This window comes from Acinetobacter endophylla, from assembly GCF_053543775.1.
On record NZ_JBLVOM010000236.1, the window covers coordinates 1 to 57,671 of the forward strand.

Sequence of the window (57,671 nt, forward strand, 5' to 3'; positions counted from 1 at the left end):
AAACGGGCAGATGATTTAGTGAAACGTAATTTTAATGCTGATCATCCAAACCAACTATGGGTGGGTGACTTTACGTATATTCAAACAAATTCAGGCTGGGTATATACCGCATTTGTTATTGACGTGTTCTCACGAGCAATTGTTGGATGGAAAGTATCTACACGGATGAATACAGATATGGTGCTCGATGCATTGGAGCAAGCATTGCACGATCGAGGTATGCCTAAGAATGTGATTCATCATTCAGATAGAGGTGTTCAATATCTTTCTATTCGCTATACCAATCGTTTAGAAGCAGCAAATTTACGAGCATCAGTCGGTACGACAGGTGATTCATACGATAATGCTTTGGCTGAAACGGTGAATGGCTTATACAAAACAGAAGTGATTGAATATCTAAAAGCAGATTGGCAAGGTTTAGCGGATGTACAACTTGCGACATTAAATTGGGTAGATTGGTTCAACAAAAAGCGTGTACACAGTGCACTGGGTTATGTATCGCCTTTTGAGTTTGAAGCAATGTACTATGATAAGATTAATCCGTTAGGTCAGGTGGCCTAACTTAAATAAAAAAGTCTCCGACAAACCCGGTACGGTTCATTGTTTTAAAGCTTTAATCGCATCAGACAATTGAGTATCAAGCTGTTTTGCTGGCTTAATATATTTTATGTAAAATCTATAGCTAATCACAGCAACAAATATTCCCATAAGTATTGGGATAATAAAATAACTTTGCAAAAATGCTGCAATAGCTAAAAAACTCACAACTACACCCCTTCAACTATTTTAAAGTTGATTTTTATTAAATAATTATGTGCAATATATCACAAATTATAAATCTATCTAAAATCAACCAACGACTGACTTGTTTTTCAAATTCTTAAAAAAGTAGTTGAAATTTTCCTAGAAAATTACCGGCTATTTTCATCACACTTTAAAATAAATTTTCAATCATTACCCATTAAGTAATTAAAATCTTATTTAATGGGTATCTATGTTGAGTTTGGCACAAAACATTGCCCCTACCCCCAGTCAAAATAGCTAAAAACTTCAAAATTTTCTGGCTCATCAAGATTAAATGGCACTACGCGTAACTTTGCACCCACTGTCTTAATAAACTGGAAATCGTCTAAAGGCTGGTTAAATTTTACTGCTCGATATGGGTAGACCAATATCACTTCACTTTCATGCTTGAGATAATAATGGCTATAAGCAAACATCTGCTGAATATCACTATCTTTTAGGCCATAACGCCCACCACGATCATTTTGATCCAGTAGCTTCCATTTGGTATCCATCACAATATTTTTATCATCAGATCGCTCAATAAAGATATCTGGCTTGAGTTTGAAAATATTGCTATTTTGATGTGTACAAATATGCTCTGTTGCATGCTGTGTACTGATTTTATAGTCTGGGAAATTACGGCGCAGGTGATATGCCACATAATGCTCAAAGAGTTTTTCCATCGGAAACAGTAAGCTCATACCCTTCCATTTACCAGAGGTTGAGACAGGCATATATTCACCCAAAATCAACTCAGTCCATGGCTTAATCTCATCGTAAAGTACCAGTAAACGCCCTGATTGCCATTGTCTCGAATCCTGCTTAATATTCTGACTCCGTGGAATCTCATTCGTCATCAGGCGTAATTCCTGAGCGAGTTTCCAATTAGCAGCATATTTAGTTTTCTTACAAACAACTTCTAATGCTGTACGGATGAGTCTATTCTCAGGACGATTGACTTCATATACATCATGTTCAATTGGAAAAATATGCTTCTTCTCTGGTGGCTGGCGCATGTATTTCACATGCTGCAACTGCCCACGCAAAAACCTCTGATCTTCTTGAATACGATTATAGTCAAAGCGTAATCCACGCTGAACCAAACGCTCAAATGATGCTAAAAATTGAGAAATTATCCACTCATGCAAAGGCTGTTTAAAATGATTTAAATTTGCTGCACCGGCTTCACGGTATGGCAAATGCAAAGACACACTCAGCATTTTATGAAGCAGTTTACGTTCTTGCTGAATAATATCTTGATCATCAGCACCATTAAGCTCCACATGTTTAGGGAGGATTTCAATCCTTGTACCACATGGGGTTTCTATCACTCCCACATATTGATCAAGCTTAAGCTTTCTACGCCCTGCCAACTCAAATACTTTCGCGCCGTGCTTTGAAAATGATGCTGAGAGCTCACATAGATGCTCAAATGCTTTCTCAGATATATATGCATGGTCTAAAGTTGGATCAGGACAACCTCCATAAGCAACGCTGATGAAGGCATATTCTCGAACGGTATAATCAGGCATCACGATCCCCGATTAGTGCTTAATAATCTTAATAAAGCTCTCTATTGAACTAAATGCATCATCGATGACTTTCCATGTTTTCTGCTCTTCAAAATAGCCATCCGATTCATGCGCCACATTTGGGAATAATGCTGATTTATCTATACCATTAGATCGCAGCATGCCATTTGCATTTAACACCATATTGATCTTCGACCAATCATCAAAGAAATACTCTTGAAGTTGTGGAATGATCTTTTGCTTAAATATTTGCGCTAAGTTAGTAAGTGATGGATCTTTCTTCAAAGTCATAAAGTTGGCATGCCCCATACAGTGATCACGGTCTAAAAGCACCTCAATTCGTTGATTGATCACCTCTAATAACTTCCCGATATTTAGACCTTCAACAGATACATCGTTTAAAAGCTCAGCTTTTGGTGGCATTTCTACAAAAGTAAAACGACGGCGCAAAGCAATATCTAAGCCTGTTAATGAACGGTCAGATGAGTTCATTGTTCCAATTAGATAAACATTTTGTGGAACAGTGAATTCCTCTTTCGAGTAGGGTAATGTAACGGAAAGTGCTTCTTCTGCACCGGCTCGTTTGGAATCTTCAATTAAAGTAATCAACTCACCAAAAATACGGGAAATATTGCCACGGTTGATTTCATCAATGATAAGTACATATGGGTTTTTTTTAGACTTCTCTTCTGTCTTATATGGCTCATACTGATCTAAAACCGGTAGAAGATTAGCCCACACTGTATTATATCCGTTCACTAAGTAGGGTTCTAAAATCGTTTGCTCACCTAAAATATTAATAACTTCTTTATCATTGATATTCTTCAGCGAGATTTGATTATTCTTATATGCTTGAAGCAAATAATCAGCTAGTTTCTTAGAAAGATGGAAAATATTACCATTCGGCTTTTGAATTTCTAACATTTCAGAGTTTATCTGTAAAAGTTTATATCCTCTTCCAAACTCAATCGGAGATGACAGAGTTTCTCTAATCTGCAGAACATGGCTCTTAGCTAGTTCACAAATCTCCTTAAATACACCAGCTCTTACGTCATAACTCAAATTTCCTTGATCATCCGTTTCAGCACGAATACCTTCTACAAAGTCTTCGTAACTAAAACTTTGATGGAAAGTCACAAACTTAATCTGTCCTTGATTTTTATATTCATCAAAACGTTTTTTTAGCGCCGTACGATCTTCTCTTTCCAATATTTCTAGAGGTTTATTTTCAATAATGGACAAAGCATGGTTAATCGTATGATAGGTTTTACCTGTACCTGCAGCACCAAATAAAATACGGTTTAAAGGTTGTTGATTCATGACTTCATCCATTAATTCTTCAGTTTGCTGTTTCTTTTGTTTGTTATCCAAATAGCCTTTTCTGACCATCGCAAAAAGTTTTTCCACATATGGGAAGAATGCTTGTTCACCACGATCTTCCAATAAAATTGGTAAAAATTCAGGAAGTGGTAATTTTGGATATAAGTGTCCATAACCAATTCGTTTGGTATTTACCTTAGTCACGATAGGAATAATCAAAGGATCATTAAAATCTTGATATAAGAATGCAATCATCCATTTCTGTCGTTGAGGAAACTGAATTTGATCAATTGCATTTAAATCACGGCGCTGAACAGCATCTACAATATTGAGTATTTCTTGTTTGAGCGTTTGAAATGCTAACTCTGCATTATCACCTAGTCGTTTATGCCATGAATACGGCTTCTCATTATGGTATTTATCATCCTTACCTAAACTAATAGGCTCCCAAATATCAAAATAGTTGGCAAATGTAGGATCACCTTGGGTTGGATCAAAACTGTCAATCTGAGCAATAAAGCAATTTGTGTTTTTTGCTTGATGATAATCTTGTATAGATAAGTTCTTTAAACTTTCAATTGGCCAAAGTTTTAAAAATTGTTGTACCCTTTTTTCAAGCGCCGTGGTCTGATCACCACTTTGTTCATACCAATCACAAAAACTTTCTAATTCATTTAAATTACTGATAATCACAGAGAATGCTTTATTTCCGACCTGTAATGTTTTTGCATGGCTGGAGAGATGATGGTGTCGTGTATCAGTTTCTAAATATTCTTTCTTGATTGCTAATTTTATTTCTTCTGGAGGTTGAGCATCACAAGTTATTACTGGTATTTTTGATTTTGGATCTAAAGCTAATTCTCTTCCTAGATGTGTTTTAAATGCCGCTATATGGATTGTTCCTGAATAGGTATTAGGATACCTTTCTTTTAGATACTCTACAGCTTGAGCTGCAGTCAAACTCTGATTTTTATAATCAGCAGGCAACAAACCTTGTCCTTTCAAACTCATGCCAAATTCAAATGCGTATTTCTGCAACTCATATAACCAATCCGTGAATTTATAATCAGCAGAATTCTTAGAAGAAAATACAATAGAGAAATTTGGATCATTTTCATAAATAAAATCTGCTAGAGCTTGAATGACTTCTAATTTGAAAAAGAATTCACCATTCTCATTATTTCCTAAATGGCTCACTAATAGAAAGTCTTTTACCCTACCTGTTAAAATAGGCTTAATACCGAATCCAAGATAGCCATATTTACCACTTCCTGCATGATAAATGTCTATATTAGAAAATACAGTCCGTATATCGTTGAGTGCTTGCCAGAACCATTCTATTTCAGCATCTTCTAATTTTTCTAAAAAAAGTTGAATACGATCGACTTCAAATTTAACCTTCAGCTCTTGCAATTCCACTATTAATTACCCGTTTTATTTTATAAAAACTTAATTTACTAAATCACTTTCACATCAATGAGAATATTAAACTTTCATTAATATTCTTCACTGTAACTCTTTCAACTAATTCAATTAATCTTTCTTTTAAACTTTTTTCCAAGCCTTAGCCAATGCTACCCAAGCTTTACTTTCTTTTAACCATATACGTCTACAAAACTCTGTCAGGTCATAAAATTCCTGGTCTGTTTCTTTTGACACCCCATGAGCCCAATGCCCTTCGTATATACGACTAGCTAGATCTAAAATTCTAATTACTAAATCTTGATGCACTTGGATAAATTGCTGTTCCGCTATGTCTTGATATGCAAAATCACGTATATATCGTTCAGACTGTTCTAACACTTCCTCTGTTTCCCATATTCACCTGCTATTTGAGTGAATTGCCGAGTGGTGTGGTGAAGAGTTTGGGAGAAGTGTCTTGATGGGAGCATTAAAATATACAATCACAGTTGAATCAGATGCACCTCCACAGCTTTTTTTAGGTGCAATCATTGGTGGTGCAACGGTAGTGGGAATGCAGCAAGAGAAAGTCGAGTTGATTTCTGCTGCTGAGATAGCACAGAGGCATGGCATTTCAACCGCTACAGTTCGCAGGAAACTGGCAGCCATCAACCAAGGTACGGAAGGGAAGTTTTTATATGATCCGATAGCAGCCTTACAGCTGCTTAAGGATTCAAAAGCCAAACGTGGAAGAAAGAGAGCTAACTAGGCTCTCTTTTTTTATGAGTTAAACATTTCAACCAGTTCGTCAGCGTCAGGATTGTAATAGACGTTCACCAATACTTCGATTTTCTTATGGCCAGTGATTTTAGCTAATACCTCAACTGGTAATTTCCGCACCTTCACCATTCTTGAAATGGCTTCATGCCGTGTATCATGGAAGTGTAAATCTTCAATGCCTGATTCCAGTTTTCTTCTTTCCCATAATTTACGAAACGCATCCGCTGACTGAGGAATGATTTTCTCATCTTCATGTGGGATCAGAGCAAGTAACTCTTTTGCGAATTTAGACAGGGGTACGTTGCGCTTGGATCCATTCTTTGTCCTAGGTAGGTGGACATAACCATCATAAATTTCAGAGCGCTTCATGCTAAGGATTTCACCTTTACGCATGGCGGTCTCAATAGCGAATAAGAATCCCCATGCAACATAGTGCTGCGGTAATGTCGGCACCTGCCCTATTTCATACTCCAGCAACTCAAGCATTTTTTCTATTTCATGCTGAGCAATCCGTCGATATCGGGATTCAGGCTTAATTGGCTTAGTGATCTGCATCCACGTATTTGCATCCAGTAGAAACATTTCCTTTTGCGCATAAGTAAACATGGCAGAAAACAGAGATATTTCCTTGAGCACGGTATTTTCTTTCACTTGGGTGCTACGCCTGTTACGCCAAGCGGTTAAATCTTGGGGTGTGATGTCGTAAATATTCTTATAAGCCAGTTCACCAAACTTATTTTCAAAAGTTTTGTATTGAACAAGGATCCAGTCTTTAGACTTTGAATGCCTGCCGACCTTTTCAAAATACTCATCAAATAATTGCTTAAAGGTGAAGATAGGCTTGGTTTCTTCTGCTACTGATTCGCCAGCATTGGCCTTGAGTTCCAGTATCTTTAAGGCAGCCCATTGCTCGCATTCTTTTGGAGTATCTCGGGTAGCTGAATAGCGTCTACCATCAAACATAAGTTCGATTCGGTAAGCATCACCTCTTTTTCTGGGTTTGGGTAATTTCATCGTATGGGTCTTGGCGTAATCTTGGCGTAAATTATGGCGTATTTTCACCAAAAAGCACAACATTTGCGCCAATTGCGACAAATAGCAGATATTAAAAAAGGCCTACAAGTCATTGAATTGCTTGTAAGCCTTTGTTTTATCTTGGTAGGTATAAGCAGACTCGAACTGCTGACCTCTACGATGTCAACGTAGCGCTCTAACCAACTGAGCTATACACCTAGAATGCTTGGCATATTATAAATTTTTCCGACCGAAAACAAGCCTTTTCATTTAGTTTTTAAAACGTTCGCGCAAGTTTTAAGCAAATCCTTGAATTTTTTCACTTCTTGCTCAGTTATTGAGGTTCCCGAATAAAGATTTTTTTCAAAGATCTGGATGGCTTGAATAAATGCTGTCTGGTTTTCAACCTGAACCTGTTGGGATAAACGCTGCATCCAGTGATGAAAAGTTTCAGCAGGCAGCTTTTTGAGATCGTCAGCTAAAGATTGATTCAGCTGTTGAATCGCACGATCAAATGGAGGTTGCGCCTGTCGGGCTTTTAGATAAATTCTGAAGATATAGGCCAAAATCAATAGCGCAATACTGCCCAGTAAAATTATGACACTCGAATAAACTGAACCGAGGCCTAATTTTGATAACCAGTTTTGTTGTGATTCTGCATTATAACCCACCACCTTACTTTGCCATTGGTAGCTGGCATAATCACTCCAAACGCGTAGTTTGGTGATCCATAGATTATGCTGCGAGTTCCAGGTTGACTGATTTGCCGATACCCATGCATCCTGAGAAAGCAGGTTTTGCATGCCATCATCTATACGCTGTGGAGCGATCATCGCGGTTGGATCAAAGCGTTGCCATTTCTGATCAATCCAGACTTCTGTCCAGGCATGCGCATCAAGCTGCCGGACTTCCCAGGTCATGCGATCTGGTGCCAACTCCCCCCCCTGATAGCCGGTGACGACCCGTGCAGGAATCCCGACATAACGCATCAGCATCACAAAACTCGAGGCATAGTGTTCACAAAATCCCTGACGGGAATTAAACAGGAATTCATCAATCCGGTTTTGCCCCAATTGGCCCGGCTTCAGGGTATAAACAAAGTTATTCTGTCGATACCAATTCAAGACTTTCTGTACATAACTCCGAGGATCTTCCGCACTTTGCGCATATAGACGTTGTGCTAATTGTTGCGCTCGCGGGTCAAGCCGGCGCTGCACTTGGGTATTCGTTCGCTCGATATATTGCGTTGGCAAAGTCTGAGGGTCATATTCTGTCCCGATCCATTGTAACGAAATCGGTTCAACACGTTGCGTGAGCCGTCTCGGCACAATGCTCCAATCCTGACGGTTATAATAACGGCGTTCCACAGGTATCGATTTTTCCAACCCCATGATCCAGAACACCGAAGGATCCGCAGCCAAATATTGGTAGTTCCAGCCTGTAGGTACGGGTGAAGTATCCATCGGTTGTCGCATTAAAGGCTGCTGATTGACGAAACTGCTGGTCCAGCGTTGCCCATCATATTCATCTAGCACTAAAGCTCGCCAATAGAGTTCTGAGCGCGGCGGAAGCTTGCTGACATCACCAATAATCCGGAAAGCCAGTGAACTAGATTGGGATAATTCGGCAATATCCCCAGGTGACATACTGTCACTCATGCCGGTCATACCCTTATTTTCAGGAATGGGAATATGCCAAAGTGGCGGCAAGCGCGGAAAGAAAATAAATAGCAAAATGAAAAATGGAACGGCGTACAAGATAAACTTGCCCACATGCTTGGCATCCTGTTGCAATGCTGCGCGCTGAGTGATCTGCTCCTGTTCAAACTCACTGGTCTGAATCCGGTACAGGCCAATCAGACAGCTGATTAAACACAGCACAATCACGATCGCCATCCCAAAAGATTGGCTATATAGGAATGAGCTGGCAGCAACAAACAGGGCAAAATTAAACAGAATAATCAGGTCACGTTTATTTTTACTTTCCAGTGATTTAGCAAATAAAAAAGTAGATAAAACTGCTACCCCAGCCTCAACACCGATAAAACTATGATGGCTCAAATAAATACTGCCGAGTGCCAAAGCCGTCAGCAGGAAAGTACCCATTTTAGGAAATGGCTGCTGACGTTTCAGGAAAATCCAGATACACACAATACTAATCGCGAAAATAATACTGAGTAGAACCGAAATAAATGCCATCTGGGCGATGAGAATCAGGCCCAAAGTCAGCACAATTGAGGTCCGGATTTTTGCATTGATCATGAATTTACCCGCCTTAGGCCTGCGCCAACAATTGTTTGGCTTTCCGCAGTTGTTCTTCACCTGCGCCCTGAGGCAATTCGGCCTGTGGCAAATGCAGACTATACGCACATTGCTGCTGCTCGCATTGCTCGACCAGACCCATCACAAATTCAAGTTTTTCTTCATGTGACTGACTCGGCATATGTGCATAATGAATCTCGATACTGTGTTCATCCTGATATTGCTCAAAGACTTTGACATACAAGCCTTGCCCACGCGCAAACTGCTTCCAGGACACCGCCTGCAAGGAATCGCCTGACTGGTAATTGCGCAATTCACGAAACTCATCCATATCTGGTTCAAATCGGTTGAGATGATATTTATTTTCTGCAGTAAAAACTTCAGCTTTAGGCGCGATCCAAGCCGAATGCTGATGATAAAGATAGGTCCAGGCCCGAACCAGACCAAAGGGATAAACCGAATAAATCTGAATCACCGGATAATCAAACTTGCCACGTTGCTCTGCATAAAATGGTAAGATAAATTGCTGTTTTACTGCATTTAGATAAACTTTCGCTAGCTGATTCCCTGCTTTGATATACAAATAACGCGGGCGAAGTTGCTGTTGTTGAAAATAAAGATGTAGATTCACGCTATGACCGACCTGCCCCACATCATCCGCGATCAACTCGATTCTCAGGTCATGCAATTGCTTAAAAGTCAGGTAAAAACTGATACACAGCACAGCACTGATTAAAAAGCAGAAACCTAAAATCAGGTTATTGGCATAGTTCACCCCCGCCACAAAGGTGATGAAGATCAAAACCAGATACAGATAGCCCTGCTGATAAATAAATACCAGCACATCTTTCTGCGAGAGCTGTTTCTGCTGAGAAAATTGAAAGCGTTTGGCCAGCCATTTTTGCCAGGTTTTATCCAAGAGAGGACTCCTTTAGCTGACCGCAACCTGTTGCATCACATTAAACGTTTCAGCTTCACTCAAACCCAGACGATGCGAAGTCACCGCGACAAATACCGCCTGCACATCATCCGGTGTGACAAAAGCGCGTTGTTGAATCAGGGCATGCGCTTGTGCTGCACGCTTTAAGGCCAGAAGGCCACGCGTAGAAAGTCCATGACGGCTTTTACGAGTTTTTTCTGCGAGATCGAGCAAATATTCCTGAATAGCTTCACTGATAAATATCTGATGAGTCAGATTTTGCAGATCCAGAATTTCATCTTCAGTAAAAATATGTGCCAGACTGGCAATCAGGGCAAAACGAGATTCCTGCTGTAATAACAGTTTTTCTGCATGGCGCGATGGATAACCTAAAGACAAACGCATCAGGAAACGGTCCAGTTGGGATTCCGGCAAAGCATAGGTTCCACTTTGAAACAGCGGGTTTTGTGTGGCAATCACCCAGAAAGGTTTCGGTAAGGCATAACGCACCCCATCAATGGTGGCATAGCCCTCTTCCATGGCCTCGAGTAAGGCGCTCTGGGTTTTGGGACTACAACGGTTGATTTCATCTGCCAGTAAAATCTGGGTAAAAATTGGGCCTTGTTTAAACTCGAACTGATGTTCTTTCTGGTTAAACATATTAATGCCGATAACATCACTGGCCAGCATGTCATTGGTAAATTGAATCCGCTGGAACTTCAACCCTGCTAGATGTGCCAGACTGCTGGCTAATGTGGTTTTACCCAACCCGGGTAAATCCTCAAATAAGACATGCCCACCTGCAATCAGACAGCAAAGTGCCAGTTTGGTCTGAGCCTGCTTATCCAACACAATGGCATTAACTTCTTCAAAAAAACGCTGGATCTTGGGTGCACAACTTGCAATCTTTTGTTCAAGCCCTGTATTGATGTGTGCAATGTCGTTATTTTCCTTTTGTTTCATGCCCCAGATCACAATAAATTCCTTAATAAAACATGGCCTAAGATTAACATACACTGAAATTTAAATTTTCCCAAAAGATCAATCATCTGTCTGTGTAACAGGATAAAAATATTCGCTAGAAAATGACGAGGGTTCAAATACTAGAAGAGTCAAAATGATCAGGTGGAAAACATAGGGGGATACAGAAAAATAAACAAAATAGCCGACACCTGTAGAGATCATTTTTCTTTTCGCTCCAATGTCAAAATATCGACATATGCTCATTTATCTATTTGAAAAAAATCATACTTAAAAGGTATAGAGACTTAAGCGATTTCCTGGATTTTTATAAAAATTTTCTCAGCTAGCTCAGTCAATGACATCAGATTTAACCGAATCGTCTATTTCTCATATTAATTTTGCATGATAAAAAAAGCGCCCCGAAAGGCGCTTGCTATGAATTAATGATTAACACGGACACTTCTTCATATCACCACCCGCAGATGGATAACGGGAATCCACACAATGGCGATAAAATGTTTTCGGGTCCATAGCTTCCAGATCCGGATGATGCTTGCGCATATGCTCCACATAGGTCTGATAATCAGGGACACCAACCATCAGGCGGAAACTTTGCTGCAAACGTTGCCACAAGGTCGCAATCCGTGACCAGTTTTTCGGATTCAGGATTAAATCCTTTTGTGACATCACGGTCATTTTGATGATTTTATAAATCATCGTTTTCCCGCTTTTGGCAAACTTCAGATTCATAATATTCCCCTTAATGACCTTTCGCTGGCTGAATCTCTTCAGGATCGCGATAAATCGCTTCTGCTTCATGCACAGATGGCTCAGGATTGGCCAAGGCACGACGGATCACCCGAATCGCGGCAAACAACATCACAAAGGCCACAATCATAAAGAAAGCACAGAGTGCAGCATTGATCTGGTTTGACATCGCCACCGTCTGCATTTCTGCCACAGTTTTCGCTGGCGCCAGGATTTCATTATTGGCAATCGCCGTGTTGAAACGGTCAGCTTGCGCAAGGAAACCAATCTTTGGATTTTCGTGGAAAATCTTTTGCCAGCCTGCTGTCATGGAAGTGATGAACAGGAACACTGTCGGGATAATTGTCACCCAGACATATTTCTGTTTTTTCATCTTGAACAGAATGACGGTACCGAGAATGAGCGCCATCGCAGCCAGAATCTGGTTACCAATACCGAAGAGTGGCCATAAACTGTTAATCCCGCCTAATGGATCGACGACGCCCTGATAGACGAAGAAGCCCCAGCCTGCCACTGCAACCGCAGTACCCAACAGGTTTCCGAAGAAGTTATGAGATTGTTTTACCGCAGGAATCACGATACCGACGGTATCCTGAACCATGAAACGACAGGCACGAGTACCGGCATCAACAGCAGTCAGGATGAATAATGCTTCAAATAGAATCGCAAAGTGATACCAGAATGCCATCATTTCACGGCTGTTGAAAATTTCCGTAATGATATGTGCCATACCAATTGCAAAAGTTGGCGCACCACCAGTACGTGACAGAATCGAATTTTCACCGACTTCCTGTGCCAGTAAAGTCAAGGCTTCAGGCGTTACCACAAAACCAAGGGTTCGCACTGCTTCTGCTGCACTTTCTGCAGTAGTACCAAGCAAGGCTGCTGGTGAGTTAATCGCAAAATAAATTCCTGGATCCAGAATTGCAGCACAGATCAAGGCCATGATCGCTACAAAAGATTCCATCAACATGCCGCCATAACCGATCATACGGATATCGCGTTCGTTATTGACCAGTTTCGGTGTCGTCCCTGAAGAAACCAAGGCATGGAAACCGGAAATCGCACCACAGGCAATAGTAATAAACAGGAATGGAAACATAGAACCTGCGAATACAGGACCAGTACCATCAACGAATTTGGTAATCGCTGGCAGTTTCATTTCAGGCATGGCAAACAGGATACCCACGGCCAAACCTGCAATCACGCCAATTTTCAGGAAGGTCGACAGATAATCACGTGGGGCAAGCAATAGCCAGACTGGCAGTACCGAAGCAATAAAACCATAAATGATCAGCGCCCAAGTCAGTTCAGTGCCAGAAAGTGTAAAGAATGGCCCCCAATATGGATGTTGTGCGATGTTTTCACCGTAGATAATGCCCAGCATCATCAAGACGAAACCAATAATCGAAACTTCAGCAATTTTACCCGGGCGGATAAAACGCATGTAGATGCCCATAAAGATCGCAATCGGAATGGTGGCTGCAATACTGAACACACCCCATGGGCTGTTGGTTAGCGCTTTCACCACCACCAGTGCCAATACCGCCAGAATGATAATCATCACACCCAAGGCACCAAGCATCACGATAATACCGGCAAAAGTACCCAGTTCCTGCTTGGCCATTTCACCGAGTGATCGACCGTCACGACGGGTAGAAATAAACAGCACCAGAAAATCCTGGACTGCACCGGCAAGCACCACGCCGACCAGTAGCCAGATCGTGCCCGGCAGATAACCCATCTGCGCTGCAAGGATTGGACCGACTAAAGGACCTGCACCGGCAATCGCCGCAAAGTGATGGCCAAACAGAACGCTTTTATTGGTCGGCACATAGTCCAGACCATCGGCCAGACGATGCGCAGGCGTTAAACGGCGTTCATTCAGCTCAAATACTTTGGTGGCGATAAACAAACTGTAGAAACGGTAAGCAATGCTATAGACGCAGGCGGCGGCAAGTACCAGCCAGACTGCATTGACATGCTCACCCCGACTCAGTGCCAGGACTCCAAAGGAGACTGCACCCACAATGGCTACCAAAAGCCAAATCATTTTCGAAGTCAGCGTCGACTTCTTTTGTAAAGTTTCCATTCAATCCCTCATATTGTGATGCATACAAATCAGCGTGATTGTTGTTGTTCGAGGTACTGCTGTTTTCCCTTGCGACTTTACGCCTGTTCTTTTGCTTTTCCTCTACGACTTTGGCATAAAAAAAGGGATGATTTAAATCATCCCTCTCGATAATAGTCTATTTTCAAACCATTATGCACGTTCTAAATAGTCACCAGTACGGGTATCTACACGAACGCTTTCTTCTTGCTGTACGAATAATGGAACACGTACTACAGCACCTGTTTCAAGTTTCGCTGGCTTACCGCCACCGCCAGAAGTATCACCACGAACACCTGGATCAGTTTCAACGATTTTAAGTACGACGAAGTTCGGTGGAGTCACGTTTAAAGGCACGCCATTGAACAACATGATGGTACATTTTTCATTTGAATCGTCTTTTAACCATTTTGCAGCATCGCTCATTGCTGTTTTATCAGCTGCGATCTGTTCAAAGGTAACAGGATCCATGAAGTTCCACATTTCGCCATCGTTGTACAAGTATTCCATTTCTACTTCAACGATATCAGCCGCTTCTAGGTTCTCGCCTGATTTGAAAGTTTTTTCCAGAACTTTACCTGATTTAAGGTTACGTAATTTTACGCGGTTAAAAGCTTGGCCTTTACCTGGTTTTACGTATTCGTTTTCCATGATTGAACATGGGTTGCCATCAAGCATAACCTTAAGGCCTGACTTGAAATCATTCGTAGAATAATAGGCCATGACTGGCGCACTCCAAACTTACTAACTTTAATCTATTGATGCTATGGGCTGTTGCGATGTCATTTAGCAAGTCTGACACGAACATTGAGTTGCCACATGCACATTCATTTGATGTTGCGTATTCTAAATGAGCAATACACTTTGCCGCAATGAAAAAATCCGCTTTCACCCACTCAGGCTGTTTAAGTTACAATCAGACATGAAAATCCTTTGTTTATTCATGTCTTGCTCAACGTTAAAATACCATCAGGCGAGCACGAAGATCAGCATAGCTGAATCACTCTTTATTTTATAGCGCAGTGGATTATTGCGCTTCCGCACAAACTGTTAAACTGTGCCCATCAGGCTTTGTCCTCTCACTTATTATTGTTAATCTTCCGGCATGACGAACTATTTATATCAAGAACAAAACTGGCAATCACAGCTCAGCGACCTGATCACTGATCCACGCGAACTGCTTGAAGTGCTGCAACTCGCACCTGAACAGCTTCTCTCAGGCGCCATTTTAGCTTCTGAACAGTTTAAACTGCGCGTACCACGTGCTTTTGTGGGCAAAATGCAGACCGGAAACCCTTTAGACCCATTGCTTTTACAAGTGCTGCCCCATCATCTGGAACTGGAAGAACATCCAGGATTTGTTACCGATCCCTTGGGCGAAGAACAGGCCAATCAGCAACCCGGCGTACTGCACAAATATAAATCCCGTTTCTTGCTGACCTTGACTGGTGCCTGTGCCGTGCATTGCCGTTATTGTTTCCGCCGACATTTCCCCTATCAGGAAAATCTGCCTAAAAACGAAGACTGGATAAATATCAAGCAATATCTGGAAAGCCAGCCTGATATTAATGAAGTAATTCTGAGCGGCGGTGATCCATTAACCTTATCGAACCGGAAATTAAAAACCTGGATTGAACGACTAGAATCAGTACCACATCTCAAATTCTTAAGAATACATTCACGAGTTCCTATTGTGATCCCCAACCGAGTCGACGAAGAGCTACTTAGCATGTTAAAAAACAGTAGGCTACGTATTATTCTGGTGGTACACTCAAACCATGCATCGGAGCTGGATGACTTCACTTGCAAGCGTTTAAACCAACTGGTTCAACAGCAGATCACCGTTCTGAATCAGGCAGTTTTATTAAACGGGGTGAATGATTCTGCTCAGGTTTTAGTAGATTTAAGCTATCGCTTGTTTGATGCCGGGGTCATGCCTTATTATTTACATGTACTTGATAAAGTAAAAGGTGCGCATCATTTTGATTTGGTGCCTGACCATATTAATGAGATTTATACAGAAGTTTTAGCGAACCTTCCGGGGTATTTGGTTCCTAAACTGGTTCGAGAAATAGCGGGCGAGAAGAATAAGACACCGCTTTTTGGGGTTTCAACATTTTTGAGTTAAATAATAAAGATGAGCACGCATACTTCAGACATTTTTCAGACACCGACGGAACTTAAACGAGAGCAGTTGAGCTTTTGCCCAACCACTGCCAAGGCTTTGCAGGAATGGGTTGCGGGCATTTCGATTCTACAGCTGGGGAATTCATCCAAATCCCTGTTTAATGCCCTATTGGAAGTTTCCGAGCTGAAATGTACAGAAACCCTGCGCTTTGACCTGATTCAGGTCTTGCATCCTACCCTTGAAAATGTTCTGACCAGTCTGGAAAAGCATTTTGTCAATCAGGGACTGATCACATCGGATCGTAATGACCAGATTATTGAACTGGCCATGCTGCTGCGCAGTCATTTTGCCAAAATTTATATTGACATCGTCAAACGCTGTAATCATCAGCTGACCCATCAGAAGTTTTCGCTATTTTCTCTAGGCAAAAAGAAGAGCATTCAAACTGCCCGGATGGTGTCGATTTATTATGCCCTGCAACAACTCACCCTTCTGTTATATCAACAGCATATGCTGTATAGCACGCCAGGTCTGGGACAATGGCTGGCTGCCCATCAACTGCTTGAATGTGCAATAGACAATAATTTCTATCAAAGCAATATCAATCAGGTATTAGGCACCCAGCATGAAATCCAGAATATTGCACATGCCTATGCACAGCTGATTTTACTGGATATCTTCAATACTCATCAGATCCGGCCTGCAGAAATCCAGGGCCTGTATCTATGCAGTTTTGACTGGGCCAAACTGGTGCAGATCTTGCCGAAGGAAACCACGCTGTCCCGTTATGTGGTCGATGCCAGCAAAGATCATCCACCGATCTTTAATACCCATCAAGAGCCACAGTTTCAGCCGAGCTTCTATATTTCCACCCAGAACCTGATGGATCATTTAACGGGTACTCAAAGCAAAAATGCGCAGTATCTGTCGCGGAATGAAAAACTGTTCCTGACCCCTGCACTGCATTTTCATATCTACAATCTGCTCTCGAACAATGTCGAGCGTCGTCATGAACGTTATGAATATTCAGCACAGATCAATATCTGCTTTGGCTTGAGCGTGGCGCATTTTTACCTGTCTAAAGGTAAAAACTTCAATGAAACCCTGGAACTCGATGCCAATTATAATTTCCAGAGCGAAAGCAGTTTTGTCAGCTCGATGGAAAACGCCATTCCAAGTAATTTTAGCAGCATCAAGGCGCTCGATCGAGAAACCAAACAGATCCATAGCGCTGAAGTTCTGGATATCAGTGTCAATGGTTACCGGATTAAATGGACTGGTATTACCCCGGCTAACCTGAAAACCGGTGAATTCATTCTGGTGCAGGAAAAAACCCAGAGTCAGTGGCGTGGCGGTGTGATTCGCTGGATCAAGCAGTCAACGGATAAGAGCCTAGAAATCGGGCTGGAAATTTTGGCACAAGAGCTCTTTCCTTGTGCAGCTTATACCCGTACCGAACGTCATCATGTCAACTATCAGCCTGCCCTGTTGGTGAAAATGACGCAACTGGATCAGGTCTCGACCAGCCTGATTGTCTCTGGTTCACAGATGTTTAGGGAAAAACAAACCATTCATTTACGTCTCGGTCAGGAAGAACTCAAAATCTATCTGACCAAAGCACAACTGATTACGCAGAGTTTCATCCGTTTTGATTATGAATTACTCAATGATCAGGAAGAAGAGATGATCGAAAACTTTATCGATCAGCACATGAATGAAAGCAGAAATCATGATTTATGGGAAGCATTGAAGTGAGAAATCCATTATTGTCTAAAAAGTTAAAACGTACTGAAACACGTTTACTGATTATTGATGATAATCAAATTAGATATAACCAAATCCGTGATCTTCTGACCAGTCATGATTATCAGGTCGATGCTGTGCTGCTGGATGATCTGCAGTCTTTTGAAAAACAATTAAATTTCAACTGGGATCTGATTATTTTTGGGCGTGCCTACGATCTGAAATACGAACAGGCCTTAAGTTTGGTGCGTCTTTCGCTGCAACCTGACCTTCCGATGATTTTGCTTAAACCGGATGATTATCAGGCTGAACAGTATGCGCAATATATCCGTAAAGGGATCTATGACATTCTCAACTTCGACTACTTGGAACGCTTTTATGTGGGACTGGTCCGAGCATTGTCATTTAGCCGTTTGTCACAATCTCAGCAACATTTAATGACTGAGCTGGAAACAGCACAAATTCAGGCACAATCTTTAGTAGACGACAGCAACCGTGCTGTTGCCACCATTCAGGAAGGGATTCATATTCAGGTCAATGCGGACTACCTGAAACTGTTTGGCTTGCAAAATGAAGATGAGATCATTGGTCTACCTTTACTAGATCTGCTCCAGCCTTCAGATTTGAATGATTTTAAAACCCGTTTCAAAAAGATCTCTCAGGGTCAATTTGATTTAGGTCGAGTCGAGATTCAGTCTCTGAATCCGCATGTGTCCGCATCTAACCCATTAAAACTGGAATTCTTGCCTTCAACTGCTGAAGAAGATGCAGTACAAATTAGCATTGATACTCAATCTCAAACGGTTTTTTCCGAGAAAACTCCTGGAAAACCAAGTGTTTTTCAGTCACTTAAACGTGAACTGAACAAGCAGTCTGCACCGGTGAATGCCTTAGTCACTTTCTCTTTAAGTGCATATGACCCGGAAGTTCTACAATCTGACTGGGCCACTTTTAATGGGTACTTTGATGCAGTCAAAGAATTCCTCAAGGAACAGACCCATATTCCCCTGTTTAAACTGGAATATGATGTCGTTGTCGGTCTGTTCCAGGCAGACTCTAAAGCAATTCTTGAATCTAAACTAATCAGTTTAAATGCCTTAAGCAAACCGCAACTCCTTACAGTTGGACAAAAGTCATTCCCTCTAAATTTGCGCTTAGGCTATGTCATGCTTGAACAGGGTTTACAGGATGAAATGCACTGCAATACGCTGATTGGACAAGCATTCTCGACATCTTTACCTCAAGCAGAAGCTGTACCTGAATTTAAACTTGATATTCCTGCGTCACTGAGCAGTCCGGTTGCGGTAGAAATGCCAAGTATAGATTTCAGTGTTGCTGAAACACCAGTTGCCAGCCCAACATTGGCAGCCGTCAGTCCAGCAGTCACGTCTATTCCTAGCGCTACACCTTCTATTTTGAAAGCCTTAAGTGAATGTCTGGAACGTGGCGAGATCCATTTAAAGTATCAGCAACTCTATGATAAAGAAGATACGCGTTTATATACCTATGAAGTGACCAGTGGCTTTATTTTTGAGAATAAATGGCAGGATATTTCTAGCCTTTTAGAACTTCATGAAGATGATGAACTGTCCATTAAACTGGATCGCTGGATTCTGGTTGAAGCCAGTAAACAGCTACACAACTTTATTACCCAGTATCCTGATGCAAGCTTAATTGTCAATTTGAACCGTGCCGTACTATTTAAAGACCGCACCTTCCCGGAATTTATTTCCAAGCTGATTACGATTATTCGCAGTAAAGTGAAGCATCCGCTAATCTTGCAATTCTCAGAAGAAGATATTTTACTGAATCAACAAGATGCACAAAAATATCTACGCGTGCTGTATGAACATGGCGCACTGATTGCACTGCGTGATTTTGGTCAATCCATGTACAGTCAAAATTTACTGCGCGAACTTGAACTGGATGGTGTCAGCTTACATTCAAACTTAACCAATATGCTCAATAAAGATACCGAGATTGAGCAACTACAGGAAAAAATTACCAGCTATAATGAAATCAAGCCACTCAATATTCTGATCCGTGAATTAAATGATATGACACTGTTCGCGAATGCCTGGAACGTGGATGCCCGCTTTATTCAGGGGAATTATTTCCAGAAAAAACTTGATCATTTGATTGATGTGCAAGAGCATTAAGTGCTGCTACAAACCTGCAACTTAGAAAGTGGCATGATCATCTTCTGAATTGCAGGTACAAAAAAACGGGCTGAACACCCGTTTTTTTTATTTTGGGTATTAACGTTTAACAGAACGTGACATACCAGCAAAACGTTGTTTGAACTTGTCGATACGACCGCCAGTGTCAACGTTCTTCTGCTTACCAGTGTAGAACGGGTGGCAAGCTGAACATACGTCTAGATAAAGAGTTTCTTTACCAAGAGCTGAACGAGTTTCGATTACGTTACCACATGAACAAGTAGCAACTAAAGTTTCATATTTTGGGTGAATATCGGCGCGCATCGTCGATTACTCCATTAGATTCAAGAAGGTTTAGCTGTCATCGCTATTGATCACTCTCAAATGAGGAAGCAGGAACATCGTTCATGCAGATCAACACCACAACAGACCATTCTTTTGGCCCACCGAGACGGATACCGTCAGAGCTAAGCACAACAAGTGGGCATTATTATACGTGAAACGAATTCAATATGCGAATTATTCTTCAGCTTCCAATCCACTCTCTTTGGCCCACAGATTGGCAATAATCCCGCAGACCATTAACTGAATCTGATGGAAAATCATGATCGGCAAGACAATCATGCCCAGCGGCTGGCCAATAAATAAAATTTGCGCCATTGGTACGCCACTGGCCAGGGTTTTCTTGGAGCCACAGAAGAACACCGTTTTCTGATCAGCGCGATCAAAGCCCAGCCAGCGTGGAATATAAAGTGATAATAGCATCACAATGGTGAGTAACACCGAACAAGCCAGCAATAACAACAATAAGGTACTCAGGCTCACTTCATTCCACAACCCGGCCACTACGGCGCTACTAAAAGCGCCATACACCACCAATAAAATAGAACCTTGATCGAAGACCTTGACGATTTTTGGCATTTTCATCATTTGCGGATAGATCCATGGACGCAGAATCTGCCCTAAAATAAATGGCACCAAGAGCAGCAGTGTAATCTGGATAATCGAGGAAGTCGGATCAAAACCATGATCAGATTGACCGAGAATAAAAAATGCTACCAATAGCGGAGTAATAAACATCCCGATCAAATTGGAAAAAGAGGCACTACATACCGCCCCGGCGACATTGCCATGAGCCACTGAAGTAAAGGCGATCGAGGATTGCACAGTGGATGGCAGGAAACACATAAACAGGAAACCCCAATACAGCTCCTGTCCGAGCATTGGCAATAAAATCGGCTTGGCCAGAAGTCCGAGAATTGGAAACAGGGCAAAAGTTAGCGCAAAAACCAAAGTATGCAATTTCCAGTGCATAATGCCTTGCACCACGGCTTCACGAGACAGTTTGGCGCCGTGCAGGAAAAACAGGATGGCAATCGCTCCTGTCGTTACCCAGCCAAAGACTTCAGCCGCCTGCCCCGAAACTGGCAGCACACTGGCCAGCAAAACCATCACAAACAACAGTATCGTAAACCGATCCAATGCCAAGAACTTAAGCATATCCCTATAATCCCTCAGATTTTATTGTTTGATATAAAAATGCCCGGCTATCTTAACAGATGCCGGGCCCATGCTATGCACTCAGATTGATGTAATATTTTCATCTATACATGAATGCATTTCATATATCTCGCCACATCACACTTAGTTATTACGTGCATTGTTGTCTTGCTGAATCAGCTCGATCTTGTAGCCATCTGGATCTTCAACAAATGCAATTACAGTCACGCCACCTTTCATTGGGCCGGCTTCACGCACCACATTACCGCCACGCGCTTTAATCTCTTCACACGCCTTGTATGCATCATCGACTGCAATTGCGATATGACCATAAGCATTGCCCAGTTCATAGCTGTCTGTATCCCAGTTATGCGTCAATTCCAGTACGGTGTGATTTTCTTCATCGCCATAACCGACAAAAGCCAGGGTAAAACGGCCTTCTTCGTAATCACGCTTACGAAGCAAAGTCATGCCAAGTACTTCAGTATAGAACTTGAGAGATTGTTCTAAATTGCCTACACGTAACATGGTATGCAGCATGCGCATATTAATCATCCTTCTGTACAGATTGTTGTTGGTGTTCACCGAGCAGTTTTGCGACCCAAACCACCAGAATCAGGATCGGAATCCCAATTAAAGTGGTCATCAGGAAGAAATTCGGATAACCGATATTGGTCACTATAGTACCCGAATATCCGCCTAAAATCTTAGGGGTCAGGGTCATGAGTGAGCTAAAAATCGCATATTGAACAGCGGTAAATGACACACTGGTCAAGCTTGACAAGAATGCAATAAACGCAGCACCAGCCAGCCCTGCAGCCAGATTATCGACAATAATGGCAAAATAAAGCCACTTGTCGCTATAAGGTTTAATTACCTTACCACTGACTTCGACCGTATCTGAACTGTTGCCATCCACCACTGCCAAGGGCTGAATATCGACATCCAGATTCTGGGTATTGCTCAGCTGATCATTGACCTGATAAACATGCGTTGTTTGCTGAAGTGCCTGATCATCTTGCATCAAAACTGCACTGATAATATGTGCAGGTGACTGAATCAGTTGCTGTGCAGGAATCGCGGCAGTAAATACGCCTTCACTTTCCAGTTTTGCCTCAATATTCTGATCATTGATTTGCAAAACAATCTTTTGATTCTCTTGCAGTGCTTCACCGACATACTGGCCACGCACCACAATGGTCTTGTCCTGTTCAGCTACAGTGAGTGTATTGTCACTGGTAATCGGCAGGATCTGTAACTGGGTGCTGCCCTGTTCTGCAGTCAAATACGGCATACTGACCTGCACAGGCGCTTGATTGGTATTATCTGTATTAAGATAAGCGGCTGACACTTGCAGCTGTTTACTCTGCGCCAGCACAGCACTCGATATATCCAGCTTCCAGTAACCAACTTCATCGGTCTCTGCCTGATAAACCTGATTACCGGCTTTAACTTCGACAGCTGCCAGTTTTTCACCAGACTTGACCAGTCCGATAAAAATCAGGTTGGTGGAACAGGCCAGCACGGCACCGACAAACATCAATTTCATGATGTTCATTTTCTGGGCCAATAGACCACCAAGGAATCCACCGACTAAAGAGAAAATCACCCCATAGACTTTAACCGCCTCGGCAATCTGTTCTTTACTGAAATTCAGGTCCTGATAGAACACATTGGAAATGATGCCGGCAATAATATCGGAGACCCGATAAAAACCGATCAGCAATAACAAGACCAACGCCAGTTTCAAGCCGTAACGTTTAAAGAAATCTGCAACCGGATTGACCCAGGTTTCATAGGCCATCTGCTTGTTAACCGCACCTATTTTTACCAAGCTTGCACCAATCGCAAATGCGACAGCACCTGAGCCAATAAAGCGTAAGGCCTCAAAACAGAACAAGGCAAAGGTATCTTGAATGGCGAATTGTTCGGTGATGCTGGCCACCAGATTACCTGAATAGATATAGCTCAAGACAAAACTGATTACCGCCACAAAAAATACGGCGACTAAACGGAAATAATCATTGCGCACATAGTGTTTGCGCACACGGTCAACCTGCGGCTCCCGAATGGACAGTGTGGTGATAATACCGACCAGCATGACAGCAGCCATCGCCAGATAGGTCCATTTCCAGGCATCGTAAATATAATTGCCTTTGGCAGTACCTAGATATGCAGCAAGAAACAATGCCCCTGCACCAGCGACAATCATGCCGATCCGGTAACCGGCATTATAGGTGGAAGCCAATACGGTCTGCATCTGCGTTTCCGCCAACTCAATCCGGTAGGCATCGATCACAATATCCTGCGTTGCTGCGGAGAAACCAAGCAGGACTGCACCGAGCGCCATTTGCTGTAAATGTGTTGCACCCAAAGCCGGATCAGAAAAGGCCATAATGGAAATGGCACAGACAATCAGAATCTGCGCAATCAGCAACCAGGCACGACGACGTCCCAGAGCCTTGGTCAGAAATGGGACTGGCAGTTCATCAATGAGCGGTGCCCAGACGAATTTAAACGAATAGCCCAATGCGGCCCAGCTAAAGAAAGTTACTGCACTTTTGCTGATTCCGGCCTCACCTAACCATAAAGACAGACTGGAAAAAATCAGAAGAATCGGCACACCAGCCGAAAATCCCAAGAACAGCATGATCAATGCACGTCGATCTAAAAATGCTGTAAAGGCGGATTTCCAACCCGTCGTTTGTGTTGTCATTGCTTTATTATTTTCCACAGAAAAACCAATTGCTGCTATTCAATCCTGTAATAGCGTATCTTTCAACAAGATTTATATATTTATCACATTTCCGGTTTTTTATTTTCGGGCAAAAGCGACATGTTGGCTTGAATTTTTCAAGTAAATCTGTATACCTTAACTCTTATCAACGTAATATTTCGTTTTGGATTTTCAACAGTGACCCAGAGACTCGATCAAATTAATTCCTCTATTGCCAGCAACACCAGCACAACTCCACAAAAAATCCGCTCAGATTTACTTATCTCTGCATTTGAACAAAGCGAAATTAAAAATACTCTGGACCATACCCGGTTAATATCCACCCAGCTGACGCATATTCCAAACCTAGAAAAAATTCCTGCGTCAACCAAACGGATCAAACCCCTGAATAACTTTTTGGGCCAAGATCGTGCACGTGCCTCAGTTGAGGCCGGGATTGCCCTACCTTATTCCGGTTATAACATTTTTGCCGTCGGTACAGCAGGACTCGGAAAACGCACCATGGTGAAGCGTTTGCTGCAGCAGCACGCCAAAACTATGGAAACCCCGAATGACTGGGTGTACGTCAATAACTTTCAGAACCAGCGTCAGCCGATTGCACTGGAACTGCCTCCGGGTCAGGGTCCAAAATTCCAAGCCATGTTGAATCAAAGCTGGCAAACCATTCTGAAACAGCTTGAGCGCCGTTTTACTGCAGAGACCTATCACAACCGCATTGAAATGATTCGCCAGGAAACTGGTGATGAGCAGCAGCAGGCGCTCATCGAACTGACCAAGGAAGGCGCAGAACTGGATCTGAAGCTGATCTCTCGACATGATGAGCACTGTTTTGTCCCTGTGCATCTGATTGATGACAAATTGCAGGAAATGTCTCAGGAAGATCTGAATGCCTTAAGCAACAAAGATCGTGCCGAACTGGCGTCCAACATGCGCTATATGGACAAGAAACTGGAACGTCTGGGTTTGCATCTGGGTGATCTGGAAGATGATGCACGCGATCGCGTACAGATCCTGAACCGCGATATCGCCAAGCAGGTGGTCTTACCGCGAGTCGAACAGATTCTGGCGAAATTCAAACACGTGGAAGGTCTGGAACATTATCTGAAGTATTATGCTGAAGACATTATCAATAATGTTGAAATTGTGCTGGAACAGGAAGAAGATGACTTCACTCCGGCACTGTTCAGTCGCGTTCCCGCACGTTATCAGGCCAATGTGATTATTACGCACAAGCCGAACAGTGGCGCACCGGTGATCTTTGAAGATTTTCCAACGCATTACAATTTATTGGGACATGTAGAACAACTGACCCAAAATGGCACGATCACTACAGACTTCACCCTGATTCGTCCAGGGACATTGCATAAGGCCAATGGCGGTTTCCTGATGCTGGAAGCGGAACAATTGCTGGAACAACCCTATGCATGGCAAGGCTTGAAGCGCGCGCTTAAATCGGGGCATTTAAAACTGTCCTCGCTCGAGCATATGATCACGCTGACCGGCAGCATTTCGATTGAACCTGCTTCGATTCCATTGAATATCAAGGTCATCTTACTGGCTGAGCCTGAAATTTATTATGAAATTTTAGAGCTTGAACCCGAGCTGGGCAGCATCTTTAAAATCCGTGCTGATTTTACCGATACATTACAACGTAATGACGATAACGAGCAGGCCTATATGCAGCTGATTGCCGACTATGTACAATCGGATAAATTACTGCCTTTTGACCGTTCTGCTTTAGCCGCCTTGCTCACAGATTCCAGCCGTCAGGCCGAAGATCAAAGTTCATTGTCATTACACGCCCTGACGCTGGGCGATCTGATTCGTGAAGCACATCATCATGCCTTCCAGGCCGGTGACAAGATGGTCTCGGAAAAACATATCAATACCGCACTGGATCACCGTAAATATCGTCTCGGCTATTTACGTGAACTGTACTGGCAGGATCTGACCCGTGGTACCCAATTGATCGAAACCCGTGGTCATCGTCTGGGCCAAATCAATGCCCTGTCGGTGATTCATTATGCTGATGTTGAGTTTGGTCTGCCTTCACGACTGACTGCTTCGGTGTATCAAGGTGGCGGTGATATTTTGGATATTGAGCGCAGTGTAGAACTTGGTGGCTCTTTACATGCCAAGGGTGTGTTGCTGATGTCATCTTTCCTGAAAGCACATTTCGGCCGTGAACAGACCCTGCACTTCTCTGCTGCGCTGGCCTTTGAACAAAGTTATGGTCAGGTCGATGGTGACAGTGCCACGGTAGCGGAACTTTCTGCCTTACTTTCTGCCATCAGCCAGTTACCGATTGATCAATCCTGGGCCATTACCGGTTCCATGAACCAGCTGGGACAAGTACAGCCGGTAGGTGGTGTGAATGCCAAAATTGAAGGTTTCTTTGATGCTTGCAAGTTACAAGGTCTGACCGGAAAACAAGGTGTGATTATTCCGCGTCAAAATATGCAACATCTGATGCTGCGTAAAGATGTCACCCTTGCCGTGGAAGAGGGTCAGTTCCATATTCATGCGATTGATACCATTGATCAGGCGCTGGAAATCCTGATGGCGCGTCCTGTCGGGACGCTGGATAAAAAAGGTCGCTATAGCAAAAATTCAATCTATGCCGCAGTAATGGCACAGCTGGATTATTGGCAAGCGATTGAAGATGGTGCCGAACTGGTCGAAGTGCCGAAGAAAAAGAAGAAGAAAAAAAAAGACAAGAAGCAAATCGTCGAGCCACAAACTGAAGTTGAAGCTGATGCTTCGACAGTTGAAAAGCCGGATGCAGCGACAGAGGATTAACTCTGACCTTGCTCCAGATAAAATAGAGATAAAAAAAGCGCTTCTCAATGAAGCGCTTTTTCACATCTGAACTTAATTTAATACAAAATTAAGCATCAGCTGCCGGGCTGTACTGTTCAACTAAAGGCTTTAATTCACCTTTTTGGAACATGTCGAGCATGATATCACTACCACCGATCAACTCACCATTGATCCAAAGCTGTGGAAATGTCGGCCAGTTGGCGATTTGTGGTAACATCGCGCGAATGTCCTGGTTTTCCAGAATGTTTACATAAGCAAACGGACGACCAATTTGACTGAGTGCTTCTACTGCACGTGCAGAAAAACCACATTGTGGAAATTGCGGTGTGCCTTTCATGTAAAGAAGTACTGCGTGTTTTGCAATTTGGTCACGAATTAACGCTTCGGTATCGCGTGCTTGTTCAGTCATTGATAAATCCTCAACTCATCTGTCTCGCATTATACCCAAATCCAGGCAAAACAGAATGTCTAAAGCAATAATTCCAATTTTATTTACAATTACCCTTTAAATCTGAGCGGGTTTTTGCTTATATAAGTTTTTCTTTCCACCTAACAGTTAAGAGTTAGTCATGAATAATATTACCCTCGCACCGGTACAAACTGATCAACCGTCTCATTTGATGCCTGTTTTTGGCCGTCAACCGATCAGCTTTGTCCGAGGACGAGGTGCATATCTTTATACCGAAGATGGTACAGAGTATTTAGATGCATTAACCGGCATTGCCGTATGTGGTTTGGGCCATGCACATCCAGTCATTGCCGAAGCGATTGCTGAACAGGCAGCGACCCTGATTCATACCAGCAATCTATTTGAAGTGCCTTGGCAAACGGCTGCCGCACAAAAACTGGCTGAAGTTGCAGGCATGGAAGAAGTATTCTTCTCGAACAGTGGTGCAGAATCCAATGAAGGTGCAATCAAAATTGCACGTAAATTCGGTCATATGCAAGGCATTGCTTCACCAAAAATTATTGTTGCTGACCAGTCTTTCCATGGTCGTACCATGGCCACCTTGTCTGCTACAGGCAATAAAAAAGTGCAAGAAGGCTTTGGTCCGCTGGTTGAAGGTTTTATTCGTGTACCTTTTGGTGATATCGAAGCAATTGAAGAGGCTGCGATTAATCACCCGGATATCGTGGCGATTTTGATTGAGCCTATTCAGGGTGAAGGCGGTGTGAATACCACACCTCAAGGTTTCAGCTATTTAGAAGAAATCCGTCAAATCTGTAACCAGCACAACTGGCTGATGATGCTGGACGAAGTGCAAACTGGTAATGGCCGTACCGGTAAATATTTTGCTTACCAGCACACCAATATTATTCCGGATGTACTGACCACAGCCAAAGGCTTAGGAAACGGTTTCCCGATTGGTGCGGTAATGACCCAAGGCCGTGGTGTCGGCGTATTAACTGCTGGAAATCACGGTTCTACCTATAGCGGTACAGCACTGGGTTCGCGTGTGGTCTATACCATTCTTGATATTATGCAAAAAGAAAATATCGTCGCGAATGCTGCTGAAAAAGGTGCTTACATCGTTGACCAACTGCGTAACAAGCTGGCAGATCAAAATGTCATCATACGTGGTTTCGGTCTGATGATCGGGATTGAATTACCAAAAGAATGCGGTGATCTGGTTGCGATTGCACGCGATGAATACAAGATGATTATCAATGTCACTGCAGGCAATGTTGTTCGTCTGTTGCCTACCCTGAATATTACCCAGGAGCAGGCAGACCAATTGATCGAACGTCTGGTGAAAATGATCAAAGCTTATTTGGCATAAAGCCCTAGCCTAAAAATTAAAAAAGCCGCTCTAAAGCGGCTTTTTTATTATTCTGCACTCTATGATGCGTTTTGTAACATACGTCCGCCAGAGATCTGGCTAAAATATTGTTTCAGGGTATCAAGACAACGAAGAATTTTTGTCGGTTGTTGTTCACGTTTCGGAATAACCGCATACAGTGTAATCGATGGCAGTCTCCATTCAGGCAGAACTTCAACTAAAGTACCGTTAAGCAAATCCTTTTTAGCATCAAGATATAAAACCTTGGCAATCCCATTACCCTGCAAGCACATCGATTTTGCAACCAAACCGTTATTGGTACTGAAACGGGATTTCAGTTCAAACTCGGCTTTTTCTGCAGTATTCACATGTTGGAAATGATAATACTGATGGTTTTTAAGATGCGTTAAAGGCAAGACCTCATGATTTTTAAGATCATCAGGTTTCGAAATAATGGTGCTTTGATTAATATAACTCGGTGTCGCCACCAGAATTTGCTCAATCTGCATCAATGGCACAACCTGAAGATTATGCTCATCATTTTTCTGTTCAAATCTTAGGGCGATATCAACCCGCCCATCCAACAAATCAACCTCATGATTGTTTGTTTCTAAATGTACTGCCAAGCCGCGATGTGCAGCTATCCAATGAGAAAGTGCAGGAATCACATGATTCGCGCATAATTCTGGCAAAGAAACGATACGCAGCTCACCCACAAGATCATCACGTAACTCATTGATCCGGACTTTACCGCGTTCAGCAGCAGATAACATTTCTTGACAGCTATGGAAAAAAGCTTGTCCCGCTTCGGTCAGACTTAATTTTCTCGTCGAACGATTTAGAAGTACGACTTCCATATCGTGTTCTAATGAGCGAATTTGTTGACTGACGGCGCTGGTCGTAATCCCTAATTCACGGGCAGCACCGCTGAACGAGTTTTTTTCCACAACGCAAGCAAAGACACCCATTGCTCGAAGTTGATCTAACATAAATTTCCCTCTAAACTTATGAGGTGCTCCATCATTTGATAAAAGCAACTTATTGTATTATACGGCGAAATTTACACTTTGCATTATTTATTTAATTGTTTGGTAAAACTGCAGTAGGATTAATAGGTTTGCCGTCTAAGCGCACCTGAAACTCAAGCATGGTACGGTTTGTACCAGTTGATCCCATTTCTGCAATTTTTTGACCAGCCGTTACATTTTGGCCACTTTTCACATTCAATTTACTGTTATGTGCATAAGCGGTGATATAGCCATTGATATGCTTCACCAACACCAGATTGCCATATTCTTTCAGGCCATCAGCGGCATACACCACCTGCCCGTCTGCTGCTGCAAATACCGGATCGCCGACATTGCCACTATAGCGGGTGCCCTTGATATTAGAAGCTAAATTGTATTGCTGAAGAATCGCACCATTCGATGGTTTTACCCAACGTAAACCTGCAGCCGTAGATACTGGCGTAACCGGTGCAGATGTATTGACGCGTGGTGTGGTTTGTACTGTGGTTGCTGGTGTCACCGGTGCCGGTGTAGGCACTGCAATTGTTTGACGCTGGATTGGCGCTGCCTGAGTCATAGCCTGAGTACTGGTGCTACGGCGCGCAGTATTGCTTTTCAGGCGGATTGATTGTCCGACATAAATCCGGTAAGGCGCACTGATATCATTCATCTCGGCAACACTGATATAGTTCAGTCCATAACGTGCTGCAATCCCACTCAATGTATCTCCTGAACGCACCGTATAGAAATCAGGAGCTGTTGCATAACGCGTTGCATTATTCACCTGGGGTTTGGTGGCACAACCGGTAATTACTCCTGTAGAAATAACAACGGTCGATAAAACGAGGGTTTTAATCAGGGTTGCAGGCGAAGCTACGACACATTTCGGTAACACCAAGAACATTATCTTCCTCTCTAATGCTATACGGTTGCAAAATTCCGTTAAGATTAGCAAAGTTTTACGGCAATATACTTGCAATCGCGAGTTTTTCACAAAGTTATAACACTAAGGACGCATTTTCTGCCAATTGTGTTTGTAAATTCCGCAGACTCTCATAATTGGTAGCATCCATCTGAATCGGGGTAATACTGACATAGCAATTGGCGACCGCAGAGAAGTCCGAATCAATTTCGTTAAATCCTGGCTTAGGGTCTGCGACTGCTTCTCCTGAGAGTCCAATCCAGAATACCTGACGACCACGCGGATCTATATGACTCGTCACCGGTTTAGACTGACGGCGGCGACTTTGATATGTCACTTTTTCACCCTGCAATTCAGTTACATCTGGAATATTGATATTAAAAATATGTCGCTCAGGCAGAACAGGCAAACCACGAGCAATAAAATCATGCACCCATTCGGCGGCCAACTGATAATCCTGAGGCTGCTGATAGCCACGTACATTCGGCCCACTCAGTGATACGGCAATCGCAGGATGTTTAGTTAAACGACCTTCAAAGCCCGCCCCGACTGTACCGGAATACAAGATATCATCTCCCAGATTTGCGCCGCTATTTATCCCGCTAACCACCAGGTCAAATTCAAAATCAAATAGCCCGTTCATAGCCAAGTAAACGCAATCTGCCGGCGTCCCATTAACCGCCCAGACATCAGGAGAAATCTGGATTGGGCGTAAAGGGCGGTCCAAAGTTAAGGCACTAGAAAAGCCACTGCGTTCACTTTCCGGTGCCACAATCACCACTCGCCCCAAAGGCTTTAGTGCTTGCGCCAAAGCCTGAATACCGGATGCAAACACCCCATCATCATTTGAAACTAAAATATTCACTAAAAAATCTCGTTACGCTAAAAAATGACTGACTAGGACATTTCATTGTATTAGTGCAGGAATTATATATATTTATTGCTCGACATCCATCTTTATAATATGTGGCTCAAGATGATTAAAAAATTCTCTTTATTTAGCGCTCTCACTTTAAGCTTGGCAGCATTTATTTCCCCTTCAGTCATGGCAAACGATCTGACTGTTGAAGAAAACAATACCATTGTAAAAGAAGATATTGCATCAGCACAGGTTATGGCTGAAGTTTGCCCGGCAATCATTGGTCAAAATCCAAAATTTAACAGCACCGTTGAACAATTGATCCAGTCTTATCTTGCAGACTACTCAGATAAAGGCATGAGCTATCAAAAGCTACAGGCAGACAGTGAATATAAATCTTTACTTGAAGAAGCACGTCAGGGTGCAAAGCAAACCAGCTCAGACGAGCAGAAAACTGTCTGTGAAGAAATGCTGAACTACCAAGGCTAAGCCAGCTAAATTTTCAAATAAGACGGTGTAAACATCGTCTTATTTTCTCTTACAGATTTATTCATAATTCTACAGCTTCGCTACATTTTCCCACTTTTCAATTTCAAAAATAAGTTTAAGCTAGGCAAATTATTGTTCTAAATCCATTTTTTGAGTTTTCAATGAAAAATCCAATATTCCAAGCTTTAACATTCTGCGCAATTTCTGCCGCCACTCTTTTGGGAACTTCTGCATTTGCAGCCGATGAAAACATTAATGTTACCCCAACTCAGCAAGTGACCAAACAGGAACTGGCAGCCATTTATGTTCTTTCAGAAATCTGTCCAAGCATGGTCAAAGACAAGTCACAGTTTAATCAGGGTTATACCAAGCTGGTGACTGAGTATATGCCGGGCCAGCGTAATCCGGTTGAAAGCTTAAACCAGATGGCTAAACAGAACGATTTCCGCAATATTCTGGCCGAAGCACAATCGGATGCCAAGAAAGCCGGCAAGAAAAAAAATCAGGTGATTTGTAATGAATTAACCACCTATAACAATTAAGCTGCTTTTCTGCCGATAACTTACAATACTTTTGAAATAAGACCGGGTTTCCCATAGAAGTCAGCCTAGCTTTGTCCTAAAATGCTAGGCTCTTCGTGCTTACATCAAGATATAGGAACCCACTAGAAATGACCCAAAAAACTGCCCTTGCTGCATTATTATTAGTTCCTAGTTTTAGCTTTGCAGCAACTGTCCTATCTGCACCACCAGAATTGAATAATAAATCCTACGTGCTAATGGACTACGAGACAGGGCAACTTCTCGCTTCAAAAAATGAAAATGAAAAATTAGCCCCTGCTTCAATGACCAAGATGATGACCAGTTACATCATCGAACAAAAACTATTGAGCGGTGAACTCACTGAAGATGAACAAGTGCGCATGAACGAGTCAGCATGGTGTCGCGGCAGTAGCGCGGAATCATGTATGTATGTACCTTTAAATGGTACGGCAACTGCACTTGAAATGCTTCGCGGGATTATTATTCAATCAGGGAATGATGCGTCGAAAGCCATGGCTGAACATATTGCAGGGAACGAGGGTACCTTTGCACATATGATGAACCAGGAAGCTAAACGTATTGGCATGACCAATACCAGCTTTGTGAACTCAACCGGTATGCCGGCTGAAGGTCATTATTCAACTGCCAAAGATATGGCAACGCTGGCACAACACATCATTAAAGACAGTTCTAAATATTATCCGATTTATGCGGAAAAAGAATTTACCTTTAATGGCATCAAGCAAGGTAACCGTAATGCCCTGCTATATACTGACCCGAGTGTAGATGGTTTAAAAACTGGCCACACTGATGAAGCTGGTTATTGTTTGACTACCTCATCAAAACGCGGTCCTACGCGTTTGATTTCAGTGATTTTTGGTGCACCAACCATGCAGGAACGTGCGACACAAACACGTGAATTGTTGGCTTGGGGTTATGCAAACTTCGAAACCAAAAATGTTCAACCGGCTAAACAGGTACTTGCTAAAGCCAAAGTCTGGTTTGGTAAGGAAGATGAAGTTCAGATCGGTCTTGCTGAAAACTTTAATGTGACTATGCCGAAAGGTCAGGCCAACGCGATTAAAACCCAGCTGGTGGTTCAGCCTAAACTGACTGCACCTTTACAGCCTGGTCAGGTCGTAGGTAAATACGTAGCGACTCTGGATGGTAAAGTAATTTCAGAAAAACCGTTGGTGGCTTTAAACGCGGTTGAAGAAGCTGGTTTCTTCGCACGTATGCTCGACCACATTAAACAATTCTTCTCAAACTTGTTCTAAGTTTAAATAGACTGTTTTAGTCTAGCACTAAGACCAAAGCACTCATTCAGATGGGTGCTTTTTATTTTATACTATGCACATGATCCTTAAACTTTTAATGAGCAGATCACCATGAGCCAAAACATTCGTTCTTATTTAGACACAACTCCACAAATTGATGAATCGTGTTATATCGATCCGATGGGAATCGTGGTCGGCGATGTGGTCTTGGCTGAAAATGTCTCTGTCTGGCCTTTTGCCGTGATTCGTGGTGATGTTAATTCGATCCGGATTGGTAAAAACTCGAATGTTCAGGATCATGCCATGTTGCATGTCAGTCATAAAAAAGCCGATAAACCGAATGGTTCGCCTTTGATCATTGGTGAAGATGTCACGATTGGCCATCATGTGACATTGCATGGTTGTACGATTGGTAATCGCGTATTAATCGGGATTAACAGCATTATTCTGGATGATGTCATCATTCCGGATGATGTGATGATTGGTGCAGGTACACTAGTTCCACCGGGCAAAGTTTTGGAAAGTGGTTGGCTCTATGTGGGCAGCCCTGCCAAAAAAGCACGTCCGCTCACTGAAAAAGAAATGGCATTCTTGTCTTATTCTGCGCAGAATTATGTGAAGGTGTCAGGGAATTACAAATAAACTTGATGTTTTTTTCCTTTTTAACTCATAGTTTGCCAGCCTAATAAAAAACCCAGACATACCGATCTAGGTTTTTTATGATTTATCACGTTTCACGCTTATTACTCAATCAATGTTCCACAAGATTTCTGAGTCAAACTCAATAACCAACTTCCCCAAAGAAATCCCCTCCCATCATAGCCACCGCCAGCAAAATTTTATACAATAGTGCATCCTTTTCCATGGTGCTGCTTTATGACCGCTTGGACTGCTCATGTCACTGTCGCAACTGTTGTTGAAAAAGACGGAAAATTCCTGTTTGTCGAAGAACAAACCGAAGGTGTGACACACACGGTATTTAATCAGCCAGCAGGTCATGTGGAATGCGGTGAAACCCTTATCGAAGCCGCAATTCGTGAAACCATGGAAGAAACAGGTCATAGGGTGGAAGTAAAACACTTATTAGGTATATATACCTATACTCCACCGATGTTCCCGGATCGTACCTATTACCGTTTCTGTTTCTTGGCCAATTCCATCGACTATGATCCAAATGCCACTTTAGATACAGATATTGTCGGCGCAGTCTGGATGACGCTCGATGAACTGATTGAATCTGCTCGTGCGCGTAGTCCATTGGTGATTAAAGCCGTGCAAGATGCACTTTCAGGTCAAAAATACCCTTTATCGCTCATTTACGAGCACCAGAATTCTCCCTTAATTTCAAATTTGGATGCCTAATCCTATGCAACAACGTGTCATCGTCGGTATGTCAGGTGGTGTAGATTCATCTGTTTCTGCTGCCCTTTTACTTCAACAAGGTTATCAGGTTGAAGGTCTTTTCATGAAAAACTGGGAAGAAGATGACGGCACAGAATATTGCACGGCGATGGATGACCTTGCCGATGCTCAGGCCGTTTGCGACAAAATCGGCATTAAACTGCATACCGCAAACTTTGCCATGGAATATTGGGATCGTGTCTTTGAACATTTTCTGGCGGAATATGCGGCTGGCCGTACCCCAAACCCAGACATTTTATGTAATAAAGAAATTAAATTCCGTGCCTTCTTAGATCACGCGATTAACTTGGGTGCAGACTTTATTGCAACAGGTCACTACTGCCGTCGCGGTGAAACCACAACCAATTCACGTGGTGAAGAATATGCACCGCTGCTTCGTGGCGTAGACAATAACAAAGACCAGACTTACTTCCTGCATGCTGTCCATGGTCGTGAAATTAATAAGACCCTGTTCCCTGTTGGTGAAATTGAAAAGCCACAAGTCCGTAAAATTGCAGAAGAATTAGATCTGGTCACGGCCAAGAAAAAAGACTCGACTGGCATCTGTTTTATTGGTGAACGCCGATTTAATGACTTTTTAAAGCAATATTTACCTGCTCAACCCGGAAAAATCGTACTGGAAGACGGTAAAGAGGTTGGTGATCATCACGGCTTAATGTACTATACGCTCGGTCAACGCGGTGGCATTGGTATTGGCGGTATGAAAGGGGCTGCTGAAGGCGCCTGGTTCGTATTGCATAAAGATATCGAAGGCAATCGTCTGGTGGTCGGTCAAGGCCATGAACATCCTCTCATGCAAAGTACTACACTTTGGAGTGAGGCAATTGACTGGGTGGCAGGTGAGCAGGATATTCCTGAAACAGGTTTCCGCTGTACGGCCAAAACCCGTTACCGTCAGACTGATCAGGCATGTACTGTGTATCAAGATTCAGAAGCACCGAATGGTGTTCGTGTTGAGTTTGATGAACCTCAACGTGCAGTGACCCCAGGTCAAAGCGTGGTGTTCTATTCAGGTGAAGTTTGTTTAGGAGGTGGTGTGATTCATCATACCAATGCGCCTAAACCTGATTTTATAAAAGGATGAATTCGGCATGACGGAGTTACCATTTCAACCAGCCACAACGTTGAATACTCGTCAAAATCGTGCTTTGGCATTAGCGGGTGTGTTTCAGGCCACCCAGCTGACCCATATGACCGCATTGACGGGACAGCAAAGTATTGGTGAAAGTGGTAACTTTTATTTTGAACAGTTGATTAAAGCCAGTCTCAATATTCGTCCCGGCAGCAATCAGAATGCCCAGACACTCGACTTTTTTAATCAACTGGCCGATATTTCCTTAGGTTTAAAAACATTAGAAAGCAGTATTATCCAACCTTTCAATACTTCACCAAAATCCAGAATTCCAAAACTTTCCAGCGCCAAACTTCCAATGTCCTATGCGATGGCACTTCTTCAATTAGAAAAGAAGGTTTATAGCAATCCCAAATTTGTTGAGATTATTGAACAGTCCCAACAGAAAATTCTCAGACAGCTCTCCTTTTTCGACAATAATTACCTGCACCCCAGCATCCTTGCCAATCTCGCTCAAACCTATGTCGATACTGCCGGACAGATTAATCCGCGCATTATGGTGCGTGGTAATGCCGAAGCCTTTAAAGATGCCGGACACACCAACCGCATTCGTGCGTCCTTATTTACCGGTTTGCAAATGGCACATCTGTGGCGCCAGCTCGGTGGCAGCTCTTGGGGCATGGTATTTGGCAAACGCAAGTTGCTACAAGATATTCAGAATCTAGCGCGTTTACAGTTTCAGGTGGTTTAACTGATGCTGCACGTGTTTCGTTTTACGTTTAATTCCAAAATCTAAGGAATCGATATGAACGCTTTAACTGCACTTTCTCCATTAGATGGACGTTACGCGAGCAAATGTGATGCTCTACGTCCTTTTCTTTCTGAGTTTGGTTTAATCCATGCTCGTGTGACTGTTGAAGTGCGTTGGTTACAAGCGCTTGCAAACCACCCGGAAATTACTGAAGTTCCGGCATTTTCAAGCGAAACTAATGCAGCGCTTGATGCGATTGTGAGCGATTTTTCTGAAGATGATGCTAATCGCATCAAAGAGATCGAACGCACCACCAACCACGACGTTAAAGCGGTTGAATATTTCCTGAAAGAAAAAATCGCTAATATCGATGAACTTAAAAATGCCAGTGAATTTATTCACTTTGCATGTACGTCTGAAGATATCAACAACCTGTCACATGCCTTGATGCTGAAAAGCGGTCGTGATGTACTGGTTGCATCTATGCAGCAAATCATTGATTCAATCGTTGCGCTTTCTGAAAAGCATGCAGACCAGCCAATGTTGTCTCGTACTCATGGTCAAACTGCAAGCCCGACGACTTTGGGTAAAGAAATGGCGAACGTGGCTTACCGTCTTGCACGCCAAATCAAACAGTTCAAAAATGTTGAGCTACTGGGCAAAATCAATGGTGCAGTCGGTAACTACAATGCGCACTACTCTGCTTACCCAGACATCAACTGGCCTGCGCATTCACAAGCATTTGTAGAGTCTTTGGGTCTAGACTTCAACCCGTATACCACTCAAATCGAGCCACATGACTATATGGCTGAACTGTTTGATGCGCTACGTCGTTTCAACACTATTCTGATCGATTTTAACCGTGACATTTGGGGCTATATCTCTCTTGGTTTCTTCAAGCAAAAACTAAAAGAAGGCGAAGTTGGTTCTTCAACCATGCCACACAAAGTTAACCCAATTGACTTTGAAAACTCTGAAGGTAACTTGGGTATTGCCAATGCTGTACTTGCACACCTTGGCGAAAAACTGCCTATTTCTCGCTGGCAGCGTGACCTGACTGACTCTACGGTGCTTCGTAACATGGGTGTTGGTTTTGCACAAAGCTTAATTGCTTTCGAAGCATGTGCTAAAGGTATTGGTAAACTTGAACTCAATGCTGCACGTATTAATGAAGACTTAGACAATGCTCAAGAAGTATTGGCTGAACCAATTCAAACTGTAATGCGTCGCTACAATGTAGAAAAGCCATACGAAAAATTAAAAGCCCTTACTCGTGGTCAAGCCATGACTCGCGACATGATGGTTGATTTCGTAAACGGTAACGAGTTAGAAGCTGTTCCTGCTGCTGACCGTGCGCGTTTAGCAGAAATGACCCCTGCATCTTATACAGGTAATGCAGCTGAACAGGCCAAACAGGTGGCTGAGCTGATTGCTAAAATCTAATTTGCAATAAGACGAAAAAGCGAAGCTCAGGCTTCGCTTTTTTATTTATAATGCATTTTATTCTAAAAAGATTATTTCACAATAATGACATGATTGATTATCAACTTTCTGCCAAACACTATGTGAGCCTGGGCATCTTAATTCTTGCGATTATGATTGCCAGTATCCATCCTTTAGAGCTGGAAGCTTATGTATTGCATCAGGCTGGCACCGTGTTTATGATCATCATGCTCCTTATCTGCCTGTATAAAATCGGCCTGAACTTTTTAAGTTTTAATTTATGTATTGTTTTTCTGATTGTTCATGTGATTGCAGCGCACTATCTGTATTCTTATGTGCCCTATAACCAGTGGATCGAGCAATTTTTTGGCTTTAACCTGAATGAAACGATGCACTGGTCACGCAATATGTTCGACCGTTTTGTTCATCTGACCTATGGATTATTACTTTATCCAATTTTCTACCGCCTGTTTCAGGTCTTTCTGCCCCAGCAAAAGCCTGTGGTTATTTTTCTGCTGGTGATTCAGTTTGTGGTGGCCAGTAGCATGCTCTATGAATGGCTGGAATGGCTGATTGCCATTGGTTTATCTCCTGAGGAAGCTGAAAACTATAATGGACAACAAGGGGATATGTGGGATGCGCACAAAGACATCTTACTTGCTACGATTGGTGCGGCGATAACAGGCGGTCTGCAGTTGATACCGTCCAATAGAAAAGCTCACCGAAGTGAGCTTTGAAATTCATTCAAGATCAATTGAATTAAAGTTTTGGATCACGGATTTAATTACATTCATATCTTCAATTATGAATGTGGGCAATATCGCATCCAATCATCTTTCATTTTTTGCAGTTCATTCCCCGTCAACATCTCACTGTAATAAATGAAATAGGTTGCATCAGGATATTGAATCTCATGACGGAACATCATGCCACGCAGTGACACAAATAACTCCTCAGGAAAATCATCCTCTAAATAAAGTTCTTCAAATTCATAATTAAAATAACAATTTTGCGTCGCAAGAAATGCTTCAGCTATAGCCATGTTTCTGCTCTAACAATAAAATATGCTTTATTTTATCTGATTAGTTTCAGTGCTGGTTTACATTTCATTCGGTTCAATCCATTGAACAAACTTAGATTCTGACAAATGTGGATATTTGAACTTATCTAGATATTCAAAACAGGCCTTTTGGCCTTGAGGAATTTTATCCAGATGCTTATCGAAAAATAAATGCCGACTATATTGAGCGCCATCAAAGCGAATACTCACACGTTCAAATTCATTACCACCTCGAACTTTATGCATCTGATAAAACTGCACAACACCACATTCCTTCGATGGAATAACAGGTGGATCATTGGGCTTTAGAAAGCTATACAGCAGAAAGATACAAACGCCGGGTAGAAAACTCAGCCAAAACAAAACCTTCTTAGAATTATCCTGAGTTAATTTTGCTTCAGAATAAAGCATACATAACATCGGAATAAATACGATACTAAAAAAACCAAGCAACAAAATAAACGTGAGCATATGAGCCTAGACTCAATCAGAGTACTCCACTTATATCATAACAATATGATTTCAAAAAATAAAAAAGCTCACCGAAGTGAGCTTTAAAATTCATTCAAGATCAACTGAATTAAAGTTTTGGATCACGCATTTGTACCAAGTTTGCATTGGCTTTACTTAAGCTTTCCATGACTTTATTCATGACAGTGGGTACCAGTGAATCAGCAATTTGCGCTGCTTGCAGGCCCAGCTTTTCACCCAAAGTTGGTTTTTTTCGGGTCTGGATGGAATAGATATCATGTTGGGTTAACAAGTTGAGCAGATATTCATCTGAGGTTTGCAGTTTATCCACCAGATTTAGATCTAGCGCATCCCGACCATACCAATGCTCACCAGTGGCCACTTTTTCAATATTCAGCTGTGGGCGATACTTTTCAACGAAATGTTTGAATAAAGCATGGGTTTGCTGTAGTTCTTCTTCAAACTTGGCCTTGCCCTCTTCGGTATTTTCACCAAACATAGTCACGGTACGTTTGTACTGTCCAGCGGTATAGAGTTCAAAGTCGATTTTATTGTCTTTCAGCAGACGGTTAAAATTGGGTACTTGAGCAACTACACCAATTGAACCAACAATCGCGAATGGTGCAGAAATAATTTCATTGGCGATACACGCCATCATATAACCGCCACTGGCCGCCACTTTATCGACACAGATGGTCAAATGAAAACCTGCCTCACGTAAACGTACCAGTTGAGCTGCTGCAAGTCCATAACCATGAACCATGCCGCCCGGACTTTCCAGACGCACTACAACACGGTCACGGCCAGCTTTAGCTGTAGCCAGAATCAAAGTGATTTCTTCACGCAAACCTTCTACCGCAGAAGCCGCCATATCACCTTTAAAATCGAGTACATAGATTTTTTGATTGGTTTTCTTACGCGCACGCGCTTCTTTTGACAGTTGTTGCGACAACTGTAAAAGTTCCAGTTTAGAGCCAGTAGTTTGCGCTATTTTTTTTCGTTGTTCATTGATACGCGCATTGAGATGACTAATACGGATTTCAGCGGACAGTTTCGGAGTATGAAATAACATAAAAAATCTATTCTCTATTTAATTCGGATTTATTCCTTTAGATTAGGTCAATTTCGGTTTTTTTCAACTTTATTTCGAGAATTATTACGATTATCACCATCTATTTCACCTATAAAAAAAAGAGCCTTGCGGCTCTTATTCTAGATATCGGATTAACCGAAACGCCCGGTAATATAGGCTTCAGTCAACTGATGATCTGGCTGGGTAAAGACTTTCTCGGTCGAGTTGACTTCAATCAGATCCCCCAAATGGAAGTATGCAGTACGATCCGATACACGTGCTGCCTGTTGCATGGAGTGAGTTACAATCGCGATGGTATATTGCGTAGATAGCTCAGAAATCAGCTCTTCCACTTTGGCTGTTGCAATGGGATCGAGTGCCGAACACGGTTCATCCATCAAAATTACTTCCGGACTGACTGCAATTGTACGCGCGATACACAGACGTTGCTGCTGACCACCTGACAAACCTGTTCCTGGTTGATTCAAACGATCTTTCACTTCTTCCCATAAACCGGCTTTACGCAAGCTGCCTTCTACAATTTCTTCAAGATCGTACTTGTCACGCGCCAAACCATGCAGCTTCGGACCATAGGAGACATTATCGAAGATTGATTTTGGAAATGGGTTCGGCTTCTGGAACACCATCCCAACTTGAGCACGTAGCAATACCACATCCAGGTTTGGATCGTAAATATCCTGATTGTCCAGCATGACTTTACCGGTCACACGGCAGCTATCAATGGTATCGTTCATGCGGTTTAAGGTACGCAAAAAGGTCGATTTACCACAGCCTGATGGCCCAATAAAAGCAATCACTTCATTTTCATAAATGTTCAGGTCAATGCCTTTAATCGCTTCCGCTTCACCATAGTACACATGCACATCAGAAGTACTCAGTTTCACATTCGTCGACTTCGCATCTTTTTTGCTGCTGGTTTGTGTATCGAACTGGGAAACAAACGGAGTTGCCGGCTTTTGAGTCGCCTCATCCGAGGTAAATTGTGTCTGTTGTGGATTCACGATTTGATCCTTTTTTAAGGAATTTTGAATAACAGTTGTGTTCATGATTCTGCCCCTATTACCAACGGACTTCAAATTTCTTACGTAACCAGATGGCCAAGCTGTTCAAGCTGATCATCATGGCCAGAAGTACAATAATTGCTGCTGCGGTACGCCCTTCAAAGAAGTTACGCAATTCATTGCCTTGCCATAAGAAAATCTGTACAGGTAAAGCCGTTGATTGGTCAAATGGTGTGGCTGGAACGCTGGCAACAAAAGCACTCATCCCGATTAATAACAATGGTGCAGTTTCACCCAAAGCTTGTGCAACTCCAATGATTGCGCCCGTCAAAATACCCGGTAAAGCCAAAGGCAAGACGTGATGGAATACCGTCTGGATGCGGGAAGCACCGAGGCCCAAAGCTGCCTGACGAATCGAAGGTGGAACCGCTTTAAGTGAGGCGCGTGTGGTGATGATCACAGTCGGTAAGGTCATCAGACTCAGTACCAGACCACCCACCAATGGTGCTGACAGTGGCAAATGCATCCAGCCAATGAAGATCGCTGCACCCAATAGACCGAAGACAATTGAGGGAACGGCTGCCAGGTTGTTGATATTGACTTCGACCACATCGGTAATCCAGTTTTTCGGTGCAAATTCTTCCAGATAGATCGCTGAGGCGACCCCGATTGGAATCGAGATAAAGATCACGATCATCATCATAAACAGCGAGCCCATGAAGGCACCTGCCAATCCAGAAGTTGCCGGTGAGCTGCGCGAATCAGGACTGGTGAAAATATTGGTATTGAAACTGTTTTCAATCACACCTGAGGCTTTCATGTCATCCGCCACCTGACGAATTTCTGGACTGAGCTGCTGCTGTTCATCAGGGAGATCACGGTCAATATTTCCCGCCAACCAGACATCGACATTGGCATCCGCCAGAATTTTCACTTCCTTGCTTTGACCGACCAGACTCGGATCATTCATGACCATGTCACGCAAACGGTAAGCTTCTGAACTGGTATATAAAGAACCCAGTTCATCACGCTGGCTTTCCAGCTTGCTGTCTTTGGCGATCATACCGTTGATAATCAACGCATCCCAATCCACCATTCCGACTTCGGTTTGCCATGCGATAAAGCGATCTTCAAACTGTGCTGGAGATTCTCCTGCAGCTGGCTTTGGTTTTGGACCAATATCCACAATGGCTGGATCGAAATGAATCGGCAAACTCATGCTGCTTTGCCAGAATGCAGGTAAACCTTTGGACAAAATACTACCGAAGAGCAATACCACAAAAAATAAACCGGCCAATACCGCAGAAAAACCAAACAAACGGAACGCTTTTTCTTTACGGTGGCGTCCTGCTAAAGAGCTTTGAATGGTCTTCTTACGCTTTTCACGCAGCTCGGCAGCGATGGATGGATCAATACGCTGATCCACAGGCGTTGTATTTGAAGTACTCATTAGTCGTATTGCTCACGATATTTACGCACGATGATCAGTGCAACAATGTTCAAACCTAAGGTAATGACGAATAGCGTCAATCCTAGTGCAAAGGCCACCAGTGCTTGTGGACTAGCAAAATCAGTATCGCCAGTTAACTGATTCACGATGGTAATCGTGACCGTAGATACGGCTTCAAGCGGATTGGCATGCAACTGCGGGCTGTTCCCGGCTGCAAGAACCACGATCATGGTTTCACCAATTGCACGCGACGCAGCCAAGAGGAATGCACCGATAATACCCGGCAAGGCTGCCGGTAAAACCACCTGACGGATCGTTTCAGATTTAGTCGCACCCAATCCCAAAGAACCATCACGTAAGGCACGCGGCACCTGAGTGATGATGTCGTCTGACAAAGAAGACACGAACGGGATAATCATGATGCCCATCACCAGACCGGCAGTCAGCGCACTGGTCGCATTAATTTCGAGTCCGACCAGGGCACCCATGCTTTTAAGGAATGGACCGATGATCATCAAGGCAAAGACACCATAGACAATCGTAGGAATACCCGCCAGCACTTCAATCGTAGGTTTTGCCCAAGAGCGGAATCGCGGGGAGGCGTATTCCGCCAGATAGATCGCAATCATCAGGCCAACTGGAACCGCAACCAAAAGTGCGATCCCGCTGACCATGAGCGTACCCCATAGCAGAGGCAATAAACCATAACTGCCTTCGGCACTACCCGAGGTACTAAAACCGGGGTTCCATTCAGTACCAAAAAAGAAATCCAGTGGGCTGACGAAGCTGAAGAAGCGCATCGCCTCGCCAAACATCGACATCACAATCCCGAGAGTGGTCAGAATCGCCACACCTGAACACAATGCCAGGCCGATATTAATCATTTTCTCGACTTGGTTACGCGCACGGAATTCCTGGCTAATATGTTTCTTGGCCCAGACCAGACCGGCCAGTGCAGCCGAAATCACTACTGCCAATTTGGCAAAGGTACCAATGGTCGAGAATTTCGCCAGCTGTTCTGCCGCTGCAACTTCATAGGCTGCAGGTGTATCACTCACCCCGAAACCTGAGGCAAGTGCCTGAACGCGATCAATCACAACGCTCAAACTTGCCGGATCCAGACTAGCAGAAACATTTTCTGGCAAATGGTTGAGTACCACCTGCTCCAGAAAAGTGGGTTCCACCATGTTCCAAACAATCAAAATTAAAAACGCAGGGATACCACACCATAGTGCAACCAGGGCACCATAATATCCGGGACGCGAGTGTAAGTTTGCAGAATTGCTTCCCTTACCTGCTAAGCTACGGCTTTTACTTAATCCGATTTGATAGGCTATGGCCATGATGGCCAATAACACACCTATAAGTAGCAGATTCATGTATTCTCCACTGTTTTTTCAATTTTCATGGTTTGAAAAAACTTGTTTATCGCAAAAAGCCGATGGTAGGTTGACCCTACCACCAGCGTTTTCAAAATCATTTATTACTTCACAACCACCGCTTTACCAGCCTTGAAATTTGCCAGGACTGCTGCACGTTCTTTATCAGACATTGAAATCAGACCTGCTTTTTCCAGCTTAGAGCCTTTGCCAGATACTTTCTTGTTCAGGAAGTATTCTGTGAACTGCGGTAAGCCTTTGATTGATTTCAAGTGCTCGCCTTTTACGTAGAAGAACAATGGACGTGATACCGGATAAGCACCATTCAAGATGGTCTTTTCAGAAGGCGCTACATTGTTCACCGTAGCAACACGTAGACGGTCACGGTTCTGGTCATAGAAACCTAGGCCAAACACACCTACCGCACTTGGAGAAGTTTTTAAACGTGCCAATGTTTCGGTATAGTCACCGGCAATCTCAACCACACGGCCATCTTTACGGAATGTTGTACAAGCTTTTTTCTTAGCATCTTTGTCTAGAGACTTAATTGCAGCATACGTTTCACAACCTGCATCCACCATTTTCTCCTGGAAGACTTCGCGCGTACCATGATTCGACGCAGGAATTACCAGGGTGATAGGTTCATTCGGAAGTGCTTTGTCAATTTGGTTCCAACGCGTGTACGGGTTAGCGACCATTTTTCCATTTGATGGAAGTTGTGCAGCAAGTGCAGCGAAGACATGTTGTGGACGCAGTTTATAAGCCGCTTTGTTTGCATTCGATGCAAACACAATACCGTCATAACCAATTTTGATTTCTAGGACTTGGTTAACGCCATTCTTTTTACATTCTGCCAGCTCTGTACTCTTGATTTGACGAGAAGAGTTTGCGATATCAATCGTGTTATCACCCACGCCATTACAGAACTGCTTTAAACCACCTGAAGAACCGCCAGAACCGACAACTGGTGTTTTAAACTGTGGAAAAGTATTACCGAATTCTTCTGCCACGATACTGGCATATGGAAGTACAGTTGAAGAACCTGCAATTTGAATGGTGTCACGTGCTGCGTGTGCAGTCGTTACAGCAGTTGCCCCGGTTACTGCTAATGCTAAAGCTATATTTGTAAAGCGCATTCTAGTATCTCTCTCATTTATGCAAATTTGGAGTACACCACTTTTTATTCAGTTTTGTACTTCTTTCGATACCTGCATTTTGATTTTAGAATATGACAGATAAGTTACAGCTTTATTACGATTTAGTGATTTTTAATCTAGCGGTTTTTTCTTGATTAAATTTTTATGGATTTCAATGATTAAGTTCTTTTTGTCATTCACTTCAATAAAAATTTTAGACCAATGACATGTAACAATTTTTATAAACCTGAACTCAGGATAAATCCTACTCCCCAGCTTTACATAAGCCTATGACAAATAAATAACAAGCTAAACGGGATTCAAACCTTCCATGTTTTTGTGGTGAATTTCGATCTGGGAAATGACCATTTTGTTTTTTAAGCCCACAAAAAAAAGGAGATCTTTCGATCTCCTTTTTATTTAAATACAGAATTTCAATCTAACTACATACAAAAATATTATGCATCTACCTGAACCTGTGGAATACGATATTTAATCAGGAATACGCAGCAAAGAGCAAATACTAAAGGTACGCCAAGCGCATAAAAATAACCTGAAACACCATATTGCGTGAGTACAATTCCGCCAATTCCAAATCCTGCCAATGCAATCAAAGCGAAGATATAGCCCCACTGATTACTTTCAATAAATAAACCTAAACCAGCGACGATCACTAATCCTGTAATTAGCATAAAAGTGAGAATTTTAGCTGTATTTAATTTAGGTAGCCAATAAGCTAATGGCAAGGCAAATAAGATAAAGGCAGCATTTACTGTAACGGATGCATAAGGCGCATTTTCCGGTGCCAATCCTGCCTGTTTCAATACAGTCGGCAACCACGATAACAACATGAACCACGCAATCCAGTTAAAGAAATAAGTACCCCATACGCCAATGGTAGTACGAGCTAAATTATTTTGAAACAAGATCGCCAACTTGGCTTTTTGTTGTTGTGTCTTATTTGGCTGAAGTAGGTCTTTGGCTTTAATCTCGCCAATCCCCGGAGAAATTTTATTGAGAATTTTTTGAATTGATCTCAAAGAGGAACTTTTATTGTTTTGCGCTAAATATTCCAAAGATTCAGGCAACAAGAAATACATGACAAACAGCAATAGCAACGGGAATCCACCGCCAATCAAATAAATCCCTTGCCAACCTAGCACTGGCAAAATCTTGGCAGCCAGTAAACCACCTAACATCGCCCCTGCTGGCAAGGCTAACAAAACGCCTGTGGTAACTGTGCCTTTGAAACGTTGCGGAGAATATTCAGCAGCCAATGCAAGCAACACAGGTGTCGCTCCGCCCATCCCCAATCCAGCAATAAATCTCAATACCAATATTTGATCAACACTCGTCGCATACGCAATAAATATAGTTGCTAAAGAAAAAATGACCGTACATATGATTAATGTTTTTCGACGTCCTAATTTATCCCCTACTAGTCCTAAGAGCATTGCACCTATCGTCATTCCTACGATACCTGCAGTTAAAATCGGTGCTAATGCGCCTGTTTCTAAATCAAAGTGTACTAGCAAGGCTGGTGCGGTAAATGCAACAGCTTGGGTATCAAAACCATCAAATAATGCGATCAGAAAACAAAGTGCAATGACCATCCACTGATATTTAGAAATTCCTTGATCAATCACTGTTTTGATGAGTGATTTTTATTGTATATTTTGCTCCATATTTCCAAGTTTTCCATTTTATTTTGAATAGCTTATAATTTTGAAAAACATGCAGCAAAGACTTAAAAGGTATATTTATATATTGAGGCTAGTTTGATCCTGGCATCTAAAACTAAAATTTGATTATAAAAAAAAAAGAGATCTTTCGATCTCCTTTTTTTCACACTTAACCGCTTATGCGATTGGCGGTGTATAAGTCCCATCAGCGATTGAATCTTTGATACGATCCGCTTCTGCAAGCACTAGCGCCAGCAAGTTCTTCACGTTATCAAGCGTTGCCACCGGGCTTAAAGTGGTCATTTTCAGAGACTGAACCTGACCCACTTTCGTCACACCAATGTTCGCTTCACCACGTGCAAACAGTTCGTCTGCTACGTTTTGGTTGAGCGTATCCAGCAATTCAACCGGATAGCCCGCTGGAACCACACGGAACAAGACAGACGCGAATTGAGGCTCAAGCAGAAGCTCGAGACCGTCAGTCGCTTTAATGTAGTCTGCCACATCACGCGTTAAGCCAACCCCATAATCGATCATTGAACCATAAAGCTCTTCGCCCAATGCTTCTACCGTCATCCACAATTTCAATGCATCAAAACGACGCGTGGTTTGTAGCGACTTCGACACCAGGTTAGGAACACCATGCTCTTCATCATAAGCAGAGTTTAGGTACTCAGCTTCATAATGCATGAAACGGTAGTTCGCTTCATCTTTGAGCAGGAACGCACCACAAGAAATGGTCTGGAAATAATGCTTATGGAAATCAAGCGTGATTGAATCAGATAGCTCAATCCCGTCCAGCATAGAACGATAGTCATTCGAAAGAATCAGTGCACCACCCCATGCCGCATCGATATGCATCCACGCGCCATATTTATTGGTGATTTCACGAATGGCTTTCAATGGATCAATCGCGCCAGCATCAGTTGTACCCGCAGTCGCTACCACACATGCCACGATCTTGCCTTCAGACTGAAGATGCGCCATGGTTTTTTCCAGCGCGTCTAGGTCCATCTGTGCATTTTCATTCACAGGTACAGTCACGACAGACTGGAAGCCCATGCCCATCATCGCCATGTTCTTTTGCACAGAGAAATGTGCATTTTCAGAACAGATGACTTTGACATTACGCATCGCATCCGCAGGAATACCATCGCGCTGAACCGACCACGGATTACCGTTTTCGTCTTTCCAGTTTTTCGCGATGCAAGCATCACGCGCCAGCAATACGCCCATCAAGTTAGACTGTGTACCACCAGAAGTGAATACACCGGCCTGACCTGCACCATAGCCCACTTTTTGACGTAACCAGTCGATTAACTGAACTTCCATCAATGAACCTGCCGGGCTTTGATCCCATGAGTCCATTGACTGGTTGGTTGCGTTAATCAGCACTTCCGCGATCTGGCTAGTCACCATCGTTGGACAGTGAAGATGCGCAAGTGAATGCGGATGATGCACTTTTAAGCTCTTGTTAAGGAATAGCTCAACCATACGCTCAAGAGATTTTTCTACACCCAAACCTTCTTTTGAAGGATGAAATGCAATTGCACTGCGCAGCTCTTTAATACTGCCGCCCGTGTACATTTTGTCGTTTTGCAACCATGCCGCAACCGCTTTGGTCGCTTGGTCCATGCCAGCCTGATAGTCAGCAATGGATGCAGCATCATTGCAGAGTAACGCTTTACGATGTTCTGCGAAATCTACCATGAATTATGCGCCTCGAACTGCAACTAGTGCTTCAGCAACCGATTTTTTGAAACGAGCAATCACTTCAACACATTCGTCTTGAGTAATGATCAACGGGCAAAGTAAACGAATCACTGTACCGTTACGACCACCTTTCTCAAGCAATAATTTATTGTTGAAACAAGCGGTTTGGATCGCTGCAGCCAACTGACCATCAGCAGGCAAAGAACCCATATGATCCGCATCTTTGCGCTCATCTACGATTTCAACACCGATCATCAGACCACGGCCACGCACGTTACCGATACATGGGAATTCAGCAGCCAGTTTTTTCAGTTCAGCTTGCAGGAAATCACCACGCTCTTGTGCATTTTGCGCCAGGTTCTGTTCTTTAATGGTATTGATCGTTGCAAGGCCTGTACCCATCGCCAATTGGTTACCACGGAAAGTACCGGTATGACCTGCTGGCTGCCAAGCATCAAACTTACGTTTAATACCAAGTACGGCAAGCGGTAAGCTACCACCTACAGCTTTAGACATCACTACGACATCAGGTTCAATCCCTGCATGTTCGAATGCAAACATTTTGCCTGAACGCGCAAAGCCTGCCTGAACTTCATCAAGAATCAACACGATGTTGTGTTTTTCAGTCACTTCACGGATTTTTTGCAACCATTTTACTGGCGCAGTTACCACACCGCCTTCACCTTGAATTGCTTCAAGAATTACAGCTGCAGGTTTGGTCACACCGCTTTCTACATCTTCAATGAAGTTTTCAAAGTAGTAAGTCAGGGCATCAACACCGGCTTCACCACCAAGCCCCAATGGGCAACGATATTCATGCGGGTATGGCATGAACTGTACACCCGGCATCAAGCCGTTCACTGCATTTTTCGCAGACAGGTTACCTGTCATTGCCAATGCACCGTGAGTCATACCGTGATAACCGCCAGAGAAGCTAATCACTGAGCTACGACCAGTAAAGGTTTTTGCTAGTTTAATCGCGGCTTCAGTTGCATCTGCACCAGATGGACCACAGAACTGCAAGCAGTATTCTTCCTGGCCACCTGGAAGATAAGAAAGAAGTGCTTCAGTAAAAGCATCTTTTAAAGGAGTAGTAAGATCCAGGGTATGCAATGGTAAACCACTTGCAATCGTATCCTGGATACTTTGAATGACTGCAGGATGATTATGGCCTAAAGCCAACGTCCCTGCCCCAGCTAAACAATCAAGGTACTCAGTACCTTCAACATCGGTAACCCAGCAACCTTGTGCTTTCGCTATCGCTAACGGTAATTTACGTGGATAACTACGCACATTCGATTCCATCTGACTTTGGCGAGTCAAGTAGTATTCGTTTGTGGAATTGGTGGCAGGGTTTACAGAAGTAACGCTCATATCGAATTACCATCTCTGATATGGGTGAAAGAAATAAGTCTGGTGACGTTTGGTCCTTTGACTCGGCGCTTTATAAGGTTCTAGCTAGCAGTTTTGTATTCGAATAACTAGGAGGCGGATGATACCGAATTTTTCAGGAAAATAAACAACTTTCAGTCACATTTTGTCCTAATCTTTATCGAAAAAAAACATCATGCTAATCCATCCCCTAAATCATCATCTTACAGTGTGACAGCAGAAAGAAAAGCGTGTTCTTTTATGCTTTTTTGTAGCGCAGGCGACATTCCGGTAATCAATCTTAAAATTATCTACTAAGTGTTTAATTATTAATAATAAATATAAATCAAATAATGAGATAAAATTAAAGAAAATTTAACACTCTTACGACAAATATTTCGTAAAAAGATCACAATTGAGATTTAATATTTTAACAACGGCTTAGATGGCCAATTTTAAGAAAAACAGGACAATTTCATGCGTCTCTTAGCACTTACCAGTTTGATCCTTGCCAGCACCCTCGCCACAGGCGCATTTGCAGCTCCTGCTGAATCTCTGAATTATAATGTTGTTAATCTTTCAGCAGAGGCCAGCCGTGAAATCTCAAATGATGAAATGCATGCTGTGCTTTATATTGAAAAATCCAACAAACAGCCGGCTGAACTGGCCACTCAAATTAACCAGCTGATGAATCAGGCGATCGCTACAGCACGCAAATATCCCACTGTGGAAATCGAGACAGGTGCACAAAGCACTTACCCTATTTATGACAATGACAACCGCAAATTGAAAGAATGGCGTGGTCGTGCCCAGATTCGTCTGGAATCAAAAGATTTTAAAGCGACATCTCAATTGATTGCTGAATTACAACAGCACTTCCAGACCCAGTCAATTAATTTCAAGGTATCTGACGAAAAGCGTAAAAAAGTTGAAAGCGAGCTGATGATTGAAGCCACCAAAAACTTCCAGCAACGCGCACAGGCACTCACCCAGACCTGGAACAAACCGAGTTATCAACTGGTGAACTTAAACCTGAATACTAACAATTATTCACCACAGCCAGTACCGCGTATGGCCATGATGAAATCTGCATCGGCTGATATGGCGGTTCCTGAGCAGGAAGTTGCGGCGGGTGAATCGCAAATGACGGTCAGCGCGAATGGGGCGATTCAGTTTAAATAAGACTTCATTATATTATTCGCACTTTTAAGAACCACCCTTTTGGGTGGTTCTTTATCATGTGGATATTCTTTAAAAAGCGAGGCTACAAATTCATACAAACTCAGGTAGGAATTGAGGTTTGACCGGTTTAGATTAACGGACATTTATTCCAGTCTTCTCTGCTCATGTCCCTTGACCAATTGAATCTTTACCTGTTTCATATCTTAAATGTACCCGACCAAGCCTCGATCTGGATAATCAACTATGCCTCCCTGATTGCGCATGACCTGGTTTATCTCTTTTTGCTGATTTTTTTTCTATTGCCTGGTTCCGTGGTAGTTACCAAGTAAAAATGGGGATTATTAAAGCCTTCATCTTTACAGCTATTACATTATTGATGAGTGAAGTATTGTCTGCGGTACTCAATACCCCACGCCCGTTTGTGATGGATGTTGGTCGCACCCTGATTGAACATGCACCGACTGGTTCTTTTCCCAGCAACCATATGAGTATTTTTAGTGGGATTGCCTTCGCCTATTATTTTTCACCGCAGCGAGACTTGGGACGAATTCTAATCTGGACAGCTTGGCTGGTGGCATGGTCGCGTGTTTATGTCGGTGTGCATTTTCCAATTGATATGCTGGGTGCATTCCTGATGGCAATAATAGTAAATTTAGCTGGCTTGCCGCTGTGGTGGAAATATGAGAATCAAATCATAAACTTTATTTTGGGTATTCATTATTGGGTATTTTCGCCTTTAATTCGAATGGGCTGGATCAAATAAATCTAATTAAAATGTCATAAAAAACCCGCTCGAAAGCGGGATTTTTTGAATCTCTAAACTTGAATCTGAATAATTTAGTAAATCGCCATATGATTGCGATATATAAATATTGCAATTCATTGTTTTAATTAATTTATTTTAATATACATAAATACTTAACCTCCCATTTAACCTCCAATCATGTTTTGTACTCTCTCATATTGGTCAATAAATTATTTTTTATTAGCTGCTCCTCTATTTAGTGGATCAGGTTCTTAACGGATCGGATTATAAAGCTCCTCAATTTTATGGAGCTTATGCTGCACGTCACTTTTGATAGTCCTTTTTTTTGGCCTCCACTTTTTGGTGGAGCGCAAATCCGCACTAACCAACTTTGAGCTCATCAGTAGAATTTCAGATTTCAAATGCTAAATTAACTTGGCCGTCCAAGTGGCAGAGCTAGTCACTTGGGCACTTTTCAAATATGAGCAAGTTTGCTCATATCCGCCTGTGGGGGAAGTGCTCCCGATCCGAAAACTCTCGGAACGCTAACTACACTTTAAGTGTAGTGAAAAGGAATACCACCTGGCCAACACCAACCCAATAGCTGAATGGTCAAAATGACCATGCAGATTCAATCACTAGTTACGATATTTGCACTACGACTGAATAAATGCCCTTAGACAGCATTAGATCGATAAGGTCTAATTAGACAAAACGCAATTTTGCGCTTTGCTTTGAAAACAATTACCTGCATTAAGCCCTATCAGATTTGAAATCCGAAAGGGTAGCATTTGAAATGCTACCCTTTCTATTTGGCATATGAACTAATTAAATGGATCCACAACAATTTTCACACAGCGATAATGGAATCCTGCTTGTTCACCAGATCCACTATTTAATTCCATCTCATGCACCAGATCCACTACCCGGCCTTTGTGTAGTTCACCATCAATAATTAAAGATATCTTCTCACCTATACGCGGTATTGCTGGCAAATCCACTGATATAGAGTGATTAAGACTTTCTTTAAAAAAACCGTAATTACCAAATTTAATTTCAGCTTTTACCCTGTTCATACGACTTCACTTTAAAGTTATCTAAAATATATTAATAACACAGAATACTGCAGATACTGCTGGGGCCACCTGAAACCCAATCAAGCCGAATTAAAAGCGCCGTACTTTAGCGACACGGCATCCCTACACGTTACCTTGACAGCATTCATCTACAAAGTGCCCTAAAACTGTGTAAAAACCTTATCAGATAAGCATCACGGTCATTTTATTAAAACTTCGTTCCGTCTAAGTACGTCTAAGAAGAAAGCCTTGTTTCATCAAGAATCATCAAGAAAAAACTTGATCAGATTTAAAATCCATCCAAGTACATCTAAGTAATTTTTGTTTTACAGGGTAATTATCGAAAATGCTTCTATGCCAATCACAGCATGGCATACAGCGATTTAATAATTTTGATTCCGTAAAACAAAACAGTCTTAAATTGTTCTTTACAGCGTCTATTTGGTTTCCTTGATAGGCCACCAGTAGGAAGACCATCAAAACAGCTTGAAAGCTATATGCAGCAAGGTTTGCCGCTATTTTGAGGAAATCCCATTCCATCAAGGTACATCAAGGAAAAACAAATCTAGCACTACTGCTTCATGCAAAATATTTTAGATTTTGCTCAGTAACGCTTTTAGAAAAAGTATGAAACGCACAGTAAAAATGTCAGAAACGGACGGTTAAAAATCCCCAAAAATGTCAGAAACGGACGGTAAAAATGTCAGAAACGGACGGTAAAAATGTCAGAAACGCACAGTTTCCGGCTGTGTAACGGTAGACATGAGTAAAATTTAATCTATGTATTCAAGAATTATTAATCAGTCTGTTATTTAGCTACTATTCTCATAGGCTGAAAATCATCAATATGAACTTTCTTGGCCTTCAGTAGATCTTCTCTTTTACCATCTACGACCAAGACGGCGCGCTTAACCTGAACTGTCCAGGTACGATCTGCTCCACACATTGTTTCAGATTCAAGAAAAACATTTCCAAATGCTTTACCCTGAAGATTTTGTATATCGCCGTAGGTTATTACATTTTCCGAAGTCCCCTGCACTCTGCCGGATCTGTCCTTTGCTACCAGGTCTAAATACAGTTTGTCATAGGTTCCAAGAAAATCATGGATCTTCACATCCACCACGGCGGAACAGATCCCTGAGTTCACATAGCTGGTCTTAGAATGCTGAAGTGTAATTGGGGTGGCCAAAGAGACTGAGCTCATGAGAGCCATTAAAGAGAATGCTATTATATTCTTCATGATGCGAAATTCCTTTTTCTACTAAAATTATGAATGTGGTGTTATCAAAGGCTGTATTTCAAGTGATTCAAGCAATCCACTATTTCTTTCCCAGGTATCAACTGCTTTGATCCCGTAACGGCTGCTTGAGCGCCCATGCGCTTTAATCACTGGCTCAGGGAAGTTCTTTTTATTTCGCCAGCTGATCAAAGTGCCTTTAGTAATTCCATAGCGCTTCAATAGCTCAGGTGTTGAGATATATAAGGTCATCAATTATTCCTCAAAGTGTAGTCATACTAATCAAGCTATTCAGCAATAACTGCAAACTTTGAATTGTATTTCACATTCATTCTTCACATGTTCTTAGTGGGAATGTATAGCTGTAAAGTTCCATAAAATTACTATTAATCACTTTAAAAGAAAAATGAGTGCCATTGACCCTATAAACTTGAGAAGTGCCAATAGCTGAGGAACAAGCGTAATTTCTAATTAATTGACTAAACTTTTCCAAGTCTATTTTTTCCGATAAATCCTTTTTAGTTTCAATATCTCTTAGCGCATAAGTCTGAGAAATTAAGGGTCTGCTTAACACCATGGTTAATAGCTCTGTATCAGCATCAACCTTTCTAGGTAACGTCGAAACTACTTCATTGGTGATTTGACGAGTAAGATCGTTAAAGCTATCAATATCAATAATTTCATATTTCTCATTGATTATCTTGGCATTGATTAACGAGCGATCAAATCCATTTTCTGCTAAAGCTACTGTTGAATACCCTAAAAGTAATATGGGTAAAACTCTACCAATCATATTTCCCCCTTAATTGTCTCATCACATCATTTGATGTTGAATTTTGGCTATTTATAAATATCAATACAACATAGTAATCTAAAAATTAAAAAAGGAGCCGAAGCTCCTAATTTTATTCTTCTGATAAATCCCACCAGTAACTATTACCTAAGTTCTCCAGGCGCTGCTGTGTTCTCGGTAAATAATCAGGATCAATCATATTCTGCATTTTGGAATACAGCATGCGATCCACCACCAGCTTACTGTACCAAAGATTCTGCAATGGAATATTACTCTTCAGGGTATTGGCCACCTCCATCATCCGGGTAGATTCTTTCCCCTCGATGATGTTGTTACCCATACCAGTTAGCAGCATACCCAGCTTCATGCTTTGGCCTAATAATGGGCCACTGATAAAGTCTGATGCACTTCGACCGGTTGGATCTGAAAGTGCAGACATGATGTCACCCAGGAAGGAAAGCCCACCACCTTTAAGAAGTGACTTACCAAAGAAATCAATCGTAAATACAGGTTCTGGATTCTTACCATTGGCCAAGTTCTGAGTCTGGACAATCAATGCACCGGCTAAAGTTTGATAAGCCAATAGCGAAGCCAGGAACGTCACCCGGCTCTTAATATCTCCCTGAGCAAAGGCACGATGACCAATACGGAACATATAAGCCAATGGGAAGCCTTTGAACTGGAATAAGGTTCGGCCTAATTCCCCTTGGATGGTTCCAGCTTCGCCTAAGTTAATGATGCTACGTTCACGTACACCTGCTTCAATAATAGCGACTGACTCCTCGTTAAATAGATGAGTCTGGTATTTCATAGCAGCTTTATACCGGAAGTCAGCCAGTGCATTAGCATTGTCCTGCTTGTCCAGTGGCAAGAACTGCTTAATCACATCATCTGGTGCATTAAAGAAATCATTCTGAGTCAGTACCGCCGTCCCATCTTCACGTTTACTTGGCTCCAGCTGCTGCCATAACTGCCAGTCACGCTCGGTAATACCATTCCCCTGTAAGATCTTAAGATCATCTGCACCAAGATCCTTCCAATCCGTTTTACGGGTCATTTCAGCAAGCTTATTCATATGCACCAGATTAAGCGCTCGTTTTGCTCCTGCAGTGACGGCGTTCAAACCAGATAGTTTCATAGTCGTTGCAGCAAAAGCCTGCATACGTGCATTAAAGCGGCCTGACTTGGTAGCACTGCTGACAATATCAGCATCACCAAAACGAGTCATTGAACCGGCCATTTCGTTAATGCCAAGGCCAAACCGCAACGCTTCATCACGTGTGGCACCTTGTTTCAATTGTTTCATGTATTCAGGGAGAATCGATTTGGTATAGGACAGGCCCAGCATATTAGCGACCTTCTTCATACTGGCGTGGTCGCCAAAGGTCGTCAGCGTGGTACCACCTAATTTAGATGCAACCATTAAGGCACGTAGTCCACCCATAACGTTACCTAAGGTTGAATCAATCGCCCGGGTATTGGCATCCAATGTGTTATACATCGACATGGCCCGATGAGCCTGCTTATCAATCTCACCATGTTTCATGCCATTCTGTGGATCTGCTTTCAGTTTGATCTTGGCTTCATCCAATAGCGACTCAAAGGTATGACGAGGATTGGACCCAAGGTTCTGCATCATGGCCACTTCTGTACTCATGCGGTGAGTATGGTTTTTCAGAATCTCATGAAACCCTGCTTCATCATAAGTTCCATATTTCTTCTGATATGCCAGCCATGCGTCACCATCTTTGAAATGCAAAGCTCTGGATTCTTGGT

Annotated in this window: 50 protein-coding genes, 1 tRNA gene and 2 pseudogenes (1 of these 53 running past the window's edge); 18 read left to right on the forward strand and 35 right to left on the reverse strand. The window is 42.6% G+C overall.

Translation table 11 applies throughout. The features are described from left to right. A pseudogene (locus tag ACNPNW_RS08220) lies at positions 1-561 on the forward strand (IS3-like element ISAba19 family transposase); the annotation flags it as partial. A 36-nt stretch (positions 562-597) separates the two neighbouring features. On the opposite strand, the gene ACNPNW_RS08225 reads toward ACNPNW_RS08220, so the two are convergent. The 4 genes from ACNPNW_RS08225 to ACNPNW_RS08240 form a co-directional block, all read right to left on the reverse strand. Beyond that, positions 598-765 (reverse strand): hypothetical protein, encoded by a 168-nt coding sequence (locus tag ACNPNW_RS08225; RefSeq protein WP_448766867.1) that lies wholly within the window; start codon positions 763-765, stop codon positions 598-600. A gap of 257 nt (positions 766-1,022) precedes the next feature. Next, positions 1,023-2,318, reverse strand: coding sequence for an McrC family protein (locus ACNPNW_RS08230; RefSeq protein ID WP_448766868.1), 1,296 nt, complete (start codon positions 2,316-2,318; stop codon positions 1,023-1,025). A gap of 12 nt (positions 2,319-2,330) precedes the next feature. After that, positions 2,331-4,649, reverse strand: a complete 2,319-nt coding sequence (locus ACNPNW_RS08235) for an McrB family protein (RefSeq protein ID WP_448766888.1) — start codon at positions 4,647-4,649, stop codon at positions 2,331-2,333. 534 nt (positions 4,650-5,183) lie between these two features. Continuing rightward, positions 5,184-5,441 (reverse strand): hypothetical protein, encoded by a 258-nt coding sequence (locus ACNPNW_RS08240; protein WP_448766869.1) that lies wholly within the window; start codon positions 5,439-5,441, stop codon positions 5,184-5,186. 79 nt (positions 5,442-5,520) lie between these two features. Between ACNPNW_RS08240 and ACNPNW_RS08245 the strand changes: the two genes are divergently transcribed. Continuing rightward, positions 5,521-5,808, forward strand: coding sequence for a DNA-binding protein (locus tag ACNPNW_RS08245; RefSeq protein ID WP_448766889.1), 288 nt, complete (start codon positions 5,521-5,523; stop codon positions 5,806-5,808). An 11-nt stretch (positions 5,809-5,819) separates the two neighbouring features. Here the strand turns inward: ACNPNW_RS08245 and ACNPNW_RS08250 are convergent, their stop codons facing one another. From ACNPNW_RS08250 to efp, 8 genes are all read right to left on the reverse strand, one after another. Further along, positions 5,820-6,833: a tyrosine-type recombinase/integrase gene (locus ACNPNW_RS08250; RefSeq protein ID WP_448766890.1), complete on the reverse strand. Its 1,014-nt coding sequence runs from the start codon at positions 6,831-6,833 to the stop codon at positions 5,820-5,822. 142 nt (positions 6,834-6,975) lie between these two features. Continuing rightward, a tRNA-Val gene (locus ACNPNW_RS08255) sits at positions 6,976-7,052 on the reverse strand. A 47-nt stretch (positions 7,053-7,099) separates the two neighbouring features. Further along, positions 7,100-9,094, reverse strand: coding sequence for a transglutaminase TgpA family protein (locus ACNPNW_RS08260; RefSeq protein ID WP_420937422.1), 1,995 nt, complete (start codon positions 9,092-9,094; stop codon positions 7,100-7,102). A 13-nt stretch (positions 9,095-9,107) separates the two neighbouring features. Beyond that, positions 9,108-10,013, reverse strand: a complete 906-nt coding sequence (locus tag ACNPNW_RS08265) for a DUF58 domain-containing protein (RefSeq protein WP_420937423.1) — start codon at positions 10,011-10,013, stop codon at positions 9,108-9,110. Between the two features lie 12 nt (positions 10,014-10,025). Beyond that, positions 10,026-10,988, reverse strand: a complete 963-nt coding sequence (locus ACNPNW_RS08270; protein WP_420937424.1) for an AAA family ATPase — start codon at positions 10,986-10,988, stop codon at positions 10,026-10,028. A gap of 435 nt (positions 10,989-11,423) precedes the next feature. Next, positions 11,424-11,729: a YbdD/YjiX family protein gene (locus ACNPNW_RS08275; RefSeq protein WP_171054308.1), complete on the reverse strand. Its 306-nt coding sequence runs from the start codon at positions 11,727-11,729 to the stop codon at positions 11,424-11,426. A 7-nt stretch (positions 11,730-11,736) separates the two neighbouring features. After that, positions 11,737-13,836 carry a carbon starvation CstA family protein gene (locus ACNPNW_RS08280; protein ID WP_004730055.1) on the reverse strand — a complete coding sequence of 700 codons (2,100 nt, stop codon included), beginning with the start codon at positions 13,834-13,836 and terminating at the stop codon, positions 11,737-11,739. A 171-nt stretch (positions 13,837-14,007) separates the two neighbouring features. Then, on the reverse strand, positions 14,008-14,577 hold the full coding sequence (efp, locus tag ACNPNW_RS08285) for an elongation factor P (RefSeq protein WP_004279747.1): 570 nt from the start codon (positions 14,575-14,577) through the stop codon (positions 14,008-14,010). 382 nt (positions 14,578-14,959) lie between these two features. Here efp and epmB point away from each other — a divergent pair, with 382 nt between their 5' ends. The 3 genes from epmB to ACNPNW_RS08300 are packed head-to-tail and all read left to right on the forward strand — an operon-like array spanning position 14,960 to position 19,884. Next, entirely contained in the window at positions 14,960-15,982 is a 1,023-nt protein-coding gene (epmB, locus tag ACNPNW_RS08290) for an EF-P beta-lysylation protein EpmB (RefSeq protein ID WP_222112004.1), read from the forward strand. A 9-nt stretch (positions 15,983-15,991) separates the two neighbouring features. Further along, positions 15,992-17,737 carry a cyclic-di-GMP receptor FimW-related protein gene (locus tag ACNPNW_RS08295; protein ID WP_448766870.1) on the forward strand — a complete coding sequence of 582 codons (1,746 nt, stop codon included), beginning with the start codon at positions 15,992-15,994 and terminating at the stop codon, positions 17,735-17,737. Continuing rightward, entirely contained in the window at positions 17,719-19,884 is a 2,166-nt protein-coding gene (locus ACNPNW_RS08300; protein WP_448766871.1) for an EAL domain-containing protein, read from the forward strand. Before ACNPNW_RS08295 ends, ACNPNW_RS08300 begins: the two co-directional genes overlap by 19 nt. 99 nt (positions 19,885-19,983) lie before the next feature. Here the strand turns inward: ACNPNW_RS08300 and rpmE are convergent, their stop codons facing one another. The 4 genes from rpmE to ACNPNW_RS08320 all read right to left on the reverse strand — a co-directional run bounded on the left by rpmE (position 19,984) and on the right by ACNPNW_RS08320 (position 24,100). Next, a complete protein-coding gene (rpmE, locus tag ACNPNW_RS08305; RefSeq protein ID WP_004279743.1) occupies positions 19,984-20,208 on the reverse strand; it encodes a 50S ribosomal protein L31 in 225 nt (74 codons plus the stop codon). Between the two features lie 195 nt (positions 20,209-20,403). Further along, the gene (locus ACNPNW_RS08310; RefSeq protein WP_420937427.1) at positions 20,404-21,384 is read right to left on the reverse strand and encodes a bile acid:sodium symporter family protein; all 981 of its coding nucleotides are present in this window, start codon (positions 21,382-21,384) and stop codon (positions 20,404-20,406) included. A 144-nt stretch (positions 21,385-21,528) separates the two neighbouring features. Continuing rightward, positions 21,529-21,930 carry a lactoylglutathione lyase gene (gene gloA, locus ACNPNW_RS08315; RefSeq protein WP_004279741.1) on the reverse strand — a complete coding sequence of 134 codons (402 nt, stop codon included), beginning with the start codon at positions 21,928-21,930 and terminating at the stop codon, positions 21,529-21,531. A gap of 1 nt (position 21,931) precedes the next feature. Further along, the gene (locus ACNPNW_RS08320; protein ID WP_420937428.1) at positions 21,932-24,100 is read right to left on the reverse strand and encodes an AmpG family muropeptide MFS transporter; all 2,169 of its coding nucleotides are present in this window, start codon (positions 24,098-24,100) and stop codon (positions 21,932-21,934) included. A gap of 198 nt (positions 24,101-24,298) precedes the next feature. Between ACNPNW_RS08320 and ACNPNW_RS08325 the strand changes: the two genes are divergently transcribed. Then, on the forward strand, positions 24,299-26,920 hold the full coding sequence (locus ACNPNW_RS08325; RefSeq protein WP_420937429.1) for a Lon protease family protein: 2,622 nt from the start codon (positions 24,299-24,301) through the stop codon (positions 26,918-26,920). Between the two features lie 88 nt (positions 26,921-27,008). Here the strand turns inward: ACNPNW_RS08325 and grxD are convergent, their stop codons facing one another. Next, entirely contained in the window at positions 27,009-27,350 is a 342-nt protein-coding gene (gene grxD, locus ACNPNW_RS08330; RefSeq protein ID WP_004279738.1) for a Grx4 family monothiol glutaredoxin, read from the reverse strand. 160 nt (positions 27,351-27,510) lie between these two features. Between grxD and ACNPNW_RS08335 the strand changes: the two genes are divergently transcribed. Further along, a complete protein-coding gene (locus tag ACNPNW_RS08335) occupies positions 27,511-28,722 on the forward strand; it encodes an aspartate aminotransferase family protein (RefSeq protein WP_420937430.1) in 1,212 nt (403 codons plus the stop codon). Positions 28,723-28,781: 59 nt separating this feature from the next. On the opposite strand, the gene ACNPNW_RS08340 is transcribed toward ACNPNW_RS08335, so the two are convergent. The 3 genes from ACNPNW_RS08340 to surE all read right to left on the reverse strand — a co-directional run bounded on the left by ACNPNW_RS08340 (position 28,782) and on the right by surE (position 31,516). Beyond that, positions 28,782-29,711 carry a LysR family transcriptional regulator gene (locus ACNPNW_RS08340; protein ID WP_004279736.1) on the reverse strand — a complete coding sequence of 310 codons (930 nt, stop codon included), beginning with the start codon at positions 29,709-29,711 and terminating at the stop codon, positions 28,782-28,784. Between the two features lie 91 nt (positions 29,712-29,802). Further along, entirely contained in the window at positions 29,803-30,633 is an 831-nt protein-coding gene (locus ACNPNW_RS08345) for a peptidoglycan DD-metalloendopeptidase family protein (RefSeq protein ID WP_005104583.1), read from the reverse strand. A 94-nt stretch (positions 30,634-30,727) separates the two neighbouring features. Next, positions 30,728-31,516, reverse strand: coding sequence for a 5'/3'-nucleotidase SurE (gene surE, locus ACNPNW_RS08350; RefSeq protein WP_420937431.1), 789 nt, complete (start codon positions 31,514-31,516; stop codon positions 30,728-30,730). A 111-nt stretch (positions 31,517-31,627) separates the two neighbouring features. Between surE and ACNPNW_RS08355 the strand changes: the two genes are divergently transcribed. The 9 genes from ACNPNW_RS08355 to ACNPNW_RS08395 all read left to right on the forward strand — a co-directional run bounded on the left by ACNPNW_RS08355 (position 31,628) and on the right by ACNPNW_RS08395 (position 39,243). Then, positions 31,628-31,999: an MCR_0457 family protein gene (locus tag ACNPNW_RS08355; RefSeq protein WP_004279733.1), complete on the forward strand. Its 372-nt coding sequence runs from the start codon at positions 31,628-31,630 to the stop codon at positions 31,997-31,999. A 161-nt stretch (positions 32,000-32,160) separates the two neighbouring features. Next, positions 32,161-32,541 (forward strand): MCR_0457 family protein, encoded by a 381-nt coding sequence (locus ACNPNW_RS08360; protein ID WP_005104587.1) that lies wholly within the window; start codon positions 32,161-32,163, stop codon positions 32,539-32,541. A 128-nt stretch (positions 32,542-32,669) separates the two neighbouring features. Then, positions 32,670-33,818 carry a D-alanyl-D-alanine carboxypeptidase PBP5/6 gene (gene dacC, locus ACNPNW_RS08365; RefSeq protein WP_004279731.1) on the forward strand — a complete coding sequence of 383 codons (1,149 nt, stop codon included), beginning with the start codon at positions 32,670-32,672 and terminating at the stop codon, positions 33,816-33,818. Positions 33,819-33,929: 111 nt separating this feature from the next. Continuing rightward, on the forward strand, positions 33,930-34,460 hold the full coding sequence (locus ACNPNW_RS08370; RefSeq protein WP_278357486.1) for a gamma carbonic anhydrase family protein: 531 nt from the start codon (positions 33,930-33,932) through the stop codon (positions 34,458-34,460). 234 nt (positions 34,461-34,694) lie between these two features. Continuing rightward, the gene (locus ACNPNW_RS08375) at positions 34,695-35,180 is read left to right on the forward strand and encodes an NUDIX hydrolase (RefSeq protein ID WP_423089721.1); all 486 of its coding nucleotides are present in this window, start codon (positions 34,695-34,697) and stop codon (positions 35,178-35,180) included. A gap of 4 nt (positions 35,181-35,184) precedes the next feature. Beyond that, positions 35,185-36,324, forward strand: a complete 1,140-nt coding sequence (gene mnmA / locus ACNPNW_RS08380) for a tRNA 2-thiouridine(34) synthase MnmA (RefSeq protein ID WP_348939734.1) — start codon at positions 35,185-35,187, stop codon at positions 36,322-36,324. Positions 36,325-36,331: 7 nt separating this feature from the next. After that, positions 36,332-37,063, forward strand: a complete 732-nt coding sequence (gene hflD, locus ACNPNW_RS08385) for a high frequency lysogenization protein HflD (RefSeq protein ID WP_423089722.1) — start codon at positions 36,332-36,334, stop codon at positions 37,061-37,063. 54 nt (positions 37,064-37,117) lie between these two features. Beyond that, positions 37,118-38,506, forward strand: a complete 1,389-nt coding sequence (purB, locus tag ACNPNW_RS08390; protein WP_423089723.1) for an adenylosuccinate lyase — start codon at positions 37,118-37,120, stop codon at positions 38,504-38,506. An 89-nt stretch (positions 38,507-38,595) separates the two neighbouring features. Then, positions 38,596-39,243, forward strand: coding sequence for a DUF2238 domain-containing protein (locus ACNPNW_RS08395; protein ID WP_423089724.1), 648 nt, complete (start codon positions 38,596-38,598; stop codon positions 39,241-39,243). Between the two features lie 65 nt (positions 39,244-39,308). Here the strand turns inward: ACNPNW_RS08395 and ACNPNW_RS08400 are convergent, their stop codons facing one another. The 10 genes from ACNPNW_RS08400 to ACNPNW_RS08445 form a co-directional block, all read right to left on the reverse strand. Next, the gene (locus ACNPNW_RS08400; protein ID WP_129717543.1) at positions 39,309-39,548 is read right to left on the reverse strand and encodes a hypothetical protein; all 240 of its coding nucleotides are present in this window, start codon (positions 39,546-39,548) and stop codon (positions 39,309-39,311) included. Between the two features lie 57 nt (positions 39,549-39,605). Continuing rightward, a complete protein-coding gene (locus ACNPNW_RS08405) occupies positions 39,606-40,037 on the reverse strand; it encodes a hypothetical protein (protein ID WP_004279718.1) in 432 nt (143 codons plus the stop codon). Between the two features lie 109 nt (positions 40,038-40,146). Beyond that, positions 40,147-41,109: a protease SohB gene (gene sohB / locus ACNPNW_RS08410; RefSeq protein WP_044112889.1), complete on the reverse strand. Its 963-nt coding sequence runs from the start codon at positions 41,107-41,109 to the stop codon at positions 40,147-40,149. 152 nt (positions 41,110-41,261) lie between these two features. Next, entirely contained in the window at positions 41,262-42,176 is a 915-nt protein-coding gene (gene pstB, locus ACNPNW_RS08415; RefSeq protein WP_423089725.1) for a phosphate ABC transporter ATP-binding protein PstB, read from the reverse strand. A gap of 13 nt (positions 42,177-42,189) precedes the next feature. Then, positions 42,190-43,581, reverse strand: coding sequence for a phosphate ABC transporter permease PstA (gene pstA / locus ACNPNW_RS08420; RefSeq protein WP_423089726.1), 1,392 nt, complete (start codon positions 43,579-43,581; stop codon positions 42,190-42,192). Continuing rightward, positions 43,581-44,960: a phosphate ABC transporter permease subunit PstC gene (gene pstC / locus ACNPNW_RS08425; RefSeq protein ID WP_422196488.1), complete on the reverse strand. Its 1,380-nt coding sequence runs from the start codon at positions 44,958-44,960 to the stop codon at positions 43,581-43,583. The genes pstA and pstC overlap by 1 nt, the downstream gene beginning before the upstream one ends. Before the next feature lie 104 nt (positions 44,961-45,064). Next, the gene (locus ACNPNW_RS08430) at positions 45,065-46,096 is read right to left on the reverse strand and encodes a substrate-binding domain-containing protein (protein ID WP_004279710.1); all 1,032 of its coding nucleotides are present in this window, start codon (positions 46,094-46,096) and stop codon (positions 45,065-45,067) included. Between the two features lie 458 nt (positions 46,097-46,554). After that, the gene (locus ACNPNW_RS08435) at positions 46,555-47,742 is read right to left on the reverse strand and encodes an MFS transporter (RefSeq protein ID WP_423089727.1); all 1,188 of its coding nucleotides are present in this window, start codon (positions 47,740-47,742) and stop codon (positions 46,555-46,557) included. A 213-nt stretch (positions 47,743-47,955) separates the two neighbouring features. Beyond that, entirely contained in the window at positions 47,956-49,488 is a 1,533-nt protein-coding gene (locus tag ACNPNW_RS08440) for a pyridoxal phosphate-dependent decarboxylase family protein (RefSeq protein ID WP_423089728.1), read from the reverse strand. A 3-nt stretch (positions 49,489-49,491) separates the two neighbouring features. Beyond that, complete coding sequence (locus ACNPNW_RS08445; protein WP_005246815.1) at positions 49,492-50,865, reverse strand: diaminobutyrate--2-oxoglutarate transaminase; 1,374 nt, start codon at positions 50,863-50,865, stop codon at positions 49,492-49,494. A 474-nt stretch (positions 50,866-51,339) separates the two neighbouring features. Here ACNPNW_RS08445 and ACNPNW_RS08450 point away from each other — a divergent pair, with 474 nt between their 5' ends. Together ACNPNW_RS08450 and ACNPNW_RS08455 are read left to right on the forward strand one after the other, a co-directional pair. Further along, complete coding sequence (locus ACNPNW_RS08450) at positions 51,340-52,044, forward strand: SIMPL domain-containing protein (protein ID WP_423089729.1); 705 nt, start codon at positions 51,340-51,342, stop codon at positions 52,042-52,044. 164 nt (positions 52,045-52,208) lie between these two features. Next, positions 52,209-52,807: pseudogene (locus ACNPNW_RS08455) on the forward strand (undecaprenyl-diphosphatase). 806 nt (positions 52,808-53,613) lie between these two features. Here ACNPNW_RS08455 and ACNPNW_RS08460 read toward each other — a convergent pair. The 5 genes from ACNPNW_RS08460 to ACNPNW_RS08480 form a co-directional block, all read right to left on the reverse strand. Next, positions 53,614-53,865, reverse strand: a complete 252-nt coding sequence (locus ACNPNW_RS08460) for a hypothetical protein (protein WP_004782677.1) — start codon at positions 53,863-53,865, stop codon at positions 53,614-53,616. Positions 53,866-54,673: 808 nt separating this feature from the next. Beyond that, positions 54,674-55,105: a hypothetical protein gene (locus ACNPNW_RS08465; RefSeq protein ID WP_448766872.1), complete on the reverse strand. Its 432-nt coding sequence runs from the start codon at positions 55,103-55,105 to the stop codon at positions 54,674-54,676. 27 nt (positions 55,106-55,132) lie between these two features. Beyond that, entirely contained in the window at positions 55,133-55,354 is a 222-nt protein-coding gene (locus ACNPNW_RS08470; protein WP_004691603.1) for a hypothetical protein, read from the reverse strand. A 76-nt stretch (positions 55,355-55,430) separates the two neighbouring features. Beyond that, entirely contained in the window at positions 55,431-55,895 is a 465-nt protein-coding gene (locus tag ACNPNW_RS08475) for a hypothetical protein (protein ID WP_004782681.1), read from the reverse strand. Between the two features lie 112 nt (positions 55,896-56,007). Beyond that, positions 56,008-57,671 carry the 3' portion of a hypothetical protein gene (locus ACNPNW_RS08480; protein WP_448766873.1) on the reverse strand. It continues 865 nt past the right edge of the window, so 1,664 of the gene's 2,529 nt are visible here — the last part of the coding sequence; its start codon lies off the right edge, out of view; the stop codon is at positions 56,008-56,010.

Excerpts from the sequence above, each read along its gene's own strand:
- ACNPNW_RS08340 (WP_004279736.1), bottom strand. The coding sequence starts at position 29,711 with ATGTTAGATCAACTTCGAGCAATGGGTGTCTTTGCTTGCGTTGTGGAA.
- ACNPNW_RS08295 (WP_448766870.1), top strand. The coding sequence starts at position 15,992 with ATGAGCACGCATACTTCAGACATTTTTCAGACACCGACGGAACTTAAA.
- ACNPNW_RS08475 (WP_004782681.1), bottom strand. The coding sequence starts at position 55,895 with ATGATTGGTAGAGTTTTACCCATATTACTTTTAGGGTATTCAACAGTA.
- ACNPNW_RS08360 (WP_005104587.1), top strand. The coding sequence starts at position 32,161 with ATGAAAAATCCAATATTCCAAGCTTTAACATTCTGCGCAATTTCTGCC.
- ACNPNW_RS08370 (WP_278357486.1), top strand. The coding sequence starts at position 33,930 with ATGAGCCAAAACATTCGTTCTTATTTAGACACAACTCCACAAATTGAT.
- ACNPNW_RS08250 (WP_448766890.1), bottom strand. The coding sequence starts at position 6,833 with ATGAAATTACCCAAACCCAGAAAAAGAGGTGATGCTTACCGAATCGAA.
- ACNPNW_RS08335 (WP_420937430.1), top strand. The coding sequence starts at position 27,511 with ATGAATAATATTACCCTCGCACCGGTACAAACTGATCAACCGTCTCAT.
- ACNPNW_RS08355 (WP_004279733.1), top strand. The coding sequence starts at position 31,628 with ATGATTAAAAAATTCTCTTTATTTAGCGCTCTCACTTTAAGCTTGGCA.
- pstC (WP_422196488.1), bottom strand. The coding sequence starts at position 44,960 with ATGAATCTGCTACTTATAGGTGTGTTATTGGCCATCATGGCCATAGCC.
- gloA (WP_004279741.1), bottom strand. The coding sequence starts at position 21,930 with ATGCGCATGCTGCATACCATGTTACGTGTAGGCAATTTAGAACAATCT.
- mnmA (WP_348939734.1), top strand. The coding sequence starts at position 35,185 with ATGCAACAACGTGTCATCGTCGGTATGTCAGGTGGTGTAGATTCATCT.
- ACNPNW_RS08405 (WP_004279718.1), bottom strand. The coding sequence starts at position 40,037 with ATGCTCACGTTTATTTTGTTGCTTGGTTTTTTTAGTATCGTATTTATT.
- ACNPNW_RS08310 (WP_420937427.1), bottom strand. The coding sequence starts at position 21,384 with ATGCTTAAGTTCTTGGCATTGGATCGGTTTACGATACTGTTGTTTGTG.
- ACNPNW_RS08445 (WP_005246815.1), bottom strand. The coding sequence starts at position 50,865 with ATGAGCGTTACTTCTGTAAACCCTGCCACCAATTCCACAAACGAATAC.
- ACNPNW_RS08465 (WP_448766872.1), bottom strand. The coding sequence starts at position 55,105 with ATGAAGAATATAATAGCATTCTCTTTAATGGCTCTCATGAGCTCAGTC.
- ACNPNW_RS08470 (WP_004691603.1), bottom strand. The coding sequence starts at position 55,354 with ATGACCTTATATATCTCAACACCTGAGCTATTGAAGCGCTATGGAATT.
- rpmE (WP_004279743.1), bottom strand. The coding sequence starts at position 20,208 with ATGCGCGCCGATATTCACCCAAAATATGAAACTTTAGTTGCTACTTGT.
- ACNPNW_RS08280 (WP_004730055.1), bottom strand. The coding sequence starts at position 13,836 with ATGGAAACTTTACAAAAGAAGTCGACGCTGACTTCGAAAATGATTTGG.
- ACNPNW_RS08430 (WP_004279710.1), bottom strand. The coding sequence starts at position 46,096 with ATGCGCTTTACAAATATAGCTTTAGCATTAGCAGTAACCGGGGCAACT.
- ACNPNW_RS08440 (WP_423089728.1), bottom strand. The coding sequence starts at position 49,488 with ATGGTAGATTTCGCAGAACATCGTAAAGCGTTACTCTGCAATGATGCT.
- ACNPNW_RS08260 (WP_420937422.1), bottom strand. The coding sequence starts at position 9,094 with ATGATCAATGCAAAAATCCGGACCTCAATTGTGCTGACTTTGGGCCTG.
- grxD (WP_004279738.1), bottom strand. The coding sequence starts at position 27,350 with ATGACTGAACAAGCACGCGATACCGAAGCGTTAATTCGTGACCAAATT.
- sohB (WP_044112889.1), bottom strand. The coding sequence starts at position 41,109 with ATGTTATTTCATACTCCGAAACTGTCCGCTGAAATCCGTATTAGTCAT.
- ACNPNW_RS08245 (WP_448766889.1), top strand. The coding sequence starts at position 5,521 with ATGGGAGCATTAAAATATACAATCACAGTTGAATCAGATGCACCTCCA.
- hflD (WP_423089722.1), top strand. The coding sequence starts at position 36,332 with ATGACGGAGTTACCATTTCAACCAGCCACAACGTTGAATACTCGTCAA.
- pstB (WP_423089725.1), bottom strand. The coding sequence starts at position 42,176 with ATGAACACAACTGTTATTCAAAATTCCTTAAAAAAGGATCAAATCGTG.
- ACNPNW_RS08375 (WP_423089721.1), top strand. The coding sequence starts at position 34,695 with ATGACCGCTTGGACTGCTCATGTCACTGTCGCAACTGTTGTTGAAAAA.
- ACNPNW_RS08450 (WP_423089729.1), top strand. The coding sequence starts at position 51,340 with ATGCGTCTCTTAGCACTTACCAGTTTGATCCTTGCCAGCACCCTCGCC.
- pstA (WP_423089726.1), bottom strand. The coding sequence starts at position 43,581 with ATGAGTACTTCAAATACAACGCCTGTGGATCAGCGTATTGATCCATCC.
- ACNPNW_RS08400 (WP_129717543.1), bottom strand. The coding sequence starts at position 39,548 with ATGGCTATAGCTGAAGCATTTCTTGCGACGCAAAATTGTTATTTTAAT.
- ACNPNW_RS08460 (WP_004782677.1), bottom strand. The coding sequence starts at position 53,865 with ATGAACAGGGTAAAAGCTGAAATTAAATTTGGTAATTACGGTTTTTTT.
- ACNPNW_RS08345 (WP_005104583.1), bottom strand. The coding sequence starts at position 30,633 with ATGTTCTTGGTGTTACCGAAATGTGTCGTAGCTTCGCCTGCAACCCTG.
- ACNPNW_RS08235 (WP_448766888.1), bottom strand. The coding sequence starts at position 4,649 with ATGAGTTTGAAAGGACAAGGTTTGTTGCCTGCTGATTATAAAAATCAG.
- ACNPNW_RS08320 (WP_420937428.1), bottom strand. The coding sequence starts at position 24,100 with ATGACAACACAAACGACGGGTTGGAAATCCGCCTTTACAGCATTTTTA.
- efp (WP_004279747.1), bottom strand. The coding sequence starts at position 14,577 with ATGGCCTATTATTCTACGAATGATTTCAAGTCAGGCCTTAAGGTTATG.
- dacC (WP_004279731.1), top strand. The coding sequence starts at position 32,670 with ATGACCCAAAAAACTGCCCTTGCTGCATTATTATTAGTTCCTAGTTTT.
- ACNPNW_RS08395 (WP_423089724.1), top strand. The coding sequence starts at position 38,596 with ATGATTGATTATCAACTTTCTGCCAAACACTATGTGAGCCTGGGCATC.
- ACNPNW_RS08300 (WP_448766871.1), top strand. The coding sequence starts at position 17,719 with ATGGGAAGCATTGAAGTGAGAAATCCATTATTGTCTAAAAAGTTAAAA.
- purB (WP_423089723.1), top strand. The coding sequence starts at position 37,118 with ATGAACGCTTTAACTGCACTTTCTCCATTAGATGGACGTTACGCGAGC.
- epmB (WP_222112004.1), top strand. The coding sequence starts at position 14,960 with ATGACGAACTATTTATATCAAGAACAAAACTGGCAATCACAGCTCAGC.
- ACNPNW_RS08230 (WP_448766868.1), bottom strand. The coding sequence starts at position 2,318 with ATGCCTGATTATACCGTTCGAGAATATGCCTTCATCAGCGTTGCTTAT.